A 43,333-nucleotide genomic window follows, 5' to 3' on the forward strand; every position below is an offset into this window, starting at 1 on the left:
TCGGATCGGCTCGGTCTTCGCCGCCGCCGCCGAGTCCGGCGACAGGTAGCCGAGCCGCGTCATGTTGTCCAGCACGTAGTTGCGGCGTTCGGTGGCCTCTTTCTGGTCCGAGCTGGCCGGGTCGTACTGCGACGGCGACTTCACCAGCCCGGCGAGGGTGGCCGCCTCGACCGGGGTGAGTTCCTTCGGGGTCTTGGAGAAGAAGATCTCGCTGGCGGCGTAGATGCCGTACGCCCGGTGCCCGAAGTACGCCGAGTTGAGGTAGCGCTCCAGGACCTCCTCCTTGCTCAACTCCTTCTCCAGGTCGACCGCCATGCGCATCTCCTTGATCTTTCGGAGCGGGGTCTGCGCGGTGGCCTCCTGCACCTCTCGTGGGCTGGTGGCGCTGTCCCGCAACGCCATCCGGACGTACTGCATGGTCAGCGTGGAGGCGCCCTGGGAGACGCCGCTGGAGCGGGCGTTGGCCACGAAGGCGCGGGCGACGCCCTTCGGGTCGACACCGTGGTGCTGGTAGAAGCGGTTGTCCTCGGCGGCGACGATGGCCTGCTGCATGTGGGGAGAGATGTCGATCAGCTTCGTGTACTGCCGGTACTCCTCGTAGAACATGGTCAGCACGGTCCGGCCGTCGGGTGCGTACAGATAGGAGGTCTCGGCGGGCATGGCGCTGGCCAGCAGCCTGGTCTTGCTCTCCACGGCGTGCGTGGTGGCCTTCGCGCCGATGCCGGTGAGGGCGACCACGGGGTACGCGACGGCGGCGACCACGATGCCGGCGATGAGCCCGGCACGGAGGAGAGGAACGAGACGACCAGCGGCAGCAAGGGGTCGATTGCTCACACCGCCAAGTTATGACATTTCCGATTCTTCCATGAGAAATACTCATGAAGTGATCGGTGGTGATGCGGCCCACCCCCGACGCGACTGTCCCCCGCGCCGGCTTCCCGGCAGGATCGCGGTCATGCACGCTCAGTCGACCGGAGCCCCCGCCGCCTCGCCGGCCGAGCCGGATCCCGGCGCCGACACGCGGGCGGGCCACGATCTGGTCGATCTCGCCCACCACGGCGACGCGGAGGTGGGCGAGGGCCTGGTCGACCTCGCCGTCAACGTGCGGCGCGCCCCCATGCCGAGCTGGCTGGCCGAGCCGATCACGGCATCGCTCGCCAACCTCGCGGCGTACCCGGACCCCCGGCCGGCGCGGGCCGCTGTCGCCGCCCGGCACGGCCGGCCGCCGGCCGAGGTGCTGCTGACCGCCGGTGCCGCCGAGGGCTTCGTGCTGCTCGCCCAGGCGCTGCGCGGGGCCTGCCGGCCGGTGGTGGTGCACCCGCAGTTCACCGAGCCGGAGGCCGCGCTGCGGGCAGCGGGACACACCGTCGAGCGGGTGCTGCTCGACCCGGCGGACGGATTCCGGCTGCACCCGGATCGCATCCCCGCCGACGCCGACCTGGTCATGATCGGCAACCCGACCAATCCCACCTCGGTGCTGCACCCCGCCGCCGACCTGGCGGCCCTCGCCCGACCGGGTCGGGTGCTGGTCGTCGACGAGGCGTTCGCCGACACCACCTGCGCGCCCGGCGTACCGGGTGAACCCGAGTCACTGGCGGCCCGGCGGGACCTGCCCGGACTGTTGGTCGTGCGCAGCCTCACCAAGACCTGGGGGTTGGCCGGGCTGCGGATCGGCTACCTGCTCGGCGAGGCCGCGCTGCTGGAGCGGCTGGCCGCCGTACAGCCGCTCTGGGCGGTCGGCACGCCGGCCCTGGCCGCCGCGACCGCCTGCGCCGGCCCCGAGGCGGTCCGGGCCGAGCGCGCCATCGCCGCGCGACTCGCGGCCGACCGCGACCACCTGGTGGCCCGGCTCTCGGCCCTGCCCGGGGTACGCGTCGCCGGCCGCCCGGCCAGCGCGTTCGTGCTGATCCACCGGCCCGGCGCCGACCGGGTACGCGCCGAGCTGCGCCGACGCGGCTGGGCGGTACGCCGGGGCGACACGTTCCCCGGCCTCGGCCCGGACTGGCTGCGCATCGCGGTGCGGGACCGGGCGACCACCGACGCGTTCATTGCGGTGCTGACCGAGACCCTGGGAGTGTGATGCTGGAGACCACGATCGCGGAGATCGCTCCGCTCGACGAGCCGTCGATGACCGCGGCCCGGCTGTGGCAGGCCCGGCTGACGAAGCCGGCCGGCTCACTCGGTGCCCTGGAGGAGCTCTCCGTACGCCTCGCCGGCCTGGCGGGTGCCAGCCCGCCGCCGCTGCCCACCCCGGCCGCCTTGGCGATCTTCGCCGGGGACCACGGCGTGCACGCCCAGCGGGTCACCGGATGGCCGCAGGAGGTCACCGCCCAGATGGTCGGCAACTTCCTGGCCGGCGGCGCGGTGGTCAACGCGTTCGCCCGGCAGGCCGGTGCCACGGTGACCGTGGTCGACGTCGGGGTGGCCACCCCGCTGCCCCAGCCCGAAGGCGACCCGGGCGACCCGGCCGAGCCGGCCGGTCCGGGCGACGTGGGCGACCCGGCCGGTCCGGGGGCGCCCCGGCTGGTCAGCGCCGTCGTCCGCCGGGGCACCCGGGACATGACCGGCACCGCCGCACTGACCCGCGACGAGACACGAACGGCGGTCGAGATCGGCATCCGGATCGCCGGGGAACTGATCGACGCCGGGGCGGGCATCCTGCTCACCGGCGACATGGGCATCGCCAACACCACTCCCGCCGCCGCGCTGATCGCCGCGTTCACCGGGGTCGAGGCCGCCGAGGCGACCGGCCGGGGCACCGGGGTCGACGACCCGACGTACCAGCACAAGATCGAGGTGGTGCGGACCGCGCTGCGCCGGCACCACCCCGACCCGGCGGACCCGCTCGGTGTGCTGGCCGCCGTCGGTGGCCTGGAGCACGCCGCGCTGACCGGGCTGATCCTCGGCGCTGCGGCGCGTCGCGTACCGGTGCTGCTGGACGGGGTGATCGCGGTCGCCGCCGCGCTCGCCGCAGTGGCCTTCGCCCCCGACGCGGTCGGCGCGATGATCGCCGGTCACCGGTCCGCCGAGCCGGGTGCGGCCGTCGCGCTGCGGCGGCTCGGCCTCACCCCGCTCATCGATCTCGGGCTGCGGCTCGGCGAGGGCACCGGCGCACTGCTCGCCCTGCCGGTGGTCACCGGCGCGGTCCGGGTCCTGCACGAGGTGGCCACCTTCGACTCCGCCGGGGTGGTCGAAAAGTGACGGCGAATCCCTATCCGCTCGGGCTCCGGCTGGCCGGCCGACGGGTGGTCGTGGTGGGCGGGGGAGCGGTTGCCACCCGGCGCGTGCCGGCGCTGCTCGACGCGGGCGCGGACGTGCTGCTGGTGGCCCCGGAGATCAGCCCGGCGCTGCGCGCCCACGCCGACGCCGGGCGACTGCGCTGGCTGCCGCGCCGGTTCACCCCCGACGATCTGGACGGCGCCTGGCTGGTGCACGTCGCCGTCGACGACCCGGCCGCCGCAGCCTCGGTCAGCACCGTGGCCGACGCACGCCGCATCTTCTGCGTACGCGCCGACGATCGGCAGGCGGCGAGTGCCTGGACCCCGGCGGTGACCCGGCACGGGCCGGTCACCGTGGCGGTCCTCGGCGGCGGCGACCCGCGCCGCGCCATGACCGTCCGCGACGCCATCCGCACCCTCCTGAGTGCAAGGAAGGGCCCCCTTTTAACGGATTCTGTAGAGGAAGGGCCCCCTCTTAACCCCTCCGCCGGCGGGAACCCCTCCGCTGGCGGGAACCCCTCCGCTGGCGGGAACCCCTCCGCTGGCGGGAACCCCTCCGCCGGCGGGAAGACCCATACCGGGCGGGTCGCGCTGGTCGGTGCCGGCCCCGGCGATCCGGAACTGATCACCGTCAAGGGCTGGCGGCTGATCACCGAGGCGGACGTCGTCGTGGCCGACCGGCTCGTGCCGGGCCTGTTGTTGGACGAGCTGCGGTCCGGTGTGGAACTGGTGGACGCTTCCAAGATCCCGTATGGCCCGTCCCGGGCCCAGGAGGAGATCAACCGGATCCTGGTCGACCGTGCGCAGGCGGGTGCTCTCGTGGTGCGACTCAAGGGGGGCGACCCGTACGTCTTCGGTCGTGGCGGTGAGGAGTTGCTGGCCTGCGCCGAGGCCGGGATCCCGGTGACCGTGGTGCCCGGAGTGACCAGCTCGGTGGCCGCCCCGTCGGCGGCCGGGATCCCGGTCACCCATCGGGCGGTCGCGCACGAGTTCACCGTGGTGACCGGGCACGTCGCGCCCGACTCCCCGTCCTCGCTGGTGCGGTGGGACGCGCTGGCCCAGCTGCGCGGCACGCTGGTGATCCTGATGGGGCTGAAGAACCTGCCGGCGATCACCGCCACCCTGCTCGAACACGGCCGGCCCGCCGACACTCCGGCGGCCGTCGTCCAGGAGGCGACCACCGGCGCCCAGCGGGTCGTCCGCTCGACGCTGGGTCAGGTCGCCGCCGACGTGGCCGCCGCGGGGCTGCGCCCACCGGCGGTGGTCGTGGTGGGCGACGTGGTGGCCGCCCTCAACCCGGCCTGACCGAGCCGGCTCCGTTTCGCCGTAATGGCGGTATCGCGCTGATGCGGATACCGCCATTCGGGCGAAACGGAGCGCTACCTACGACTACTTGAGCATGTCGTCCAGTAGCAGGGCGCACCGGATGACCCCGAGGTGGCTGTACGCCTGCGGGTGGTTGCCCAGCCCGCGCTCGGCGAGCGGGTCGTACTGCTCGGGCAGCAGCCCGGTCGGACCCGCCGTGTCGATCATCTGGAGGAACAGCTCCTCGGCGTCGGTGCGCCGGCCGGTACGCAGGTACGCCTCGATCAGCCACGACGTGCAGATGTGGAAGCCACCCTCGCGGCCGGGCAGACCGTCGTCCCAGTGATAGCGGTAGACGACAGGGCCGCTGCGCAGATCCGCCTCGATCTTCAACACAGTGGAGAGGAAGCGTGGATCGTCACCGGGCAGAAGGCCGGACAGGCCGATCCACAACGACGAGGCGTCCATGTCCTCGTCGCCGTAGGCGACGCTGTACGCCTCGGCGTGCTCGTGCCAGCCGTACTCGAGCACGTTGGCGGCGATCCGGTCGCGCAGCTCCACCCACTCCGACCGGTCTCCGCCGCCGTGCTGGCGCGAGACGTGCAGCGCCCGGTCGACGGTCATCCAGCACATCACCTTCGAGAAGATGTGGTGCCGGGGTGGCAGCCGAGCCTCCCAGATGCCGTGGTCCGGCTCGTGCCAGCGGCGGCGGACCGCCTCGACCATGTTCTCCAGCACCCGCCACTCCTCGGACCGGACCGAGCCGCGCACATCGGCGGTGGCGGCGATCAGGTCGGCGATCGGGCCGAAGACGTCCAACTGGAGCTGGTGGTTGGCGAGGTTACCGACGCGTACCGGCCGGGAGCCGGCGTAGCCGGGCAGGGTGTCGATGACGGCCTCGGCGCCCAGCTCGTAGCCGTCCACCGTGTAGAGCGGGTGCAGCCGCTCGGGGTGCCCCCCGGTGCGCTCCACACAGCCGTCCACCCAGCGTAGGAACGCCTCGGCCTCGGTGATCGAGCCCAGGTCGACCAGGGCCCGGGCGGTCATCGCGGCGTCGCGCAGCCAGCAGTAGCGGTAGTCCCAGTTACGGACGCCGCCCAGTTCCTCGGGGAGCGAGGTGGTCGCCGCAGCCAGGATCGAACCGGTCGCCTCGTGGCAGAGACCCCGCAGCGTCAGCGCGCTGCGGGCGACCAGATCCCGCGCGGTGGTGGGCAGGCGTAGCGTGGACACCCACTCCTTCCAGGGCCGCTCCGCCGCGGCCTGGCGCTCGTGGATCGGCAGCCGGTGGTGTTCCAGGCTGTGCGTGCCGAAGCGCAGTTCCAGCACCACCTGCCCGCCGAGCGCGGAGAGGTCCACCACCGCCTTGGCGCTGGCGTACCCGCCGTCGTTGCTCACCTCCCACTGCACGCCGGGGGAGTAGAGCGCGGCCGGCTCGTTGGAACCGAGCACCAGCAGACCGTCGCCGAGCGGTTGAAGCTGCACCGCGACCTGCGCGAACTCCGGCCGGGGGGCGAACTCCACCCGGGCCCGGCCGGTGCCGGTGAGCACCCGGATCAGGGTGGAGTCCCCGGAGATGATCGCCGGACCGTCCGGCGTGGCCTTCGGATCGGGCTTGTCGAGCCAGTCGGTGACGGTCAGCCCCGACCAGCGGGTCTCCACGGTCATCGTGCCGGACCGGTAGCGCTGGCCCAGCGGGATGCCGCCGCGCTCCGGGGCGACGCTGAAGTGCCCGGCCGGGCTGCCGCCGACCAGGTCCGCGAAGATCGCCGCCGAGTCGGGTTTGGGGTTGCAGAGCCAGGTCACCTTCGCGTCGGGCGTGAGCAGCGCCACCGTACGCCCGTTGGCCAGCATGGAGTGCCGTTCGATCGGCACCGCGCGCTCGCCGAAGAGCCAGTGTCGGCGGGTCTCCAGGAGCAGACCGAGCGCCCGGGCCGCCTCGATCGGCTCGGCCACCCGGTAGCCGGCCTTGGTCTCGCCCGGTCCGATCTTGATGCCGACATCGGGGCCGCTCAGGTTGCCGAAGGCGTTCTCGTCCGTGACGTCGTCGCCGATGAAGAGCACCGCGCTGGCCGCGAGCTGGGTGCGCAGCTGATCGACCGCGGTGCCCTTGTGGGTGGCCACCACGGAGAGCTCGATGACCTCCTTGCCCTGGGTGACCGTGACGTCCGGCCAGGTGGCGGGGCCGTTGCGGACCGCCTCGATGACCGTGGCGGCGATCTGGGGGTCCATCCCCCTGGTGTGTACGGCGACGCTGGCCGGCTTGCGTTCGAGCCGTACGCCCGGATGGGCCGCGGCGATCTCGCGCAGCGCCTCCCGTAGCCGGGTGCGCACGGCGATCAGCTCGGGGGAGAGGCGCTCGACGAAACCGATGTCGAACTCGGAGCCGTGGCTGCCGACCAGGTGGACCTCACTGGGCAGCCGGGAGAGCGCGGCCAGGTCGCGCAGCGCGCGCCCGGAGACCACGGCCACCGTGGTCTGCGGCAGCGCGGCCAGGGCGCGCACCGCCGCTACCGACTCCGGCAGCGGTACGGCTTTGCTCGGGTCCGCCACGATCGGCGCGAGCGTGCCGTCGTAGTCGCAGGCGACCAGGAGTTGCGGCACGCGGGCGATTCGTCCGATGGCGGCCCGCAGCTCCGGATCCATGCTGCCGGCCGCCGGGGTGATGATCTCGTTTGAGGCGGCGTTCACGGCACCTCCATGTCGGGCACACCGAGTTCGGTGAGAAAGGACTTCGCCCAGTGCCCCACATCGTGGGTGCGCAAATGGCGTTGCATGGTCCGCATACGGCGACGAGCCTCCGGCTTCTCCACATGCACGGCCCGTAGCAGGGCGTCCTTGACCGCGTCCGGGTCGTGCGGGTTGCACAGGAACGCCTGGCGCAGCTCGGTGGCCGCGCCGGCGAACTCACTGAGTACGAGTGCGCCCCCGTGGTCCGCCCTGGATGCGACGTACTCCTTGGCCACCAGATTCATACCGTCTCGCAGCGGGGTCACCATCATCACGTCGGCGGCGGCGTACATCGCAGCCAGCTCGGTGCGACTGTACGACTGATGCAGGTAGTGCACCGCAGGCACGCCGACCCGACCGAATTCGCCGTTGATCCGGCCGACCTCGCGCTCGACCTTGACCCGAAGCGCCTGATAGTGCTCGACCCGCTCCCGGCTCGGTGTGGCGACCTGCACCATGACGGCGTCCGGCACTGTCAACTTTCCGTCAGCCAGCAGCTCGCGGAACGCCTTGAGTCGAAGCTCGATGCCCTTGGTGTAGTCGAGGCGGTCCACGCCCAGGACGATCGTGCGAGGGTTGCCCAGCTCCTCGCGGATCTCCTTGGCCCGGGACTGGATCGCCGGGTCCGCCGCCAGCCGCTCCATCTCCTTCGTGTCGATGGAGATGGGGAACGCGCCGGCCTTCACCCGGCGGCCGTCCACCTGGATCATCTGCCCCTCGTAGCGCAGGCCGAGCAGGTGCCGGGCCAGCCGGACGAAGTTCTGCGCGGCGAGCCGCTGCTGGAAGCCGACCAGGTCGGCACCGAGCAGCCCGCGCAGGATCTCGCTCCGGAACGGCATCTGCATGAACAACTCGATCGGCGGGAAGGGGATGTGCAGAAAGAAGCCGATCCGCAGGTCGGGGCGCAACTCCCGGAGCATCGCCGGCACCAGTTGGAGCTGGTAGTCCTGCACCCACACCGTGGCGCCCTCGGCCGCGACATCCGCTGCGGCCTCCGCGAAGCGGGCGTTGACCAGGCGGTACGCTTCCCGCCAGCGGCGCTTGAAGGCGGGCGTCTCGACGGCGTCGTGGTAGAGCGGCCAGATCGTCGCGTTGGACTGGCCCTCGTAGTAGCGCTCCAACTCCTCAGCGCTCAGCGGCACCGGGTGCAGCCGGATCCCCTCCAGGTCGAACGGTTCGGGCGCGGCACCGGTGCCGCCGGCCCAGCCGACCCAGGTGCCGTGATGCTCGGCGAGGACGGGGTGCAGCGCGGTGACCAGCCCGCCCGGGCTGCGTCGCCACTGCCGTCCCTCAGGTGTGCTCACCTCGTCGACCGGCAGGCGGTTCGCCACTACGACAAAGGAGCTACGGACGGTCACGATCGGCCACCTCCGGGTGCTGACGGGTCCACCGCGATGAGCGTAATGAGCGTAGCCGCGGTGTCTGATCCCCCGTGCCGGAGTCACGTACCCGTCCCAGACTGGCCGAAAGCGCCGCTGTGATCATGGTGACAGGTCCGCCCTCGGTGCTTCCCGCCGCCCCACCTCCACCGCGCTCGGGCGGGGCGATGTGGGCGCGGGGCCGCGTACCTGTCAGGATTGACGATGGCGTGCGCGCGGCCGGCCCCCGGCCGCCGACGGCGGGTGGCGGCGCGGCCCGCGCCCCGCACCACGCAATTCGGCGATCGCAACCGACGGAGGTAGCCCGCACCGTGGCCCAGTTCATCTATGTCCTGGATAAGGCGCGCAAGGCGCACGGCGACAAGGTCGTGCTCGACAACGTGACGCTGAACTTCCTGCCGGGGGCCAAGATCGGTGTGGTCGGCCCGAACGGTGCTGGTAAGTCCAGCCTTCTCAAGATCATGGCAGGCTGGGACCAGCCGAGCAACGGTGAGGCCCGGCTGATGCCCGGCTACACCGTCGGCATGCTGGCCCAGGAGCCGCCGCTCAACGACGCCAAGACCGTGCTCGGCAACGTCGAGGAGGCAGTCGCCGAGACCAAGGCCAAGCTGGAGCGGTTCAACAAGATCGCCGAGCAGATGGCCACCGACTACTCCGACGAGCTGATGGAGGAGATGGGTCGGCTCCAGGAGGAGTTGGACAACGCCGACGCCTGGGACATCGACTCCAAGCTCGAACTGGCCATGGACGCGCTGCGCTGCCCGCCCCCGGATGCCGATGTCACCCAGCTCTCCGGTGGTGAGCGCCGCCGGGTGGCGCTGTGCAAGCTGCTGTTGGAGGCGCCGGACCTGCTGTTGCTCGACGAGCCCACCAACCACCTGGACGCGGAGAGCGTGCAGTGGCTGGAGCAGCACCTGGCCAAGTACGCCGGCACCGTCCTGGCCATCACCCACGACCGGTACTTCCTGGACAACGTGGCCGAGTGGATCCTGGAGCTGGACCGGGGCCGGGCCATCGGCTACGAGGGCAACTACTCCACCTACCTGGAGAAGAAGGCCGCCCGGCTCTCCGTCGAGGGGCGCCGCGACGCCAAGATGAAGAAGCGGCTGGCCGACGAGCTGGAGTGGGTCCGCTCCAACGCCAAGGCCCGCCAGACCAAGTCCAGGGCCCGTCTCGACCGGTACGACGAGATGGCCGCCGAGGCGGAGAAGACCCGCAAGCTGGACTTCGAGGAGATCCAGATCCCGCCGGGTCCGCGCCTGGGCAATACCGTCATCGAGGCACACAACCTGACCAAGGCCTTCGGCGAGCGGGTGCTGATCGACAACCTGTCGTTCTCGCTGCCCCGCAACGGCATCGTCGGCATCATCGGCCCGAACGGCGTCGGCAAGACCACGCTGTTCAAGACCATCGTCGGGTTGGAGCAGCCGACCGCCGGTTCGGTCAAGGTCGGCGAGACGGTCTCGCTGTCGTACGTCGACCAGAACCGGCAGGGCCTGGCCGGCGACAAGACCGTCTGGGAGGTCGTCTCGGACGGGCTGGACCACCTCATGGTGGGCAAGGTCGAGATGCCGTCCCGGGCCTACATCGCCGCCTTCGGGTTCAAGGGACCGGACCAGCAGAAGCCGACCAAGGTGCTCTCCGGTGGCGAGCGCAACCGGCTCAACCTCGCCCTCACGCTCAAGATCGGCGGGAATGTGATCCTGCTCGACGAGCCGACCAACGACCTGGACGTGGAAACCCTGTCCAGCCTGGAGAACGCGCTGCTGGAGTTCCCCGGCTGCGCCGTGGTGATCTCCCACGACCGGATGTTCCTGGACCGGGTCGCCACGCACATCCTGGCTTGGGAGGGCGACGACGAGAACCCGGCCAAGTGGTTCTGGTTCGAGGGCAACTTCGAGGCGTACGAGAAGAACAAGATCGAGCGGCTCGGCGTCGAGGCGGCCCGGCCGCACCGGGTGACGTACCGCAAGCTGACCCGCGATTGACCGGGGCCGGTAACCGTGGCTGACCGGTTCGTCTTCGAGTGCACCCTGCGGTGGTCCGACCTGGACGCCTACGGGCACGTCAACAATGCCCGCTTCCTCACCCTCTACGAGGAGGCCCGGGTGGCGTTGATGTTCGTCGGTGCCCGGGCGCAGGGCGTCGACTCGTTCGCCGACGGTGTGGTGATCCGTCGGCACGAGATCGACTACCTGCGCCCGGTGGGCTACGCCCTGAGCCGGGCCACCGACGAAGCGGCCCCCACCGTGCGGATCGAATTGTGGGTGGAGCAGGTCCGGGCCGGCTCCTTCACGCTGGGCTACGAGATGTATGACGGCGAGCTGCTGGTCAGCCGGGCACGTTCGGTGCTGGTCCCGTTCGACCTGGCCCGGCAACTGCCCCGGCGGCTCAGCGAACAGGAGCACGCCTTCCTGCTCGGGTATTCGGCGTGAGTGGCGCCGGTGCCGATACGCGGCACGGGATCGAGGGCGTCAACGACGCCGAGGCGTTCCTGGCCCGGCTCGTCCGGCTGGAGCGCACCGCTCTGGTCCGGCTGCGTCCGGCCGGTACGCCCGCACGTACCGCCCTCTGGGCCCGGCTGCCCTGGGGGGTGCTGGCGGTGCGCACGGTGGCCGGCGCGGGCGCCGGAGACGTCACGGTCGCGGCCGGGCAGCTGCTCGCCGAACTGGCCGCCGGAGGCGCCGCGTTGCCGACCCGCCACGACGCCCGGTGGCGGTGGCCGCTCCCGCCCGCGGCCAGTCGACGGATCGAGACCCTGCCCGGCGCGGAGCTGCGCCGGCTCGCCCAAGCGGCGGCCGACACCCTGCGGACGGCGGGCACGCACGGGGTCGCGGGCCGGGCGGTCGGGCAGCGGGCGCTGCGCGACGCCCTGCTGGACCACGTCGCGGTGGTGGTGACTCCGAACGACGAACCGGAGCACCCGGTGCGGGTGACCCAGCGGACGGTGCAGGGCTTGATCCGGATGGGGTTTCTCGGTCCCGGGGGTTCGCCGGGCCCGGACCAGGTACAGGTCCGCGCGGCTGGCCGATGGGTCGGCCTGGTGGGACCGTACGGAGCCGTCTGGTCGCAGAAGGCCACGGATCTTGTCGTACGGCCCGCTGGAACTCATACGTTCGGATGACCACCTATCATCAATCCGGCCTGGGGCTGGCGTTGGGGGGATGCTTCGTTCCGGCTGTCCGGGTACCGTCCATCCTCGGATCCAACCCACCGTAGGCGACTGGATCCGCTGGGGAGTGAGGTGCGCGAGCGATGCCGTGGTGGTCATGGCGCCCTGGTCCCGCCAGTGGCGGCGACTCGGAAACTCGAAGCAGGATCGCGGCCGAGGGGTCCGTTCGGGTCGGACCGCCGACGCCCCGTAAGCCCGGGGACGACTGTTCAGGCGGTGATCATCCCTTGATCGCCGATATGCCGGCCACCGTCGAACCGGTCACCCTGCGCCGGATCTGCGACGCGCTCGACCTGCTCGACGTGCGCTATCTCGCCGACGGTGACGGCAACCTGCTGGCCATGTGGGAGCGGCACGCCGTGCTGGTCACCCTCGAGGGCCCGGAGGACGAAATCCTCGTGCTGCGGGCGCGACCGCACGCCACCGTGCCGCCGGACTGGGCGGACCGGGCATACCGGGTGGTCAACGAGTGGAACCACACCCGACGCTTCTGCAAGGCGTACGTGGGTGACGCCACCGAGCGGGGCCAACTGCCGATCTACGCCGAGTTGCAGGTGCCGCTCGCCGCGGGGACCCACGACGCGCTCCTGGTCGAGTTGCTCGACTGCGGGGCCGCCGTGGCGACGAGCTTCGTCGACTGGCTGCATGACGAGGGCGCCCTGCTCTGACGCCGCCGGCAGGCCCCGCATCACGCAGCCTGTCGGGTCACGCAGCCTGTCGGGTCACGCAGCCTGTCGGGTCACGCGGGGCCGGCCGGGTCCTCCATCACGTTCACCATGAAGTACGCCGCGCGCTCCAGGTAGTTCCAGAGCTCGCTGGCGATCGCCGGCGGCAGATCGAGGCTGTCGACGGCGCGACGCATGTGGCTTAGCCAGGCGTCGCGTTCGGCGGGGCCGATCCGGAACGGCGCGTGCCGCATCCGCAGGCGGGGATGACCCCGCTGGGCGGAGTAGGTGTTCGGGCCACCCCAGTACTGGATGAGGAAGAGGCGCATCCGCTCGTTGGCCGGGCCCAGATCCTCCTCTGGATACATCGGGCGCAGCAGCGGGTCGGTGGCGATGCCGGCGTAGAACTCGTCGACCAGCTTGCGGAACGTGGGCTCGCCGCCGACGGCGTCGAAGAGCGTGACCGCCTCGCCGCGGGGTTCGGACTCAGCTGCGGGATTCACCGTTCCATCCTGCCAGGCTTCGTCGGTGAACAGCCGGGCCGGGACGTCCTGCGGAGCGTGGTTCAGGTCACCGCGTGCCGAGGTCGGTCCGGGCCCACGTGCCCGGGACCCGGGTCGCCGGACGACGGCTGCGCCCCGGCGCTGCCGGTCGGGTCGCGCCCGGCGTCGTCGATGGCGGCCGCCACGGTCTGTTGGTCCGGAAAGCTCCGGGCGACGAACGCCATCAGCACCACGCCGACGGTGCTCCACACGCCCACCACGACCGGGATCGGGAACCGCTCGGCGAGCAGCCCGGTCACCAGTACCGCCGCACCCTGGATCACCTGGAGGCCCGTCGCCATCACGCCGAAGGCCCGGGCGCGGAAGCCGTTGGGGAGGGCCTGGACGAAGAGGCCGTTGGACACCGGAAAGATGCCGGCGACCGCGAATCCGCAGGCGGCGGCGAGCAGCGCCACCACCACTGGCGGCGGGTCGAACAGGGCGGGCACCAGGGCCAGCGGGGCCAGGACGGCCAATGGCCGCAGCAGGGCCTGCTGGCGGGCCGGCGTGAGGGCCCGCCCGACCAGCAGGCCGCCGAGGATGAACCCCACCGGACTGGCAGCCATGATCAGAGCCTGGGCCGTTCCTGCGTTCATCCGGCCAACGTGCTCGTTGGCCCAGGCCGCGGCCAGCCCTTCGGGCACGATGGAGAAGAGCGCGGCGCTGAAGACGAGCACGGCGATCGCCCGTAGCACCGGGGTGCGGAAGATCAGATTGAACCCGGCGGCGGTTTCCCGCAGCAGATGGCTGCGGTGCGTGCGGCTCATCGCCGGCGGCCGGTCGTCGACGCCGAACCGGATGATCAAGGCCGACGCGGCGAAGGCGCCCGCGTTCATCAGCAGCGCGGCGGAGGGGTTGAGCGTCGCCACGGCGGCGCCGAGGAGGTAGCCCACGACCTGGGCCGCCTGCCCCCCGCTCGTGAGGAGCGAGAGCCCGAGGACGAGCCGCTCCTTCGACAGGATCACCGGCGTCAGCGCGGAGCGCGCGGCCTGGCTCGGCGAGTGGGCCAGGGTGGCGAGGAAAATCAGCACCAGGATTGCCGCCACCGGCATGCCCGGGATGGCGATGAGCAGCATCAACGCCATGCGGAAGAGGTCGCAGGCCACCATGACCTGTCGGTAGCGGTGCCGCTCGGCGACGGCGGCGAGCAGTGGCCCCCCGATCAGCCAGGGCAGGTAGCTGACCGCGAAGGCGGCGGCGGAGAGGGCGACGGACTCGGTCTCCCGGTAGACGAGGAGGGTGACCGCCGCCTTGGCGATGTAGTCGCCGATCCAGGTCAGCATGGCGGCCGTGAAGACGGCACGGTACTCACCCTGGGCGAAAACCTCCCGGAAGGTGGCTGGTCCTTCTCGAGGAGGTTGCTCGTCCGACACCATCGCCTCCATCGCCCCGGCAGCGCGCCACTCGTGATGGCTGCCCCGGGGCCATCGTCAGATCTACCGATCAGCGAGGACGTGACCACGCTCGGGGAGCGCGTGCACCGGATTCTGCCCGATTGTCTGACAGCTGGCTAGGGCGAACGGCTTGATCGTCACATCCCCGACTGAACCGAACGGACGATACCTGAGGGGCCGCTCGGCCGCGACCCCTCGCCGGTCGGGTCAGGCCCCGCCCCGGCCGGTCTCGGTGTCTGCTGGAGTAGGGGCGCCGGGAAAGCCGCGCCCGGCCGCGATCCTCGCCGTGATGCCGGAGTTCTCCAGTGCCTCGATGAGCCGGCGGCGCAACTCCCGGGCCACGGCGGCCTGGCCGTCGGCGGTGGTCTTGACCACCGTGCGGATCACCGTCCCCTCCACCGTGATCTGCTCGACGCCCAGCACCTGCGGCGGCTCGACCACAGAGGATGCGAGCTCCGGATCCACCGCGATCGAGGCGGCGGCGGTACGCAGCACCGCGCTCGCCTGCTCGGTGCCGGCGAACCCGACCGGCAGGTCGACCACCACCAGCGCCCAGCCCTGGCTCTTGTTGCCCACCCGGACGACCTCACCGTTGCGGATGTACCAGAGCACGCCCCGCCCGTCACGGACGGTGGTGACCCGCAGGCCGACCGCCTCGACCACACCGGTCGCCTCGCCGAGGTCGACGGTGTCGCCGACCCCGTACTGGTCCTCGATCAGCATGAACAACCCCGCGATCAGGTCCTTCACCAGGCTCTGCGCGCCGAATCCGAGGGCGACACCGGCGATGCCCGCGCTGGCCAGCAGCGGCGCCAGGTCGAAGCCGAACTCCTTGAGCAGCATCAGCAGGGCGATGCCGAAGATGAAGGCGGTGCTCATGCTGCGCAGCACCGAACCGATCGCCTCGGCGCGCTGGCGGCGTCGCTCCGGGACGAACTCGCCGGGCTCGGCGGCGGACGGGATGCGCTCGCGCAGCGGGCGGAGCATGGTGGGTACGCCGGCGTCGCTGGTGGTCCGCACCAGCCGCCGGATCGTTCGGTGCACCAGCCACCGGGCGGCCACCGCCAGCAGCAGGATCAGGATGATCCGCAGCGGTTTGATCAGGATCCAGTAACTGCCCTCGGCGAACCACACCGAGCCGGTCAGGTCCCAGGCCCACTTGCACAGGCTCAGGCTCTCGGTGAGGCACTCCGGACTGGGGGCGTCGGCCGTCTCGGTCGAGGTCGGGCTCGACGTGACTGGTGCGGGGCTGGGCATGCTGAGGGTCACGCCTGATTTCGTACCGCAACCGCCCGGTGGACCCGCCATCGACCCCACCGGACGGGTGACCCGGGCCGCGCCGAGGACGCCGACGCCGAAGGCCCCGCCAGGTACCCCGGATTAGTGCGTGCATTCGCGGTTCCGATCAGGGACGATTGGCGCAACGGACGTCGGTGATTCGGCCGGCGTCGGCGCGGTGTGGGCTGTGTCCGGCACCGGTCGGCGGTGGCGAGTTGACAGCCGCTTGACCGGGAGAGTGACACGATGCCTGACATACGACCCACGGTGGGCTCCGGCGCGCTGGTCCTCAACGCCACCTACGAGCCGCTGTGTGTCGTGTCGGTACGTCGGGCCGCGATCCTCGTACTTTCGGCCAAGGCGGTCTGTGTCGCCGACGGCGACGGCATCCTGCACAGCGCCCGCAGCGCGTTGCCGGTGCCCTCGGTCGTCCGGCTCACCCGGTTCGTCCGGGTGCCGTACCGCACCCACGTGGGTCTGTCCCGCCGGGCGATCTTCGCCCGGGACGGCTGGCGGTGCGCCTACTGCCGAGGCCCGGCCGAGACGATCGACCACGTCTTCCCGCGCAGCCGCGGCGGCCGGCACGCCTGGGAGAACGTGGTGGCCGCCTGTGCCCGGTGCAACCACACCAAGGGCGACAAGACCCCGGCCGAGCTGGGCTGGCGGCTGCCCGCGCCGCCCACCGCGCCGAAGGGGATCGCGTGGCGCGTCCTCGGCCACCGCGCACCCGACCCGCGCTGGGTCGACTGGCTGGACCTCCGCGAACCCGAAGCCGCCTGACGAGACGTCGGGAGCGCGAACTCACCGCGCCTCGACCAACGAGGCGAACACGATCACGTTGTCCGCGTAGCCGGTCGCCCCGCCCACCCAACGGCCACCACAGGTGATCAGCCGTAGCTGGGGTCGGCTGAAGTCACCGAAGACCTCGTCCGCGGGCAGCTGCTCCTTGTCGTACCGGCCGACCCGGTCGACCTCGAAGATCGCCACCGAGCCGTCCGAACGGGCGACCTCGACCCGGTCCCCGGGTCGTAGCTCCCGCAGGTGCGCGAAGACCGCCGGGCCGGTGTCGGTGTCGACGTGTCCGACGATCACAGCGGGGCCGTACTCGCCGGGTGTCGGGCCCTGGTCGTACCAACCTGCCTCCTGTGCCCGCTGCGCCGTCGGCGCGGCGATGCTGCCGTCCGGGGCGATGCCCACGCTGTGCACCGGCGCGTCGAGGTCGATCGAGCTGATCTCGATGCCGAGTGGCTGGCTCGCCGCCAGCAGCGGGAACTTCTTCGGCGGTGGCGCCAGCCCGGCGATGAAGCGGTCCGGCAGAACGCTCACGCCGGTCAGTCGCTCGACGCCGAGCATCGCGACGATCAACAGCATCAGGGTGCCGATCACCAGTACGGGCAGCCCCGGACCGGAGAACTGGCGCCGGGGCCCCGGCGACCCGGCGTGGCGCGGTCGCGGCGGCAGCGGCGGGGCCGACGGATCGGGCGTGGCGACGCCGGCCGAGCCCACCTGCGCGGCGATCCGGCACAGCCGGCCGGCGGCCGTGGCCACCCGCCGCGGCCAGGCGCGGCGCCTGCGGCGGGCGGTGGTCCGGGGCGAGCCCGGACCCGGTTCCGGCGCGGGTACGCGGCAGCCGATCATGGCGGCGGTGGGTCAGGAGCCGGCCCGGCGTCGGCTGCTGAAGAGCCCGAAGACCACCGCTGCGGCCACCGTCGCAGTTCCACCGAGCAGCAGCATCGAGCCCATGCTCCGGCCGGCGGTACCACCGCCACCGGTCGCCGGACCCTTGGTCGGCTGTTCCATGTTCAGCACGTTCAGGTTGGTGCTGGCGGTCCGGCCGTTGTTGCAGCGCAGATGCACCGGATAATCCCCGGCCGCCTTGTTGCCGGGAACCGTGGCGTCGCCGGTGAGGAAGCCGTTGTCCGGCCGGAGGAAGACCCGGTTGAAGGCATCCGAGGTCACCTCGGCCTGCCGGTTGTTGGCGTTGTCGCAGCTGGCCCGGATGTGCACCCGGGAGCCGGCCTGCACGCTGTTCGGCGTCACCTCGATGAAGGTGTTGTCACCCGCCCGAGCGGGTGCCGCGCCGATCAGGACGAACGCCCCGATCAGGGCGAACGCCCCGAGCAGTCGGACGATGGCGGACGAGGCGTGGAGCACGCCTCCGTACGGTCGCAGATCCCGCATGATCCTCCCTCCCGGCACCGGCGTACCGGTCCTGCTGGGGCGACCCGGGGCGCTTTCCCCCTGTCCACGGGGCTAACCCGGCACCGGAGGAAGGGCGGATGTTAAGAAGGGGCCCTTCCTCTACCGGAGGCGTTAAAAGGGGGCCCTTCCTTCTCCCGCGTCAGGGGGCGCCAGCCGAGGGGGGTGGAGAGCACCATGGTGCTGGACGGCTGGCCGTACGGGGCGAGCCGGTCGATGACCGCCTCGAACTCGCCGATCGACCCGGCCGCCACCTTCAGCACGCTGCACGCGTCGCCGGTGATCCGGTGGATCTCCAGGATCTCCGGCCAGCCGGCGATATCCGGGTCGTGCAGAATGCACCGCGAGCCGTAGCAGGACATCCGGATCAGCGCCACCACCGTGCGCCCGGCGCGGGCCAGGTCGACGTGGGCGTGGTAGCCCGTGATCACGCCGGTTTCCTCCAGCCGGCGGACCCGCTCGGCCACTGCCGGCGGGGAGAGATGCACCCGCCGGGACAGTTCGCTGAAGGACAACCGCGCGTCGGCCTGCAACTCGCGCAGCAGGGCCCAGTCCATCTCGTCCACCGCTCGACCTTACGCCCGAAAAGTCGAGTCGGCCCAGCGCCTTTCGTTCGGCAGGTCGATCGCCGGGAGTGCCGTTGAAGAGGCATTCCATCCGGCGTGGCGGACGGGAGATCATGACTGGACGGGAGCCAGGAAGGAGCGGACGTATGGAGCAGACCGAGCTGCGCCCCCGAGCGGCGGTGCGTCCGGTCACGCCCCGGCAGCGCGCGGCCCGCGCCGCCCGCAACGGCGGCGAGCCGACATTGGAGTTCACCGACCGGGTGCCGTACGACGCGTACGTGCACGCCAGTACGCTGCACGGGCTGCAACAGCCGCTGAGCGACGACCCGGGCGAGATGTCGTTCCTGATGGTCAGCCAGATCATGGAGCTGTACTTCGGGCTGACCTGCCACGAGCTGCGAGACACCGTCCGGCTGCTACGCGCCGACCGGGTGTGGGAGGCGCTTGCCCCGCTGCGGCGGGCCGCGCTGCACCTGGAAGCGCTCAACGCCGCCTGGCGGGGCCTGCGCTGGATGACCCCGGCCGACTTCAACCGCTTCCGCAACCTGCTCGGTGAGGGGTCGGGCTTCCAGTCGGCCATGTACCGCCACCTGGAGTTCCTGCTCGGGCTGCGCGACCCCGCGCTGATCCGGCCGTTCCGTCGGCAGACCGAGGTGTACGCCGCGCTGTCCGCGGCCCTGACCACGCCGAGTGTCTGGGACGAAGTGATCGACCTGCTCGCCCGGCACGGTCACGACCTGCCCGCCGAGTTGCTGGAGCGGGACGTTGCCACCGAGCACGAGGCGCACCCCGCCGTCGAGGCGGCCTGGGTGCGGATCTACGCCGACGCCGGCCCGGACAACCACCTGCGGCTGCTCGGCGAAGCGTTGACCGAGGTGGCCGAGCAGTTCGGCGACTGGCGGCACCACCACATCAAGGCGGTGCAGCGCACCATGGGCGCAAAGGTCGGCAGCGGCGGCTCGGCCGGGCTGGCGTGGTTGCAGCGCAGCATGGCCCGGGTGGTCTTCCCCGAGCTGTGGTCGGCCCGGACGGCGATGTGAGGCGAGCGGAAATGACGACGAGGAAGACGGAGCCGCCGCGCTCCGGTGAGGCCGAGGCTCTCCGCCTGGACGACAACGATCCGGGGCACCGGCACCTGTTCCACGTGCCCCCGGCCGACGGCGGGCGCTATCCCGATGCCGCGTACCTGGCCGGTAACTCGCTCGGCCTGCAACCGACGGCCACCCGCGCGGAACTGCTGGCCGACCTGGACGCCTGGCGCCGGCTCGGTGTCGAAGGCCACCTGGAGGGGGAACGGCCCTGGCTGCCGTACCACGAGTTGCTGACCGCGCCGGCCGCGCGACTGGTCGGTGCCCGGCCCACCGAGACCGTGGTGATGAACTCGCTCACGGTCGACCTGCACCTGCTGATGGTCAGCTTCTACCGGCCCGCCGGCGAACGGAGGCGGATCGTCATCGAGGACACCGCCTTCCCGTCCGACAGCTACGCCGTGCGCAGCCAGGCCCGGTTCCACGGGCTCGACCCGGACACCACCGTGGTCCGGCTCCGGCCCCGCCCCGGTGAGGAGAACCTGCGCACAGAGGACATCACCGGGTTCCTGGCGGCCGAGGGGCACACCGTCGCGCTGGTCCTGCTCGGCGGGGTCAACTACCTCACCGGCGAGCTGATGGACATTCCCGCGATCACCGCCGCCGGCCGGGCCGCCGGGGCGGCCGTCGGCTGGGACCTGGCGCACGCGGCGGGCAACGTGCCGCTGGCGCTGCACGACTGGGACGTCGACTTCGCCGCCTGGTGCTCGTACAAGTACCTCAACTCCGGTCCCGGCGCGCTGGCCGGGGTCTTCGTGCACGAGCGGCACCACGGTGACCCCGCGCTGCCCCGCTTCGAGGGCTGGTGGAGCACGGCGGCGGACACCCGTTTCGAGATGACCCCGGTGTCCCGGCCGCCGGCCACCGTCGAGGCGTGGCAGATCTCCAACCCACCGATCTTCGCGATGGGCCCGGTCCGCACCTCTCTGGAGTTGTTCGACTCGGTCGGCATGCCCGCGCTGCGCGAGCGCAGCCTGCGGCTCACCGGCTACCTGGAGCGGCTGCTGGACGAGGTGACCGTCGACCGGCCGCTGAAGGTGATCACCCCGCGCGACCCGAGCCGGCGCGGCTGTCAACTTTCGGTACGCATCGCCGCGGGCAGCGCCAACGAGCTGACCAAGCGGCTGCGGCACGAGCACGGCGTGATCGCCGACGCCCGCGAGCCGGACATCGTCCGCTTCGCCCCGGTGCCGCTCTACTCGACGTACCACGACTGCTGGCGGGTCGCCGACGCGCTGGCCGCAACCGTGGAGGCCGCTGTATGAGTGAACGCGATGAGATCGCCGTGGTGGGGGCGGGGCTTGCCGGTTGCCTGCTGGCCTGCTACCTGGCCCGTCGGGGCTACCCGGTGGCACTCTACGAGCGGCGGCCGGATCCGCGTGTCGGGACGCCCGAGCGGGGCCGCTCGATCAACCTGGCCCTCGCCGATCGGGGCCTGGACGCGCTGCGCCGGATCGGGCTGGAGGAACAGGTGCTGGCCGACGCGCTGCCGATGCGCGGCCGCATGATCCACCCGGTGGTGGGGGAGCCGCAGCTCCAGCCGTACAGCGCCTCCGGCGACCTGGCGATCAACTCGATCGGCCGGGGTGCGTTGAACAACACCCTGCTGGAGGCCGCCACCAAGCTGCCCGGGGTGCGGGTGGCCTTCGACCACCGGCTGGTCGGGCTCGACCCGGCCACCGGCGAGATGACCTTCGAAACCCCGCAGGGCACGGTCACCGCGCACGCCCAGGTCGTGCTCGGCGCCGACGGCGCCGGTTCGGCCGTACGCGGGCAGCTGCTCGAACACGACCTGCTCACCGAGAGCGCCGACTTCCTCGACTACGGCTACAAGGAACTCACCATCCCGCCGCTCGGCGGTGACTTCGCGCTCGACCCCGGCGCCCTGCACATCTGGCCGCGCGGCACCTCGATGATGATCGCGCTGCCGAACCCGGACCGCTCCTTCACCTGCACGTTGTTCTGGCCCACCCACGGCACCGCCAGCTTCGCCTCACTGGGCAGCAAGGCGGCCATCGAGCGATACTTCGCGCAGCACTACCCGGACGTGCCGCCGCTCGCGCCGACCCTGGTCGACGACTACCAGCACAACCCGATCGGCCTGCTGGGCACGGTGCGCTGCGACCCGTGGCAGGCCGGCGGGCGGGTCGGCCTGCTCGGCGACGCGGCGCACGCCATCGTGCCGTTCTACGGCCAGGGCGCGAACTGCGCCTTCGAGGACGTGGTGGAGCTGGACCGCTGCCTGGACGAGTGCGCCGACGACTGGTCGGCGGCGCTGCCGCTGTTCCAGCAGCGCCGGCAGGACAACGCCGAGGCGATCGCCCAGATGGCGCTGACCAACTTCGTGGAGATGCGGGACAAGGTCGCCTCGCCCGTGTACCAGACCCGCAAGAAGATCGAGCACGCGCTGGAACGGGCGTTGCCCGGCCGGTACGTCTCCGAGTACGAGCTGGTCTCCTTCTCCACCCTCCCGTACGCGCAGGTGCAGCGCCGGGTCCGCCGGCAGTACCAGGCGGTCGGCGCGATGGCCGTCGGTGTGCTGGCGGCGCTGGCCGGTGCGGCGGTGGCCCTCGGCCGCAGGAGGCGCCGATGACCCTCTGGGATCCCCGGCTGATGAGCGGACGGGCACCGGACGGGCCCGGCCTGCTGCGCAACTTCGTCGGCGGCGAGTTCGTCGACACCGGCACCCGTTTCACCAAACGTTCTCCGGTGACCGGCGAGCCGGTCTTCGAGGTGGTCGAGGCGTCGGAGTCCGTGGTGGACGACGCGGTGACCGCCGCTCGCGCTGCGCTGCGCGGCCGGTGGGGCCGGATGGGTGAACGGGAGCGCGCCGAGGTGCTGCGCCGGGTCGCCGACGAGCTGGAACGCCGCTTCGAGGACCTGGTCGCCGCCGAGGTCGCCGACACCGGCAAGGCCATCTCGCAGGCCCGCACCCTGGACATCCCGCGCGGCGCGGCCAACTTCCGGGCCTTCGCCGAGATCGTGGCGACCGCGCCGACCGAGTCGTTCACCACGGTCACCCCGACCGGCGGCCGGGCGCTCAACTACGCGGTACGCAAACCGGTCGGGGTGGTTGCCGTGATCGTGCCGTGGAACCTGCCGCTGCTCCTGCTCACCTGGAAGGTCGCCCCGGCCCTGGCCTGCGGCAACGCGGTGGTGGTCAAGCCCAGCGAGGAGACGCCGGCCTCGGCGACGCTGCTCGCCGAGGTGATGGCCGCGGCCGGCGTACCGGAGGGGGTGTTCAACCTGGTGCACGGCTTCGGCCCGGACTCGGCCGGGGAGTTCCTCACTCGGCACCCGGGCGTCGACGCGATCACCTTCACCGGCGAGTCCGCCACCGGCGGCGCCATCATGCGGGCCGCCGCCGACGGGGTGAAGGCGGTCAGCTTCGAGCTGGGCGGCAAGAACGCCGGCCTGGTCTTCGCCGACGCCGACCTGGACGCGGCGGTCGCCGGCTCGGTGCGTTCCAGCTTCACCAATGGCGGGCAGGTGTGTCTCTGCACCGAACGGATCTACGTGCAGCGGCCGCTGTTCGAGGAGTTCACCGCCCGGCTGGTCAAGCGCGCCGACGAACTGGCGTACGGGTGGCCGACCGACGAGGCGACGGTGAACATGCCGCTGATCTCGCACGCCCACCGGGACAAGGTGCTCGGCCACTACGACCTGGCTCGCGCCGAGGGCGCGCAGGTGCTCGCCGGCGGCGGGGTGCCACGCTTCGGCGACGCTCGCGACGGCGGCGCGTACGTGCAGCCGACCGTGCTGACCGGGCTCGACCCGCACGCCCGGACGAACACCGAAGAGATCTTCGGTCCGGTGGTGCACGTGGCCCCGTTCGACACCGAGGACGAGGCGTACGCGCTGGCCAACGGCACCGACTACGGCCTGGCGGCGGCGGTCTGGACCCGGGACGTGGGCCGGGCGCACCGGGCCGGCGCGCGACTGGACGCCGGCATCGTCTGGGTCAACACCTGGTTCCTGCGCGACCTGCGTACCCCGTTCGGCGGGATGAAGGCCTCCGGCATCGGCCGTGAGGGCGGTCTGCACTCGCTCGACTTCTACTCCGAACTCACCAACGTCTGCTTGGACATGTCATGACCGTCGATATCGAAGCGGCCAGCCGCGAACTCACCGAGGCCCGGGACAGCGGCAAGCCCTGCCCGCCGCTGCGCGGGCGGCTGCTGCCCGAGGGGGACGTCGAGTCCGCGTACCGGGTGCAGCAGCGCCAGGTGGGCGAGTGGCTGGCCGCCGGGCAGCGCCGGGTGGGCGCGAAGATCGGGTTGACCTCCCGGGCGGTGCAGGAGAGCCTCGGCGTGTACGAGCCGGACTTCGGGGTGCTCACCGACGCGATGGCAGTGCCCGACGGCGTCGAGGTCGGCCTCGGCCGGCTGCTCCAGCCCCGGGTGGAGGCGGAGGTGGCGTTCGTGCTCGGCGCCGACCTGCCCGACGACCGGGTCACCACCGCCGACCTGCTGCGCGCCGTGGACCACCTGCTGCCGGCCATCGAGATCGTCGACTCGCGCGTCGCCGGCTGGGACATCTCCATCGTGGACACCGTGGCCGACAACGCCTCCAGCGGGCTGTTCGTGCTCGGCACCACCCCGCGTCGCCTCGGCGACGTGGACCTGCGGCTGTGCGGGATGGTGCTGGAGCACGCCGGTGAGCCGGTGTCGGTCGGCGCCGGCGCGGCCTGCCTCGGCAACCCGCTGCACGCGCTGGCCTGGCTGGCCGGCACCATGGCCCGCGCCGGTGACCCGCTGCGCGCCGGCGACGTGGTGCTCTCCGGCGCGCTCGGCCCGATGGTGCCGGTGACGCCCGGCGCCGCGTACGAGGCCCGGATCTCCGGCCTCGGCTCGGTCCGGGCATGTTTTTCCAGGGAGGTCGCCCCATGACGGGTGTGGCGGTGATCGGGTCGGGCAACATCGGCACCGACCTGATGATCAAGGTGCTCCGGCTCAGCAGTGATCCCGACGGGTCGCGACTGCGGGACTCCGCTTCGCTGCGTTCCTCGCGCTCCCCGGCGAGCCTGCGGATGGTGGCCATGGCCGGCATCGACCCGGCCTCCGACGGGCTCGCCCGGGCCCGCCGGCTCGGCGTGGCCACCACCGCCGAAGGCGTGGACGGGCTGGTGGCGATGCCCGAGTTCGCCGACGTCGAGTTGGTCTTCGACGCCACCTCGGCCGGCGCGCACCGGCACAACGACGCGGTGCTGCGCGCGCACGGCCGCACGGTGGTGGACCTCACCCCGGCGGCGATCGGCCCGTACGTGGTGCCGCCGGTCAACCTGGACGAACACCTGCACGAGACGAACCTCAACATGGTCACCTGCGGCGGCCAGGCGACGGTGCCGATCGTCGCCGCGGTGCGCCGGGTCACCCCGGTGGCGTACGGCGAGATCGTCGCCTCGATCGCCTCCCGCTCGGCCGGGCCGGGCACCCGAGCCAACATCGACGAGTTCACCGAGACCACGGCCCGGGCGATCGAGGTGGTCGGCGGCGCCGACCGGGGCAAGGCGATCATCGTGCTCAACCCGGCCGAGCCGCCGCTGCTGATGCGCGACACCGTCTACTGTCTCTGCCCGGACGCCGACGCCGACCGGTCCGCCATCGCCGACTCGGTCGCCGCGATGGTGGCCGACGTGCAGGAGTACGTCCCGGGGTACCGGCTCAAGCAGGACGTGCAGTTCGACCGGGTGGACACCTACGTGCCGGCGCTCGGTCGGCACCTCACCGGATTGCAGGTCTCGGTCTTCCTGGAGGTCTCCGGTGCCGGGCATTACCTGCCCGCGTACGCCGGGAACCTGGACATCATGACCTCGGCCGCGCTGCGGACGGCGGAGCGGCTGGTGGCCCACCGTGCGGCGCAGGTCGCCGTGGCGGCCCGGAGCGACGGGGGGATCGCGTGACCGAGCTGTACATCCAGGACGTGACGCTGCGTGACGGCATGCACGCCATCGCGCACCGGTACACCGTCGACCAGGTCCGCACCATCGCCGCCGCGCTGGACGCCGCGGGGGTGGCCGCGATCGAGGTGGCGCACGGCGACGGCCTGGCCGGGGCCAGCGTCAACTACGGTCACGGCGCGGCGAGCGACGCCGAGTGGATCTCCGCTGCCGCCGAGGTGATGACCAACGCGAAGCTGACCACCCTGCTGCTGCCGGGCATCGGCACCATCGCCGACCTGAAGGCGGCCAGGGCGCTCGGGGTGACCAGCGTCCGCATCGCCACGCACTGCACCGAGGCGGACATCTCGGCCCAGCACATCTCCTGGGCCAGGGAGAACGGCATGGACGTGGCCGGCTTCCTGATGATGTCGCACATGAACGACCCGGCCGGGCTGGCCGCGCAGGCCAAACTGATGGAGTCGTACGGGGCACACTGCGTCTACGTCACCGACTCCGGCGGCCGGCTGCTGATGTCCGACGTGGCGCAGCGGATCGACGCGTACCGGCAGGTCCTCGAACCGACCACGCAGATCGGCATCCACGCCCACCACAACCTCTCGCTCGGCGTGGCCAACAGCGTGGTCGCCGTCGAGCACGGCCGGATCGCCGGCGACGGCCCGGTCGGATCGCCGGCCGGCCGGACCGTCCGGGTGGACGCCTCTTTGGCCGGGATGGGCGCCGGGGCCGGCAACGCACCGCTGGAGGTCTTCGTCGCGGTCGCCGAACTGCACGGCTGGAAGCACGGCTGCGACGTCTTCGCGCTGATGGACGCCGCCGACGACGTCGTCCGCCCGTTGCAGGACCGGCCGGTCCAGGTCGACCGGGAAACCCTCTCCCTGGGGTACGCCGGGGTCTACTCCAGCTTCCTGCGGCACGCCGAACGGGCCTCGGCGCGCTACGGGGTGGACGTCCGCTCGATCCTGGTCGAGCTGGGCCAGCGGCGGATGGTCGGCGGCCAGGAGGACATGATCGTCGATGTGGCGCTGGACCTCGCCACCGGCAAGGGGGAATCATGATCGGGCCGGACATCGCCGGCATCGCGCAGACGCTGGGTGCGGCGGCAGACAACGCCTCGCCGATCCCGCAACTGGCCGCCGAGACCGGCCTCGACGTCGACGCCGCGTACGCGGTGCAGGCCGCCCTGCTCCAACGCCGGCTCGACCGGGGTGAGCGGCTGGTCGGCCTCAAGATGGGGCTGACCAGCAAGGCGAAGATGGCCCAGGTCGGGGTGGACGAGGTGATCTGGGGGCAGCTCACCGACGTGATGCGGGTGCCCGACGGCGGCAGCGTCGACGTGGCTGCCTTCATCCACCCCCGGGTCGAGCCGGAGGTGGCGTTCCTGCTGGACCGGCTCCCCGAGCCCGGCGAACCGGTCGGCGACTTCACCGACGCGGTACGCGCCGTCGCCCCGGCGATCGAGCTGATCGACTCCCGGTACGCCAACTTCACCTTCTCCCTGCCGGACGTGATCGCCGACAACACCTCGGCCGCCGCGTTCGTGATCGGGCCGTGGTCGCCGGTGCCGAACGGGCTGGACAACCTCGGCGTGCTGCTGGAAATCGACGGGCGGGTGGCGCAGGTCGGCTCGACCGCGGCCATCCTCGGCGATCCGCGGCGCGCGTTGGACGAGGGGATCCGGCTGGCCGGGCGGCACGGGGTGCGGTTGCGCTCCGGCTGGGTGTTCCTGGCCGGCGCCGCCACGGCTGCTGTGCCGTTGCGTGCGGGTGCTCATGTGAGGGCGACTGTCGAGAAGCTCGGTACGGTCTCGTTCCGGAGTGTGTCGTGAGTGGTGACGGGGCTCGGGTGGTGGCGGGCAAGGCCGTGCCTCGGGGGGCGTTCCCGCACGTGAAGGTGGCGGGCGGGTTCGTGTTCGTGTCGGGGACGTCGTCCCGGCGGGCGGACAACACGTTCGCCGGTGTGTCGGTGGACGAGTTCGGCACGACGGACCTGGACATCCGGGAGCAGACGCGGGCGGTCATCGAGAACATCGGTGATCTGCTGCGCTCGGTCGGCGCCGAGTTGTCCGACCTGGTGCAGGTGACGTCGTACCTGGTCAACATGAACGACTTTGGTGGGTACAACGAGGTGTGGGCGGAGTTCTTCGACGCCACCGGGCCGACCCGAACCACGGTGGCCGTGCACCAGTTGCCGCATCCGCACCTGTTGATCGAGATGCAGGCCGTGGCCCTGCTAACGACAGGAGGCAGCCGTGAGTGAGATCGCCGAGCCGTTCAGCTTTCCCGGCTGGATCGCCGAGAACCAGCACCTGCTCAAGCCACCGGTGGGCAACAAGGAGATGTTCCCCGGCTCCGACGACTTCATCGTGATGGTGGTGGGTGGGCCCAACCAGCGCACCGACTTCCACGTCGACCCGTACGAAGAGTTCTTCTACCAGGTCAAGGGCAACATGCACATCAACCTGATGACCCCGCAGGGGCCGCGTACGGTGCACGTGCGCGAGGGTCAGATGTGGATGCTGCCGCGCAACGTGCCGCACTCGCCGCAGCGGCCGGAGCCCGGCTCGATCGGCGTGGTGGTCGAGCGGGTCCGTCCGGAGGGGACGCTGGAGAAGTTCCAGTGGTACTGCCCCGAGTGCGGGCACAAGGTGCACGAGGTCGAGTTGCAGGTACGCGACATCGCCGCCGACCTGCCCCCGGTCTTCGGCGCGTTCTACGCCGACGAGTCGGCGCGTACCTGCGACAACTGCGGCACGCTGCACCCGGGCAAGGGCTGATGGCGGGCCGGGTGTCGGCGGCGTCGCCCGTGGTGGACGTGCACACGCACGTCGTACCGAAGGGCTGGCCGGATCTGGCCGCAGCGTGCGGCGGGTCCGGCTGGCCCTGGCTGCGGGTCGACTCGGAGCGCGCCGCAATGATCATGGTGGGGGAGACCGAGTTCCGGCCGATCGGTGCCGAATGCTGGGACGCGCCGACCCGGCTGGCCGACATGGCCGCCGACGGCGTGGACGTGCAGGTGGTCTCGCCCACGCCGGTGTTCTTCAGCTACGACCGTCCGGCCGAGCAGGCGGTGCGGGTGGCCCGGATCTTCAACGACCTGACCCTGGAAGTGACCGCGGCCGGTGGTGACCGGCTGCTGCCGTTCTGCCAGGTGCCGTTGCAGGACCCGGACGCCGCCTGCGCCGAGCTGGACCGCTGCCTGGCCGCCGGGCACGTCGGCGTGGAGATCGGCAACCACGTCGGCGACCGGGACCTGGACGACGCCGGGATCGTGACGTTCCTGACCCACTGCGCCCAGGTGGGTGCCCCGGTCTTCGTTCACCCGTGGGACATGCCCGGTGGCCCGCGGCTCGACCGCTGGATGGCCCGGTGGCTCACCGGGATGCCGGCCGAGACGCACCTGTCGGTGCTCTCGATGATCCTCGGTGGGGTCTTCGACAAGGTGCCGCCGAGCCTGCGGATCTGCTTCGCCCACGGCGGCGGCAGCTTCCCGTTCTGGCTGGGCCGCGCCGACAACGCCTGGCACCGCCGGGGCGATCTGGTACGCGGTGCCTCCGCCGCCCCGCCCAGCTCCTACATCGACCGGTTCTACGTCGACTCGGTGGTCTTCTCGCCGCCCGCCCTGCGGCTGCTGGTCGACACCATGGGCGCCGACCGGGTGCTGCTCGGCAGCGACTACCCGTACCCGCTGGGCGAGCGTCCGGTCGGCCGGGTGATCCACGACGCCGACTTCCTCACCGAAGCCCAGCGTCACCAACTGCTCGGCGGCAACGCCCTGCACTTCCTGCACGGCAGTGAAGGAAGGGCCCCCTCTTAACGCCTGCTGTATGGAAGGGGCCCCCTGTTAACAGCCGGGCCAACAGCCGGGCGCCCCCCGACCGGCTAACAGCCGGGCCGCACCCGGCTGGCTAACAGCCGGGCCATATCGACCGGCGCGTGACGTGTGCAACCGACGCACCCTCGGGGCAGGATGGCGATATGGCCGAGCCGCACGACCTGACTGCGTTGGAGCAGGCCGCGGCGATCGCCCGTGGTGAGCTGTCCAGCCTGGAGCTGGCCGAACACCACCTGCACCGCGTCGACGCGCTCGGCGACACCGTCGGCGCGTTCGTCACGGTCACCGCTGAGCTGGCCCGCGCGGCCGCGCGGGCCGCCGACGCGGCGCCGGCCGACGAGCGTGGGCCGCTGCACGGCGTACCGACCGCGATCAAGGACCTGACGTTGACCGCGGGGGTCCGCACCACCTTCGGCTCGGCCGCGTTCGCCGACTTCGTGCCACCGGTCGACGCCGACGTGGTGCGTTTCCTGCGCGCGGCCGGTCTGGTCAGCCTCGGCAAGACCACCACCTCCGAGCTGGGCTGCTCGCTCTACTCCGAAGGGCTGGTGGCTCCGCCGGCCCGTAACCCGTGGGATCTTGCGTACACCGCCGGTGGTTCCAGCGGCGGCGCGGCGGCGGCGGTGGCCGCGGGCCTGGTGCCGGTGGCCCAGGGCTCCGACGGTGGTGGCTCGCTGCGCATCCCCGCGTCGCTGTGCGGCCTGATCGGCTACAAGCCCAGCCGTGGCCTGGTCTCCGGTGGCCCGCTCGGCTCCGGCGCCTTCGGCCTGCCGACCAACGGCCCGATCGGTCGGACCGTCGCCGACGTCGCCGCGCTGCTCGACGTCCTGGCCGAGCCGGTGCCCGGCGAGCCGTACCTGCCGCCCGTCCCGCCCCCCGGTGGCTACCTGTCCGCAGCCCGCGGCGCCGCACCCGGTCGGCTGCGGGTCGGCCGGTTCACCGCCCCGATGCTCGCCGACGAACCGGTCCACCCCGACTGCGTCGCCGCCGTGGACCGGGCCGCCGCGTTGCTCACCGCCGCCGGTCACGAGGTGGTCGAGGTGCCACCGCCGCTCGGGCCACAGGTCTGGCCGCTGTTCGAGGTCGTCTGGTACGTCCTCGCGCTCGCCCCGGTGCCGCTCGAGCGGGAGCGCGAGCTGCTGCCGCTGACCCGCTTCCTGCGGTCCCGGGGGGCCGGGATCTCCGCCGGCACCCTCACCGCCACCCTGGGCGAGATCCAGGCGCAGGTACGCCTCGGCGCCCGCCGCACCGCCGGCTGCGACGTGCTGCTCTGTCCGACCCTGGCGTCCCCGCAGGCCCCGATCGGCTGGTTCACCGAGGGACGTACCCCGGAGGAGGACTTCGACCTGCAACGGCGGTTCTCGCCGTACTGCGCGGTGTTCAACGTCACGGGGGCGCCGTCCGTCTCGCTGCCGGTCGGGGTGGCGGCCGAGGGACTGCCCGTCGGGGTGCTGCTCACCGGGCGGTACGGCGACGACGCGAGACTGGTCGCGGCCGCTGCGCAACTTGAGAGGTCCAGTGGCGGATGGGATCGCCACCCCGCAGTCTGGCGGAGCGTCGGCTCCGCTAACGTGAATGGCAGCGGAGTCGGGAGGTCATCCCGGTGACCAGTCACCCGATCCGGTCGAAGGTCTCTCTTTCCGCCTGGGGGCGTTGGGATTGTCTGTAACCGACACGTTGCTGGTCTTCGTCGGCATCCCGGCAGCCGTCGTGCTGGTGATCGCCGGCCTCGTCTACGGGGGCAGCGGCAGCGGTGGCGGCGGCGCCAAACGCTACCGCCCGGGCCGGCCGTTCGACTTCACGCCGGTCTGGTTCCTCGGCCGGCCGGAGGAGCTGGCCGACTCGGCCGGCACCGTGCTGGCAGCGGGGGCGCAGGCGCCGGCGCTGACCAGCCGGAAGCAGAAGCAGGCTGGCGTCGAGGCGCCGGCCGGTGGAACCGGAGGCGCAAGTGACCGTTGGTGAGAAGCAGGCCGAGGCCGGGACGGGACAGCCGCCCGCCGTGCTCGACGGGCCGTTCTCGACCCGCCAACTGCTACGCATCGACGAGGCGCTGCGGTTGGCCGACCGGTCGTCCGGCCTGGTCTTCTCGGTCTTCGTCGGCGGCCTCGACGAGCCGATCCGGGAGCACGCCGAGCGGCTGCACCGTCAGCTCGCCGAGCCCGACCGGTCGGTACTGATCGCGCTCTCGCCCAACCAGCGGCAGCTGGAGATCGTTACCGGGCGGTACGCCCGCAAGCGCATCCCGGACACGTACGCCAAGCTCGCCGCGCTGTCGATGGTGTCCGCCTTCGGCGGCGGTGACCTGGCCGGCGGCATCATCCAGGGCCTCGACCAGCTCGCCCGCTACGCCGGCAAGGGCTGAAGCGCCCGACGTACGACAGAGCCCGGCCCGCGTCGTGCGGGGCCGGGCTCTGTCGTTCGGGGTCGGGCTTTCGCGTGCCGTCGGTCAGGCGCTGCGGGCGTCCCGGGCGCGGGCCTTCACTGCGCGGAGCACGCCGTCGCGGCCCTCGGCAACCAGCCGGCGCAGCGGGGCCGGGTGGCCCTCCTGCGCCAGCCACTCGTCGGTGGCCTCGATCGTCTCGTCGTCGACCAGGTACGCCGGGTACGTCAGCATGACGAATTCCTGTGCCGGCTCGCTGTCCCGGCTGGCCCAGACCTGTCCCACCGCGGCGAAGTACCGCTGGCGGTACGGCGTGATCAGCTCGACCTGCGCCGGATGGCTGAAGCCCTGCAACAGTGCCCGGTTCCGCCAGTTCGGCAGCGCCTCGGGGCCGGTCAGCTGGGCCCAGACCGCGGCCTTGTTCTCCTCGGTCGGCACCAGCGCGTGCGCGTAGGCGGCCTCCCGCTCGCCGCTGGCGGTCTTGTCGTTGGCCAGCTCGGCCTCGATCTCCGGGGCGCCTGCGGCGCCGTTGGCCGCCAGCGCCTGCAGCACGCTCCAGCGCAGCTCGGTGTCGATGGTCAGCCCGGCCGTGACCTCCGTTCCCTCCAGCCAGCCGCGCAGGACCGCCAGGTCCTCCGGCGAGCGGGCGGCCGAGACGAAGGCGCGGGCCCAGGCCAGCTGGAAGCCGCTGCCCGGCTCGGCTGCGGCGAGGGCGGTCTTCGCGGTGCGGGCCAGCTCGGCCCAGCCGGTCGGCGCCCAAGCCGGATCGGCGTAGAAGGTGAGTGCGCTGCTGGCCTGGCGCAGGGTCGCGGTGACCAGGTTGATGTCCGCCTCGGCGGGCAGTCCGGCCAGCACCAGCGCCACGTAGTCGCGGGCGGCCAGCTCCCCGTCGCGGGTCATGTCCCACGCGGCGGTCCAGCACAGTGCCCGCGCGAGCGACGACTCGAAGCCGGCGATGTGCTGCACCACCGTCGCCATCGACCGCTCGTCCAGCCGCAGCTTGGTGTAGGTGAGGTCGTCGTCGTTGAGCAGCAGCACGTCGGCGGCGCGCACACCGGCGAGCTGGGTCAGCTCGGTCAGCTCACCGTCGATGTCGACCTCGTGCCGCTCGCGGCGCACCAGCCGGCCGTCGGTGAGGTCGTACAGGCCCACGCCGATGCGGTGGGTCCGCAGCGTCGGGTGCTCCGCCGGCGCCTCCTGGCGGATCGACACCCGCTGGTACGTGCCGTCCGGGCCGATGCTCAGCTCCGGCCGTAGGGTGTTGACCTGCGCGGTCTCCAGCCACTGCGCGGCGAACCGGCGCAGCTTGCGGCCGGAGGCGGCCTCCAGCTCGGTGAGCAGATCGTCAAAGGTGGCGTTGCCCCAGGCGTGCTTGCCGAAGTACGACCGCAGGCCCGCCAGGAACGGCTCCTCGCCCACGTACGCGACGAGTTGCTTGAGCACGCTGGCGCCCTTGGCGTACGTGATGCCGTCGAAGTTGACCTCGACCGCCTCCAGGTCCGGCATCTCGCAGTAGACCGGGTGGGTGGAGGAGAGCTGGTCCTGCCGGTAGCCCCAGTTCTTACGGATGGACAGGAAGGTCGTCCACGCGTCGTGGAACCGGGTGGCGTGCGTGTTGCACCAGTGGCTGGCCCACTCGGCGAACGACTCGTTCAGCCACAGGTCGTTCCACCAGCGCATGGTGACCAGGTTGCCGAACCACATGTGGGCCATCTCGTGCAGGATCGTGTTGGCCCGCTGCTCGTACTCGAAATCGGTGACCTGGGAGCGGAAGATGTAGTGCGTCTCGGCGTGGGTGACGCAGCCGAAGTTCTCCATCGCGCCGGCGTTGAAGTCCGGCACCCAGATCTGGTCGTACTTGGGCAGCGGGTAGCGCACCCCGAACTTCTCGTGGAAGAAGTCGAAGCCCTGCGTGGTGACCAGGTTCAGATCCTCGGCGTCGAGGTACTGCGCCATGCTCGCGCGGCAGAAGTAGCCCAGGTCGATCCCGTCGTGGGCGTACCGGACCTCGTGGTAGGGGCCGGCGCAGAGCGCGGTGATGTAGGTGCTCATCCGGACCGACTCGGCGAAGTGGACGGTCTTGCACCCCTCGTCGGCCGCCTCCTCCCGCTCCACCGGCATGTTGGAGATCACCTTCCAGTGCTCCGGAACGGTGGCGTGCCAGGTGTAGACGCTCTTCAGGTCCGGCTGGTCGAAGCAGGCGTAGACCCGCTGCGCGTCCGCGGTCTCGAACTGGCTGTAGAGGTACGTCTCACCGTCGACGGGGTCGACTGTGCGGTGCAGGCCCTGCCCCGAGTTGGAGTACGCGAAGTCCGCGTCGACGACCAGGGTGTTCTCGCTGGCCAGCCCGGTCAACGTCAGTCCCTTTTCTGCCGACCAGTCAGACAGGTCGACCGGGGTGCCGTTGAGCGTTGCCGAGCGCACCGACTCCGCCGCCACCTCGATGAAGGTGCTGGCGCCCGGCTCGGCGCAGTGGAAGCGCACCTGGGTGGTCGATCGGAAGGTCCGACCTCCGGCCGCGTGGACGGCGCTGGACAAGTCCAGACTGATGTCGTACCCGGTCACGTCGAGCAGGCGGGCCCGCTCGGTCGCCTCGTCCTGCGTCAGGTTGCGTACTCCCGGCAATGTTCGTCTCCATCCCGCTCTCGCCGTACGTCACGGTCGCGTCTTCGTCGACCGCTCGTGACGGCCGGTCCGCGCCTGAGTCTTCCATGTGTGACCAGCCGACGGTGGGCGAGGTCACGCTCCCACCTTCTGCCCCTACGGGCCCGTGTGGAGCAAGGATCGAGGAAGGATCGCAGTACGCCGACCGGGTCGGTGTCGTCGTTGCGAAGGGAGAGCACCGTGAACGAGCGAGCCGCTGTCGACATGTGGTTCGATCCGATCTGCCCGTGGGCGTGGATCACGTCCCGCTGGCTGCTGGAGGTGGAGCGGGTCCGCGAGGTCGAAATCCGCTTCCACGTGATGAGCCTGTCGGTGCTCAACGAGGGCCGGGACGTACCCAAGCAGTACCAGGACCTCATGCAGGAGGGGTGGGGCCCGGTACGCGTCTGCATCGCCGCGCAGCAGCGGTACGGCTCGGACGCCGTTGGCAAGCTGTACAGCGCCCTCGGTACCCGGATCCACCTCGGTAAGGAGCAGCTCGGTCCGGAGCTGTTCGCCGCGGCCCTCACCGACGCCGGGCTGGACCCGGAACTGGCCGCCGCCGCAGAGGACACCGGGCTCGACCCGGCGCTGCGGGAGAGCCACGAGGCCGGGATGCGTCCGGTCGGCACCGAGGTGGGCACCCCGGTGATCCACGCTCCCGGGCCGGATGGCCGGCAGGTGGCCTTCTTCGGCCCGGTGGTCACCCCGGCACCGAAGGGGGAGGCCGCCGGCCGGCTCTGGGACGGCGTACTGCTGGTCGCCGGCACTCCCGGCTTCTTCGAACTCAAGCGCAGCCGCGACGTCGACCCCATCTTCAGCTGAGGTGTAAGGAAGGGCCCCTTATTAACGCCTCGTGTATAGCAAGGGCCCCTTATTAACACCGCGCCGCCGCCTGAGCGCCGGGCCGCACTGATCGCCGCGGTGCGGCCTGGCGGTGGCGCGTTCGGTACGAGCGCAGCGTCACCGGCCGATTCGCGGGCTCGTTTGAGTGGGTGTCCCTAGCGATCCGGCGGGTCGCACCTGCCCGCTGGCCGCAGTCCGCAGCTGATGGAGGCGCCAAATGGCCAAGCATCGTGCCCCGGTTGACGATCTTCGGAATCGGGAGGAGTGGGCCGGGGCCGCCGCGTACCGGCAAGCGAACGGCTCCGCCCGGCGGGCATGCCAGCAGCGATTCCCGTATCCACCTCAGGCGTCGGCTCGACCGAGCGTGGTGGGCGTCGCCCGGGTGCCGGCCACCTCCCGACTCACTCCTCCCGACCGGCAGCTGCGCACCGAGCCGACGGGAGCGATCTCGCCAGTTGGCCCCGCCCTGACGTCCAGGCCCGCCGGCCGACATCGCCGAGTCGGCGAGTACGGCTGCTAGCGCCGGATCGGCGGGTGCGGCTGTTGACAAGCTGTTAATAAGGGGCCCTTCCTCTACCGCAGGCGTTAATAAGGGGCCCTTCCTTTCACCCACTCACCGACCCACCCAATGGACGGGTGAGGGTCCGGCGGCGGGGGAGTAGCGGGCGACGGTAGCGTGATCGGTCATGAGGGTCGTGCATCCGATCACCCGGGCCTGGATCACCACTGGCGGCACCGGTGCGCAGAACTACGACGAGTTCGCCGACGACGCGGAAATCACCGCGATCATCGAGGCGAACCCGCACAGTGCTCTCGGCATCGAGATGCCGCACCGGGCTCCGGAGAGCCTCGGCAAGTCCTTCGCCGACGCCCTCCCGGACGCGGTGAGCCGGCTCACCGAGGCGAAGGCCGACGGCAGCTACACGCCGGCCGAGCAGGTGGTGGTGCTGTACCGGATCAGCGCTCCGGGCGAAGCGCCGGCCTACGGCCTGTTCGCCATGGTCGACACCGATCAGATCTCCACCCGGGCTGACGAGCCGGGCCTGGTCATCCGCAACGAGGACGTCTTCATCGCCAAGGTGCGCGAGCGGGTCGCCCTGGCCGAGGCGCTGGGTCACCTGCTGTCGCCCGTGCTGTTGCTGCAGACGGCGCGGGGCGACGAGCTGCACACCGCGCTCGCGGCGGCCACCGACGCGGCCGGCGCCCCCGCCGCCACCGACACCGACCAGGCCGGGCGTACGCACGCCATCTGGCAGGTCGGCCCGGGCCCGGTCCAGGACGAGCTGACCGCCCTCGCGGGTGGCGGCGAGCTGGTCGTCGCCGACGGCAACCACCGCAGCCTGGCGGCGCAGACCGGCGGCCTGCCACGCTTCCTGGCGGTGGTCACCACGCCCGCATCGGTGGCCATCCAGCCGTACAACCGCCTGGTCAGCGAGCTGCCGACCACGCCGCAGGAGCTGCTCGACCGGCTGCGCGTCGCCGGGGCACAGATCACCCCGGTCGACGGCCCGGTCGAGGTCCCGGCGGCTGGCGGCACCGTCGTGCTCCAGCTTCCCGGTCAGGCGTACGCGGTGACGCTGCCGCACACCGGCGCAAGCCGGCTGGAGAACCTCGACCACGCCCTGGTCGAACGGTTGCTGCTGCGCGACGCCCTCGGGCTGGATCCGGGTGACAAGCGGATCACCTACGTCGGCGGCGACTACCCGGCGAGCTGGCTGACCGGTGAGGTCGAGGCCGGGCGGGCCGAGTTGGCCATCCTCATCGCGCCGGTGACCGTTGACGACTTCGTCGCGGTGAACCTGGCCCGGGAGAAAATGCCCCGCAAGAGCACCTGGTTCACCCCGAAGGCGCGGGGAGGCTTGGTGGTCGCCGAGTTGCCGGAGCGGGCATGACCTGGCGCCCGTCGTCCCCTCCGGCACCGCCCCGGCGGCACCCGGTTCGGCGGGCCTGACAGACTGCCACTTATGCGCGTCTACCTGGGATCCGATCACGCCGGTTTCGAGCTGAAGGTGCACCTGGCCAACCATCTGGCCAAGCAGGGCTATGAGGTGGTCGACGTCGGCCCGCATGCCTACGACCCCGAGGACGACTACCCGGCCTTCTGCCTGCACGCCGGCACCAGGGTGGTGGCCGACGCGGGCAGCCTGGGTGTGGTCATCGGCGGCTCGGGCAACGGCGAGCAGATCGCCGCCAACAAGGTCGCCGGGGTCCGCGCGGCGCTGGCCTGGAGCGTGGAGACCGCACAGCTCGCCCGGCAGCACAACGACGCGAACGTGGTCGCTGTCGGTGCCCGCCAGCACACCCTCGACGAGGCCACCGCCATCGTCGAGGCGTTCCTGACCACCGGGTTCTCCGGCAGCGACCGGCACGCTCGCCGGATCGGCCAGGTGGCGGAATACGAGAAGACCCGGGAACTGCCCGACCTACCCTGACCCTCCGCCCGGCCCGGGTCAGGGGCGGGGCAGTTCCTCGCGGGTGTGCAGTTGCGGCGGCAGGATCGAGGGCGCGGGCCGGGTCAGCGGCGGGGTAGTTCCTCGCGGGGTGTCCAGTTGCGGCGCACGATGACGATCCTTGCCGCCGCCTCGGCGAGATCCTCTTCGGTGGGTCGGGCGGCATCCCGAGCCCGCATCGCCGCTGTCACGCTCACCTGCGACGAGCCGGAGCCGACCAGCCCGCGGAGTCCCCGCTCGCTCTCCTCGGCGCCGTTGCGTCGCCCGCGAGGTGCGTCGCCACCGTCGTGCACCCCTGCGGTGGTCGCGGCCGCACCCGCGTTCCCAGCGCTGTCCTGCCCGCCGTGGTGCCGGTGCCGTCGCCGCCGTCGCCCCTCATCCCCCACCCTCCCGACAGTACCCGCCCCACCTCTCCCTCGCCCCACCTCTCCCTCGCCCCACCTCCCCACCTCGGCCACGCCCGCCCCACCTCGGCCACGCCCGCCCCACCGAACAACGGACGGCATTGCGCCGAGGCGGTCTCACGCCTGCGAGGCGTTCGGAGAGACCGGCACCCGTGCTGCGCTGTGGCCGTGGTCGTCTGCACCTCGATGCTCGCCACCGACGTCGAACCGACTTGCGCTTTGACCGCCCCCGCGATCTTGCACTTTTGGTCGCCGGTATTCCTGACTTCAGAGCTTTTACGGCGACAGAAAGTGCATGATCGGCGTGGCCGAGGTGGGGGCCGCAGAGGGCCCCGCCTCGGTCCAAGATCCGCCGAAGCGGGCCCAGGCCGGGGTGAGTGGGTCAGAAGACCTCCATGGCGGAGGCGGCGCGGTGCCAGGCGAAGGCGGGCCCGGCCGAGGCTAGGGCGCCGGGGTGCAGTTCGCGTACCCGACCGGCGTCGGCCAGCGCGGTGAGTTTGGCACCGCCGAGGAACAGTTCGCCCAGGCAGCGTACGTCGCAGGCCAGATCAGCCGGGCCGCTCGCCGGGGTGCAGACGGCGCTCTTCGGCCCGCCGAGCAGCCGCCACCGGCCGGTGTTCTCCGGCAGCAGTTCGTCGGTCACCTCGATGACCACGTCGACGTCGGTGGCGTAGCGCCGGGCGGCCAGCGCGGCCGGCACGTCCACCACGCGTAGCCACAGTGCGTCGACCAGCCGGGTGCCGAGCCGGCGTGGCTCGTCGACCAGCCGCAGCAGCGGCTCGTCCTCGGCAGCCCGCCCCCAGGACAACTGCCGGGTCAGGTCCATCGACAGCAGCATCCGCCAGATCGCCCGGTACGCCACCGGGCTGGTTGTCACCACCTCGTCGACGGTGACGGTGGACTTCGGGCCGGTGACGTCCCAGTCGGACTTGGTGCGGAACAGCCCGTACCCGTCGATGCCGTCGGGCCCCTCATGCAGCACCACCCGCCGCTCGGTAGCGCCGCCGCGCTGCGATTCCGGGTCGACCAGCACGTACCGCCACCATCGGTCGTCTCGAGCGGACCAGCCGGGCCGGTCGGCGCGGGCGCGGTCGTACACCCGGGCGAGGTCGGGCTGGCGGTCGGCGGGCCGGTCCAGCCGCAGCCGGCCCTCGTCGGTGGTCGGGGCGGGCATTCGCAGTTCGGCGGTCTCAGCGGTGATCAAGGCCCGCTGCGACGCCAGTCCGTAACCGAAGCGGGGGTAGATCCGACCCTCGCTGGCCCAGAGCACCGCGACCGGCTCCCGGCCGGCGTCGTGGATGTCCCGCAACTGCCGGCGCATCATCGCGGTGAGCAGACCCCGACGGCGATGGGTGGGTGCGACCCCGACCATGCTGACGTGGGCCGCCGGTATCCCACCGCCGGGCACGGTCAGCTCCCGGGTGAAGGCCGCGGTGGTCGCCACAAGATCCGCTCCGTCGCGTACGAGGAGGCCACGCTCCGGTTCGAAGATCGCGCGTTCGGCCTCGTGTGCCTCGGGCTCGACCTCGTGGTGGAACAGGAGGTTGAGGAAGCGATTCATCTCGTCGAAGTCTTCGACACCGGCGGTCTCGACGGGCAGCGAATAGGTTGTCACACCGGTCGTGTCTAACCGATCGGTGCGGCCGCGGCGACCCATTTGCCGGCTGGCTACCCTCGAAGTCTCCAGCGGTGACCGGTGGTCGCCGTCGGTCAAGGGGAGGGGACGAGATGGCCGACCAGACGCAGCCGTGGGCGGAACGGACCGTCGAGGTGCCGCCCGGTGCCGCAGTACCGCCGCAGCCCGATCCGTACCGGCGCGGTGTGGCATCGGTCGGGCCTCGGACGCCCACCGAGCCGTTCGCGACCGTGGAACACGAGCCGACCGGCACCGGCTGGCCGGGCGAGCCCGCCCCGCGTCGGCCGCTCAGCTGGCACGTGGCGCAGCTGAAGCGGGGCGGCGAGTGGAGCACGGCGGGCGGATTGTTCGCCTTCGTGTGCTGGGGCATCTGGGCGATCTCCGGCGGCGGCGACCTGGCCGGGCAGTTCCTGATCTTCGTCCTGAGCCTGCTGGTGGCGGTCGGGCTCTTCGCGCTCGCCCGGCTGCTGGGCCGGCTGGTGCTGGAACGGCAACTCGGCCGGATCCGGCGCAGCGCGCGTGGCGCCCACCTGGTCACCGCCGTCTTCCTGACCGGCCTGGGTATCGCCTACCTGCAACAGACCCAGTGGATCGTGGACGCCTGGAACTGGCTGACCAATTGAGCCCGCCGCCGGGCGGGTGGCAGCATGCCAACCCGCCCGGCCGGGCCGGTCGCGGCACCGCGACCGGAAGGTCGTCACTCCACCAGGACGCGCCTGCATACCCGGCCGCCGCCAGTTCATCCGTGGCCGGCTCCGGATCAACCCGTGGAACCGGGACGCCGAGCGGGTTGACCTCAACCGAACTTCAGGTTCTAGCGTTGCCGGATGAGCATGCTCGACGAGGCGTACCAGCAGCTCCGGCACTCCGGTCCGGAGCGCGACGGCTGGCTGTCCAACCACGCGCCGATGGCGGTGGAGGCGCTGGTGCGGCACGGCCACGAGGCAGAGGTGCCGCGCTGGCTCGACGGGTACGCCGACCGCCTGGAGGAGCGTCCGCGCGGCATCGCGCCGATCGTCGCCGACGAGTGGCGCGACCCGCTCGGTGACCCGGTGCGTACCGGCGACTGGCTCGACCACTTCGACCGGGAACTGGCCGACGAACCGTGGCGGGACGTGCTTGCCCGCTGGTGGCCGCGTCTGCTGCCCGGCATCGCGGCCGGCGCCACCCACGGCGTGATCCGGGTCGGTCACGCCGTGCGCGCACTGCTCGACCAGGAGACCGCCCCACGCGTCACCGAACTCGGCCAGGGTCTGGCCTACTGGGCGGCCCGATGGCAGCCGCTCGCACCGCCCGGCGCCGGGCCGTACCCGGTCACCGACCCGCGTACCGCGCTCGACGCGGTGCCCCGGGTGCCCGACCAGCGCGCCGGCATCCGAGCGCGCCTCGCTCAACTGGCCGAGCTTCCCCACTGGCCGGCCGCAGCCGGCGCGGTCCCCGAAACCACGGTGACCAGCGCTCTGTCCGACGCGGCGGTGGCCTGCGCGGTGCCTGACACCACGGTGACCAGCGCTCTGTCCGACGCGGCGGTGGCCTGCGCGGTGCCTGACACCGAGGAAACGGCCGGGGTCGACCGGGACCCGGAGGCCGCCGTACCCGAGCGGCTGGCCGGCATCGTGGCCGCCGCCGTGGCCCGGCACGGCACCCACGGGTACGCCAACCCGGTCATGCTCGTGCACGCCGCCACCGCGCCGAACGCGGTGCTGCGTACCCTGCCCGCCCTGCCACGGGTGCTCTGGGCGCCGAGCCTCGCCGCCGCCTGGGCGGCAACGGCGGCGGTCACCGCGGCGTACGCCCCGGCGGTGGGGCAGCTCGGGCCGCCGCCCGGGCCCGAGCTGGACGCCGCCGAGGTGATGCGGCGGGCGGTGGACTCCGGCGACGCCCACGCGATCAAGTTCGCCGATGCCGGCATCGAGACGTACGCCCGCTGCGGCGATCCCGGCCTGCTCGCCGCCTCGGTACGCGCGACGGAGCAGATCGCGGCCTGACGACCTCCGGGCCGGGACCCCGGGCATGCCTGTCGCCGGTTTTCGCCGTACCGTCGTCCAATGCAGGTGATCTCCGTGAACGTGGGCAGGCCGCGACCCAACCCGTGGAAGGAGGGGTTGGGGCTGACCGGCATCGACAAGCGGCCGGTCGAGGGCCCGGTGGCCGTGGTCGCGCCCGGCCCCAAGGGCACCGGCGAGGTCGGCCTGGCCGGCGACCGCGTCTACGACGTGGCCCACCACGGCGGCACCGACCAGGCCGTCTACGCGTACGCGCGGGAGGATCTCGACCGCTGGGCGGCCGAGTTGAGCCGAACCTTTGACAACGGCTCCTTCGGGGAGAACCTGACCACCGTGGGCATCGACGTGAACCGCGCTCTGATCGGCGAGCGCTGGCGGATCGGGCCGGACGTCGTCCTGGAGGTTGCCTGCCCGCGTATTCCCTGCGGCACGTTCCAGGGCTGGCTGGACGAGCGCGGTTGGATCAAGCGGTTCACGCAGGCCGCTGTGCCCGGCGCGTATCTGCGCGTGATCGAGCCTGGCCAGCTCCGTGCCACCGATCCGATCGAGGTCGTGCACCGGCCCGACCACCGGGTGACCATCGAACTGGCCTTCCGCGCGATGACCCTCGAACCGGAGCTGTTGCCGCAACTGCTGGTCGCCGACGCCCTGCCCGAGGAGGATCGGGAACGCGCCCGCCTGCGCAGCTCCACCGGGTAGCCGGGAACAGAGAACGCTGGAGCCAGCACTGGCCGCACCGGCGCATGAGCCCACACGTCGGTCAGCACCCGATCCGGCACGCGCCGGACCGTCGTGTTGCCGGATCCTGTTTCAATGACCGCCATGACGATCGATCCGACGATCGCCGTCGGCATCATCGCCGCGACGACAGCGCTGACGGGTTACCTGATCAGCAACGCCGCGACGAGACGTGCGGAACGAGCCCGGCGCTACGCGGAGGCGCTCGACGTGGTGGAACGCTACCGACAACTGCCGTACACCTTCTATCGATTGCACGACGGGACGCCCGAGACGCGGACCAGGCTGGCCGAGATGCTCGGCGAGACGCAGAAGTCGCTGTCGTTCCACCGCCGCTGGCTCACTCTCGAGTCCGCCGAGATAGGTGCCGCGTACGACAATCTGGTCGACAAGGTGCGAGAGCGCAACAGCGAGTTCCGGAAGGACGCGCTGTCCCGGCCGGTCCCCGCCACCGACGTCGACATCGAGGCGGGATACATCTACCTGTTCGACGACCGGGCGGAGCGCCTGGCGTGCATCCGCCTGATGCGGAAGAACCTCGCTCTCCTCCGAAACCTGCTGTAGCCCCGAATGCGGCTATTCCGCGAGATAGCCGGTGGCGGGGTCGATCTGGGCGAGGAAGTCGCGGATGGCCTGCTCCATCTCCGGTCGGCTCATCGTCGAACCGTCCGACCTGGAGAGCCCAAAGCCGTAGTCGTGCGGCCCGCTGAGCCAGTCGAAGTTGTACGTGCCGGGCACCGGTGACCAGACGCGGAAGTCCTGCCCGTCAACCGTCAGCATCAGCGAATCACTCTCGTCCGGTGTGGGCCGCAGATGCTCGGGCACCAGGCCCGGTTCCGGCTCACCCGACATGACCGCTCCCTCGCCACCGGCCGGAGAACCCGAGCCCCGCACCAGCCATGGCCCCGCCCGTTGGGGCCAGCCCCGACCGCCGGCGTGCCCTTTGCCAGATCCTGATTCGCCT

The 43,333-nt window shown here is 71.8% G+C and carries 42 protein-coding genes (1 of these 42 only partly in view); 29 read left to right on the forward strand and 13 right to left on the reverse strand.

All coding sequences use genetic code 11. The features are described 5' to 3' along the window. Positions 1 to 834: the 5' portion of a transglycosylase domain-containing protein gene (locus Vqi01_RS13595; protein ID WP_204035130.1), read on the reverse strand. Its footprint begins 1,299 nt before the window's first position; only the first 834 of its 2,133 coding nucleotides appear in the window; the start codon lies at positions 832 to 834; its stop codon lies off the left edge, out of view. 121 nt (positions 835 to 955) lie between these two features. Between Vqi01_RS13595 and cobC the strand changes: the two genes are divergently transcribed. Genes cobC through cobA form a run of 3 tightly spaced genes read left to right on the forward strand, consistent with a single transcriptional unit; the run spans position 956 to position 4,523 of the window. Continuing rightward, positions 956 to 2,080, forward strand: a complete 1,125-nt coding sequence (gene cobC / locus Vqi01_RS13600; RefSeq protein ID WP_204035131.1) for an Rv2231c family histidinol phosphate aminotransferase CobC — start codon at positions 956 to 958, stop codon at positions 2,078 to 2,080. Further along, positions 2,080 to 3,201 carry a nicotinate-nucleotide--dimethylbenzimidazole phosphoribosyltransferase gene (locus Vqi01_RS13605; RefSeq protein WP_204035132.1) on the forward strand — a complete coding sequence of 374 codons (1,122 nt, stop codon included), beginning with the start codon at positions 2,080 to 2,082 and terminating at the stop codon, positions 3,199 to 3,201. Before cobC ends, Vqi01_RS13605 begins: the two co-directional genes overlap by 1 nt. After that, on the forward strand, positions 3,198 to 4,523 hold the full coding sequence (cobA, locus tag Vqi01_RS13610) for a uroporphyrinogen-III C-methyltransferase (protein ID WP_204035133.1): 1,326 nt from the start codon (positions 3,198 to 3,200) through the stop codon (positions 4,521 to 4,523). The genes Vqi01_RS13605 and cobA overlap by 4 nt, the downstream gene beginning before the upstream one ends. A gap of 84 nt (positions 4,524 to 4,607) precedes the next feature. Here the strand turns inward: cobA and otsB are convergent, their stop codons facing one another. Then, positions 4,608 to 7,166: a trehalose-phosphatase gene (otsB, locus tag Vqi01_RS13615; protein ID WP_204035175.1), complete on the reverse strand. Its 2,559-nt coding sequence runs from the start codon at positions 7,164 to 7,166 to the stop codon at positions 4,608 to 4,610. A 41-nt stretch (positions 7,167 to 7,207) separates the two neighbouring features. Further along, entirely contained in the window at positions 7,208 to 8,608 is a 1,401-nt protein-coding gene (locus Vqi01_RS13620) for an alpha,alpha-trehalose-phosphate synthase (UDP-forming) (RefSeq protein WP_204035134.1), read from the reverse strand. A 332-nt stretch (positions 8,609 to 8,940) separates the two neighbouring features. On the opposite strand from Vqi01_RS13620, the gene ettA reads away from it, so the two are divergent. From ettA to Vqi01_RS13640, 4 genes are all read left to right on the forward strand, one after another. After that, on the forward strand, positions 8,941 to 10,617 hold the full coding sequence (ettA, locus tag Vqi01_RS13625) for an energy-dependent translational throttle protein EttA (protein ID WP_204035135.1): 1,677 nt from the start codon (positions 8,941 to 8,943) through the stop codon (positions 10,615 to 10,617). A 15-nt stretch (positions 10,618 to 10,632) separates the two neighbouring features. After that, on the forward strand, positions 10,633 to 11,064 hold the full coding sequence (locus Vqi01_RS13630) for an acyl-CoA thioesterase (protein WP_204035136.1): 432 nt from the start codon (positions 10,633 to 10,635) through the stop codon (positions 11,062 to 11,064). Next, positions 11,061 to 11,753 (forward strand): DUF8185 domain-containing protein, encoded by a 693-nt coding sequence (locus Vqi01_RS13635; protein ID WP_204035137.1) that lies wholly within the window; start codon positions 11,061 to 11,063, stop codon positions 11,751 to 11,753. Before Vqi01_RS13630 ends, Vqi01_RS13635 begins: the two co-directional genes overlap by 4 nt. Positions 11,754 to 11,884: 131 nt before the next feature. Then, positions 11,885 to 12,469 (forward strand): type III secretion system chaperone family protein, encoded by a 585-nt coding sequence (locus Vqi01_RS13640; RefSeq protein ID WP_204035138.1) that lies wholly within the window; start codon positions 11,885 to 11,887, stop codon positions 12,467 to 12,469. A 71-nt stretch (positions 12,470 to 12,540) separates the two neighbouring features. On the opposite strand, the gene Vqi01_RS13645 is transcribed toward Vqi01_RS13640, so the two are convergent. The 3 genes from Vqi01_RS13645 to Vqi01_RS13655 form a co-directional block, all read right to left on the reverse strand. Then, complete coding sequence (locus Vqi01_RS13645; protein WP_204035139.1) at positions 12,541 to 12,969, reverse strand: globin; 429 nt, start codon at positions 12,967 to 12,969, stop codon at positions 12,541 to 12,543. A gap of 62 nt (positions 12,970 to 13,031) precedes the next feature. Next, positions 13,032 to 14,384 carry an MFS transporter gene (locus tag Vqi01_RS13650; RefSeq protein WP_204035140.1) on the reverse strand — a complete coding sequence of 451 codons (1,353 nt, stop codon included), beginning with the start codon at positions 14,382 to 14,384 and terminating at the stop codon, positions 13,032 to 13,034. A 225-nt stretch (positions 14,385 to 14,609) separates the two neighbouring features. Beyond that, a complete protein-coding gene (locus Vqi01_RS13655) occupies positions 14,610 to 15,659 on the reverse strand; it encodes a mechanosensitive ion channel family protein (protein WP_204035176.1) in 1,050 nt (349 codons plus the stop codon). A 267-nt stretch (positions 15,660 to 15,926) separates the two neighbouring features. On the opposite strand from Vqi01_RS13655, the gene Vqi01_RS13660 reads away from it, so the two are divergent. After that, complete coding sequence (locus Vqi01_RS13660) at positions 15,927 to 16,460, forward strand: HNH endonuclease (RefSeq protein WP_204035141.1); 534 nt, start codon at positions 15,927 to 15,929, stop codon at positions 16,458 to 16,460. A gap of 21 nt (positions 16,461 to 16,481) precedes the next feature. On the opposite strand, the gene Vqi01_RS13665 is transcribed toward Vqi01_RS13660, so the two are convergent. From Vqi01_RS13665 to Vqi01_RS13675, 3 genes are all read right to left on the reverse strand, one after another. Beyond that, the gene (locus Vqi01_RS13665; protein WP_204035142.1) at positions 16,482 to 17,318 is read right to left on the reverse strand and encodes a class F sortase; all 837 of its coding nucleotides are present in this window, start codon (positions 17,316 to 17,318) and stop codon (positions 16,482 to 16,484) included. A 12-nt stretch (positions 17,319 to 17,330) separates the two neighbouring features. Then, positions 17,331 to 17,861, reverse strand: coding sequence for a hypothetical protein (locus tag Vqi01_RS13670; protein ID WP_239098381.1), 531 nt, complete (start codon positions 17,859 to 17,861; stop codon positions 17,331 to 17,333). Between the two features lie 101 nt (positions 17,862 to 17,962). Continuing rightward, complete coding sequence (locus Vqi01_RS13675; RefSeq protein WP_204035143.1) at positions 17,963 to 18,445, reverse strand: Lrp/AsnC family transcriptional regulator; 483 nt, start codon at positions 18,443 to 18,445, stop codon at positions 17,963 to 17,965. Between the two features lie 146 nt (positions 18,446 to 18,591). Between Vqi01_RS13675 and Vqi01_RS13680 the strand changes: the two genes are divergently transcribed. The 14 genes from Vqi01_RS13680 (at position 18,592) to Vqi01_RS13745 (ending at position 31,628) form a co-directional block, all read left to right on the forward strand. Beyond that, positions 18,592 to 19,485, forward strand: a complete 894-nt coding sequence (locus tag Vqi01_RS13680) for a tryptophan 2,3-dioxygenase (protein ID WP_204035144.1) — start codon at positions 18,592 to 18,594, stop codon at positions 19,483 to 19,485. Positions 19,486 to 19,496: 11 nt separating this feature from the next. Further along, entirely contained in the window at positions 19,497 to 20,798 is a 1,302-nt protein-coding gene (gene kynU, locus Vqi01_RS13685; protein WP_204035145.1) for a kynureninase, read from the forward strand. Next, positions 20,795 to 22,126: an FAD-dependent oxidoreductase gene (locus Vqi01_RS13690; protein WP_204035146.1), complete on the forward strand. Its 1,332-nt coding sequence runs from the start codon at positions 20,795 to 20,797 to the stop codon at positions 22,124 to 22,126. Before kynU ends, Vqi01_RS13690 begins: the two co-directional genes overlap by 4 nt. A gap of 20 nt (positions 22,127 to 22,146) precedes the next feature. Next, complete coding sequence (locus tag Vqi01_RS13695) at positions 22,147 to 23,628, forward strand: 2-hydroxymuconic semialdehyde dehydrogenase (RefSeq protein WP_204035178.1); 1,482 nt, start codon at positions 22,147 to 22,149, stop codon at positions 23,626 to 23,628. Continuing rightward, on the forward strand, positions 23,625 to 24,422 hold the full coding sequence (locus Vqi01_RS13700; protein ID WP_204035147.1) for a 2-keto-4-pentenoate hydratase: 798 nt from the start codon (positions 23,625 to 23,627) through the stop codon (positions 24,420 to 24,422). Before Vqi01_RS13695 ends, Vqi01_RS13700 begins: the two co-directional genes overlap by 4 nt. Next, positions 24,419 to 25,435: an acetaldehyde dehydrogenase (acetylating) gene (locus tag Vqi01_RS13705; protein ID WP_204035148.1), complete on the forward strand. Its 1,017-nt coding sequence runs from the start codon at positions 24,419 to 24,421 to the stop codon at positions 25,433 to 25,435. The genes Vqi01_RS13700 and Vqi01_RS13705 overlap by 4 nt, the downstream gene beginning before the upstream one ends. Continuing rightward, positions 25,432 to 26,490 carry a 4-hydroxy-2-oxovalerate aldolase gene (dmpG, locus tag Vqi01_RS13710; RefSeq protein ID WP_204035149.1) on the forward strand — a complete coding sequence of 353 codons (1,059 nt, stop codon included), beginning with the start codon at positions 25,432 to 25,434 and terminating at the stop codon, positions 26,488 to 26,490. The genes Vqi01_RS13705 and dmpG overlap by 4 nt, the downstream gene beginning before the upstream one ends. Further along, entirely contained in the window at positions 26,487 to 27,260 is a 774-nt protein-coding gene (locus Vqi01_RS13715) for a 2-keto-4-pentenoate hydratase (protein WP_204035150.1), read from the forward strand. The genes dmpG and Vqi01_RS13715 overlap by 4 nt, the downstream gene beginning before the upstream one ends. Next, positions 27,257 to 27,691: a RidA family protein gene (locus Vqi01_RS13720; RefSeq protein WP_204035151.1), complete on the forward strand. Its 435-nt coding sequence runs from the start codon at positions 27,257 to 27,259 to the stop codon at positions 27,689 to 27,691. Before Vqi01_RS13715 ends, Vqi01_RS13720 begins: the two co-directional genes overlap by 4 nt. Then, positions 27,684 to 28,208, forward strand: a complete 525-nt coding sequence (locus Vqi01_RS13725; protein WP_204035152.1) for a 3-hydroxyanthranilate 3,4-dioxygenase — start codon at positions 27,684 to 27,686, stop codon at positions 28,206 to 28,208. Before Vqi01_RS13720 ends, Vqi01_RS13725 begins: the two co-directional genes overlap by 8 nt. After that, the gene (locus Vqi01_RS13730; protein WP_204035153.1) at positions 28,208 to 29,248 is read left to right on the forward strand and encodes an amidohydrolase family protein; all 1,041 of its coding nucleotides are present in this window, start codon (positions 28,208 to 28,210) and stop codon (positions 29,246 to 29,248) included. Before Vqi01_RS13725 ends, Vqi01_RS13730 begins: the two co-directional genes overlap by 1 nt. Before the next feature lie 161 nt (positions 29,249 to 29,409). Next, the gene (locus tag Vqi01_RS13735) at positions 29,410 to 30,873 is read left to right on the forward strand and encodes an amidase (protein ID WP_204035154.1); all 1,464 of its coding nucleotides are present in this window, start codon (positions 29,410 to 29,412) and stop codon (positions 30,871 to 30,873) included. A gap of 52 nt (positions 30,874 to 30,925) precedes the next feature. Then, a complete protein-coding gene (gene ctaJ / locus Vqi01_RS13740) occupies positions 30,926 to 31,228 on the forward strand; it encodes an aa3-type cytochrome oxidase subunit CtaJ (protein WP_443673816.1) in 303 nt (100 codons plus the stop codon). Next, positions 31,215 to 31,628 (forward strand): DUF5130 family protein, encoded by a 414-nt coding sequence (locus Vqi01_RS13745; protein ID WP_204035155.1) that lies wholly within the window; start codon positions 31,215 to 31,217, stop codon positions 31,626 to 31,628. Before ctaJ ends, Vqi01_RS13745 begins: the two co-directional genes overlap by 14 nt. A gap of 84 nt (positions 31,629 to 31,712) precedes the next feature. Here the strand turns inward: Vqi01_RS13745 and pepN are convergent, their stop codons facing one another. Beyond that, complete coding sequence (gene pepN / locus Vqi01_RS13750; RefSeq protein WP_204035156.1) at positions 31,713 to 34,271, reverse strand: aminopeptidase N; 2,559 nt, start codon at positions 34,269 to 34,271, stop codon at positions 31,713 to 31,715. 243 nt (positions 34,272 to 34,514) lie between these two features. Between pepN and Vqi01_RS13755 the strand changes: the two genes are divergently transcribed. From Vqi01_RS13755 to Vqi01_RS13765, 3 genes are all read left to right on the forward strand, one after another. Next, the gene (locus tag Vqi01_RS13755; RefSeq protein WP_372444356.1) at positions 34,515 to 35,114 is read left to right on the forward strand and encodes a mycothiol-dependent nitroreductase Rv2466c family protein; all 600 of its coding nucleotides are present in this window, start codon (positions 34,515 to 34,517) and stop codon (positions 35,112 to 35,114) included. Positions 35,115 to 35,821: 707 nt separating this feature from the next. Further along, positions 35,822 to 37,027 carry a DUF1015 family protein gene (locus Vqi01_RS13760; RefSeq protein ID WP_204035158.1) on the forward strand — a complete coding sequence of 402 codons (1,206 nt, stop codon included), beginning with the start codon at positions 35,822 to 35,824 and terminating at the stop codon, positions 37,025 to 37,027. 72 nt (positions 37,028 to 37,099) lie between these two features. Further along, complete coding sequence (locus Vqi01_RS13765) at positions 37,100 to 37,567, forward strand: ribose-5-phosphate isomerase (protein ID WP_204035159.1); 468 nt, start codon at positions 37,100 to 37,102, stop codon at positions 37,565 to 37,567. 83 nt (positions 37,568 to 37,650) lie between these two features. Here Vqi01_RS13765 and Vqi01_RS13770 read toward each other — a convergent pair whose 3' ends face one another. Further along, positions 37,651 to 37,971 (reverse strand): hypothetical protein, encoded by a 321-nt coding sequence (locus tag Vqi01_RS13770; RefSeq protein WP_204035160.1) that lies wholly within the window; start codon positions 37,969 to 37,971, stop codon positions 37,651 to 37,653. Between the two features lie 400 nt (positions 37,972 to 38,371). Further along, positions 38,372 to 39,604, reverse strand: coding sequence for a GNAT family N-acetyltransferase (locus Vqi01_RS13775; protein WP_275408796.1), 1,233 nt, complete (start codon positions 39,602 to 39,604; stop codon positions 38,372 to 38,374). A gap of 113 nt (positions 39,605 to 39,717) precedes the next feature. Here Vqi01_RS13775 and Vqi01_RS13780 point away from each other — a divergent pair, with 113 nt between their 5' ends. The 4 genes from Vqi01_RS13780 to Vqi01_RS13795 all read left to right on the forward strand — a co-directional run bounded on the left by Vqi01_RS13780 (position 39,718) and on the right by Vqi01_RS13795 (position 42,933). Beyond that, positions 39,718 to 40,248, forward strand: coding sequence for a hypothetical protein (locus tag Vqi01_RS13780; RefSeq protein WP_204035162.1), 531 nt, complete (start codon positions 39,718 to 39,720; stop codon positions 40,246 to 40,248). A gap of 204 nt (positions 40,249 to 40,452) precedes the next feature. Next, positions 40,453 to 41,613 carry a questin oxidase family protein gene (locus tag Vqi01_RS13785; protein ID WP_204035163.1) on the forward strand — a complete coding sequence of 387 codons (1,161 nt, stop codon included), beginning with the start codon at positions 40,453 to 40,455 and terminating at the stop codon, positions 41,611 to 41,613. Between the two features lie 60 nt (positions 41,614 to 41,673). Next, positions 41,674 to 42,330 carry an MOSC domain-containing protein gene (locus Vqi01_RS13790; RefSeq protein ID WP_204035164.1) on the forward strand — a complete coding sequence of 219 codons (657 nt, stop codon included), beginning with the start codon at positions 41,674 to 41,676 and terminating at the stop codon, positions 42,328 to 42,330. A 114-nt stretch (positions 42,331 to 42,444) separates the two neighbouring features. Next, positions 42,445 to 42,933: a hypothetical protein gene (locus Vqi01_RS13795; protein WP_204035165.1), complete on the forward strand. Its 489-nt coding sequence runs from the start codon at positions 42,445 to 42,447 to the stop codon at positions 42,931 to 42,933. 12 nt (positions 42,934 to 42,945) lie between these two features. On the opposite strand, the gene Vqi01_RS13800 is transcribed toward Vqi01_RS13795, so the two are convergent. After that, positions 42,946 to 43,221, reverse strand: a complete 276-nt coding sequence (locus Vqi01_RS13800) for a hypothetical protein (RefSeq protein ID WP_204035166.1) — start codon at positions 43,219 to 43,221, stop codon at positions 42,946 to 42,948. Between the last annotated feature and the right edge of the window lie 112 nt (positions 43,222 to 43,333).

Source organism: Micromonospora qiuiae, assembly GCF_016863555.1.
GTDB classification, from domain to species: Bacteria; Actinomycetota; Actinomycetes; order Mycobacteriales; family Micromonosporaceae; genus Micromonospora; species Micromonospora qiuiae.

Coding starts and splice junctions, on each gene's coding strand:
- cobC (WP_204035131.1), top strand. CDS start 956: ATGCACGCTCAGTCGACCGGAGCCCCCGCCGCCTCGCCGGCCGAGCCG.
- Vqi01_RS13605 (WP_204035132.1), top strand. CDS start 2,080: ATGCTGGAGACCACGATCGCGGAGATCGCTCCGCTCGACGAGCCGTCG.
- otsB (WP_204035175.1), bottom strand. CDS start 7,166: ATGGATCCGGAGCTGCGGGCCGCCATCGGACGAATCGCCCGCGTGCCG.
- Vqi01_RS13640 (WP_204035138.1), top strand. CDS start 11,885: ATGCCGTGGTGGTCATGGCGCCCTGGTCCCGCCAGTGGCGGCGACTCG.
- Vqi01_RS13650 (WP_204035140.1), bottom strand. CDS start 14,384: ATGGTGTCGGACGAGCAACCTCCTCGAGAAGGACCAGCCACCTTCCGG.
- Vqi01_RS13655 (WP_204035176.1), bottom strand. CDS start 15,659: ATGCCCAGCCCCGCACCAGTCACGTCGAGCCCGACCTCGACCGAGACG.
- Vqi01_RS13660 (WP_204035141.1), top strand. CDS start 15,927: ATGCCTGACATACGACCCACGGTGGGCTCCGGCGCGCTGGTCCTCAAC.
- Vqi01_RS13665 (WP_204035142.1), bottom strand. CDS start 17,318: ATGATCGGCTGCCGCGTACCCGCGCCGGAACCGGGTCCGGGCTCGCCC.
- Vqi01_RS13670 (WP_239098381.1), bottom strand. CDS start 17,861: ATGCGGGATCTGCGACCGTACGGAGGCGTGCTCCACGCCTCGTCCGCC.
- Vqi01_RS13680 (WP_204035144.1), top strand. CDS start 18,592: ATGGAGCAGACCGAGCTGCGCCCCCGAGCGGCGGTGCGTCCGGTCACG.
- kynU (WP_204035145.1), top strand. CDS start 19,497: ATGACGACGAGGAAGACGGAGCCGCCGCGCTCCGGTGAGGCCGAGGCT.
- Vqi01_RS13690 (WP_204035146.1), top strand. CDS start 20,795: ATGAGTGAACGCGATGAGATCGCCGTGGTGGGGGCGGGGCTTGCCGGT.
- Vqi01_RS13695 (WP_204035178.1), top strand. CDS start 22,147: ATGAGCGGACGGGCACCGGACGGGCCCGGCCTGCTGCGCAACTTCGTC.
- Vqi01_RS13700 (WP_204035147.1), top strand. CDS start 23,625: ATGACCGTCGATATCGAAGCGGCCAGCCGCGAACTCACCGAGGCCCGG.
- Vqi01_RS13705 (WP_204035148.1), top strand. CDS start 24,419: ATGACGGGTGTGGCGGTGATCGGGTCGGGCAACATCGGCACCGACCTG.
- Vqi01_RS13715 (WP_204035150.1), top strand. CDS start 26,487: ATGATCGGGCCGGACATCGCCGGCATCGCGCAGACGCTGGGTGCGGCG.
- Vqi01_RS13730 (WP_204035153.1), top strand. CDS start 28,208: ATGGCGGGCCGGGTGTCGGCGGCGTCGCCCGTGGTGGACGTGCACACG.
- Vqi01_RS13735 (WP_204035154.1), top strand. CDS start 29,410: ATGGCCGAGCCGCACGACCTGACTGCGTTGGAGCAGGCCGCGGCGATC.
- Vqi01_RS13755 (WP_372444356.1), top strand. CDS start 34,515: ATGTGGTTCGATCCGATCTGCCCGTGGGCGTGGATCACGTCCCGCTGG.
- Vqi01_RS13760 (WP_204035158.1), top strand. CDS start 35,822: ATGAGGGTCGTGCATCCGATCACCCGGGCCTGGATCACCACTGGCGGC.
- Vqi01_RS13765 (WP_204035159.1), top strand. CDS start 37,100: ATGCGCGTCTACCTGGGATCCGATCACGCCGGTTTCGAGCTGAAGGTG.
- Vqi01_RS13780 (WP_204035162.1), top strand. CDS start 39,718: ATGGCCGACCAGACGCAGCCGTGGGCGGAACGGACCGTCGAGGTGCCG.
- Vqi01_RS13785 (WP_204035163.1), top strand. CDS start 40,453: ATGAGCATGCTCGACGAGGCGTACCAGCAGCTCCGGCACTCCGGTCCG.
- Vqi01_RS13790 (WP_204035164.1), top strand. CDS start 41,674: ATGCAGGTGATCTCCGTGAACGTGGGCAGGCCGCGACCCAACCCGTGG.
- Vqi01_RS13795 (WP_204035165.1), top strand. CDS start 42,445: ATGACCGCCATGACGATCGATCCGACGATCGCCGTCGGCATCATCGCC.
- Vqi01_RS13800 (WP_204035166.1), bottom strand. CDS start 43,221: ATGTCGGGTGAGCCGGAACCGGGCCTGGTGCCCGAGCATCTGCGGCCC.